This is a genomic window from Alteromonas sp. MmMcT2-5 (genome assembly GCF_022348315.1).
Lineage (GTDB): Bacteria > Pseudomonadota > Gammaproteobacteria > Enterobacterales > Alteromonadaceae > Alteromonas > Alteromonas macleodii.
On record NZ_JAKRFB010000012.1, the window covers coordinates 1 to 57,671 of the forward strand.

The following is a 57,671-nucleotide window of genomic DNA, read 5'->3' on the forward strand; positions in this document are numbered from 1 at the left end:
TTAGCATTAGATATGGAAACGCCTAACGCAGTGCATAATAGAAAAGGCCAGCTTCGAGAGCTGGCCTAATAACTGTCAACCTATATTAGGACGACACAGGCGAAATGTTTGAGAGCCAAAAGTAAGCGTAGGTTTAAAGAGTACTTTTCCATTATCGTAGTCGTAGTTATCTGACAGCACTTGTGAAGCGAATGCTTTTACATCGCCACCTTCAGCGTGCACTTTACCTACCGCTACTACATTGTCGCACCAAGTTTGTAGTGCGGTATGAACCATTTCTTCTGTGAACATGTTATTTCTCCCAAGATAATGTGCAATGTTATATTGTATCATTATGATTTGTTTACAATATCGATAAATTAATGAATTGTAACTGTTTATCCGTGATAGTCATTTTCTATCAGCAAGCGCTAAGACCTGTCGATTGCATAACTTCAATTTTTCCAATAAGAAAACCTGTTACCTATTAGACATTAAAAAATGTTAATCATTCTTAATCTAATCTTCTGTTTTCAACGTTACAACGTTATCTGATGTCGAGTTTACAAGCTATTACATCTGTAATGCTTAGACTTAATGTAGAAGGTTTAGTCATGAATGACGTTACACAGCTAATATTGATGTATTTCATCATACCGCTGTGGTTCACAGCAGGGATAGTCGACTGGTTTTGCCACCGCAGCAGTAATATTGCTGCTACCGCGGGGCCGAAGGAGTCCTTAATTCATCTATTGATGTTTATAGAGGTAGGAATTCCTCTTTTTATGGTTCTCCTCTTTGAGGTGAATAGTTTAATTATTGCTGCAGGTATTCTGTTTTTCTTCTTACATGAATTAACAGCACTGTGGGACGTTAGCTATGCGGTATCGAAAAGAAGAGTGGGGCCTATTGAGCAGCATGTGCACAGCTTTTTGGAAATGATACCGCTGCTCGCATTAATTTTGGTAATTGCCAGACATTGGTCTCATTTTATAGCGTTATTCGGACTGGGCGAAAGTCCTGCTGATTTTGGTCTGCGGTTTAAGCAAGAGCCCCTTCCAACATGGTATTTACTATCAGTTATCGCCGTTGCTACCGTGCTAGAATTTTTACCTTATGTAGAGGAGTTGATTAGAGGTATGAAAGCAAAAGAAAAAAGTTCACAAGAAAAAACGACGTTGTCTTCAGATGAAGAAAAACAATCCAATAGTAAAGCGGACGTTTCACATCAGGATGCAGAAGCTGCGAGCCCTTATGCATCATCTGTTGCAGGTGAAGAAGACCCAGGTGTAGCGCTTGAAGAATTGGTAGAAAGCAACAAGAAGTGACGCTTCAATAGTAAATAATAAAAGGGCAAGCGAGACCGCAAATACTAGAGCTACTATCGCCTAGTTAGCCTAAACCTGACCAGAATCTAGGTGATGTGGTGCCTTGTCGCTTTACATAGTTAAAGGCACCACCGCGACATAAAAAGTGTTGTATAAAATACAGCGGGTAAATATGGCAGCTTCGTACAAAGTTACTGAATACTTAAAAGCCCGCTTAGTACTTACGACGTTTGAGCCCCGTCTCTGCCAATATTTTTGCTGAGATCTCTTCAATCGAGTACTTAGTGCTATTTAAAAACGGGATTTTTTCCTTTCTATACAAGTTTTCTACTTCACGCAGTTCCATTCGACATTGTGGCAGCGATGCATATTTGCTGTTTGCACGGCGCTCTGAACGTATTTGATGGAGTCTATCCGCTGCAATCGTTAGCCCAAAAAGCTTATGTTTGAACCTGCGTAGGGCAGGGGGAAGCTTAAGCATGTCGCCCATGTCTTCTTCTGTAAAAGGGTAGTTCGCTGCTTTTATTCCGTATTGAAGGGCTAAGTAAAGACTTGTTGGCGTTTTACCCGAACGTGAAACACCAGTAAGAATGATGTCTGCTTCATCGTAATCTTTTAGATTAGAGCCATCGTCATTAGCCAGTGCGTAGTTTACGGCCTCAATTCTAATATCGTAGGTGGTTTCGTGGATACTGTGTGTACGATGTTTTTCTGGTTTTGAAGGAACACCCAATACTTTTTCCAGTGGCGCTACGAATTGATCGAGAAAATTATAGTTAATGCCCACAGATTTCGAGATTATTTTGCGAATATCTACATTCACAATTGTATAAAAAACGAGCGGCCTTTCTCCGGTGTCTTGAAAACTTTCAGAAATTTGCTGTAAAACTTTGTGAGCTTGTTCCTCAGTTTCAACGAAAGGAATGGTGTTGTGATTGAAAGAAACGGGAAACAGGGAAAGCAGGGCGTGGCCGAAGACCTCTGCAGTGATGGCTGTACCATCTGAAATATAAAAAGCTGTGCGCACAACATATCCTTAACATTGGTGTAATTTTATTACAAAAGTAATAAAGGGTTTACTTTCTGAATTTCCCCATTCTAAGATGATTTCGTCGAAAAGCTACACGGTTCTTGTGAATGATGGCAAATATCAATAGGTTTGCTGTCAAACGTAATGGACAGCGTTAACAGTGGTTTTCACCACATATCGACTACAATTTGATGAGTTTCAGGTGACAAAAGCACAAACCTGAAATTAACCTCATACCCTACACATAAAAAAGCTGGAGGCTTGGGCTGTGCAAGAATACGTACTTTGGTATCAAGAACTGGGCATGCATGATGTGGGTCGCGTAGGCGGCAAAAATGCATCATTAGGCGAGATGATTTCAAACCTGGCGAACGCCGGTGTGCAGGTGCCGGGAGGTTTTGCTACCACCGCCGAGGCATTTAATGAGTTTCTAGAGCAAAGTGGCCTAGAAGCGCGCATTCACGAAGTCTTAGACTCGTTAGACGTAGATGACGTAAACGCACTTACCGAAGCAGGTAAAAACATTCGTCAGTGGATTATCGACACACCTTTCCAAGGAAAGTTAGAAGAAGAAATCAAAACTGCGTTTGTCACATTACAGGGTGATGCAGGTGAAGAAGCGTCATTTGCAGTGCGTTCATCAGCCACGGCTGAAGATATGCCTGATGCGTCTTTCGCAGGTCAACAAGAGACTTTCCTAAACGTTAAAGGCTATGAAGCCGTGCTTGTGGCAATTAAGCACGTGTTCGCATCGCTATTTAACGACCGCGCTATTTCATATCGCGTTCACCAAGGGTACGACCACAAAGGCGTGGCGCTATCTGCAGGCATTCAACGCATGGTGCGTAGTGATATCGCATCATCGGGCGTTATGTTTACTATCGATACAGAGTCTGGCTTTGAAGACGTTGTATTTATTACCAGCTCATTTGGTTTAGGTGAAATGGTGGTGCAGGGTGCGGTTAACCCTGATGAATTCTATGTTCACAAACCAACACTTGATAAAGGCCTGCCTGCTATCGTTCGTCGTAACCTTGGTAGTAAGCTGACTAAAATGGTGTACTCAGATGATGAAGCACACGGTAAGCAAGTGTCTATTGTCGATATTGATGCAGCTGACAGCAAAACCTTCTCGTTAACTGATGACGAAGTAATGGAGCTTGCTAAACAGGCGCAGATCATTGAAAACCACTACAAGCGTCCTATGGACATCGAGTGGGCAAAAGATGGCGCAGACGGTAAACTATACATTGTTCAGGCTCGTCCTGAAACGGTACGCAGCCGTGAAGACTCACAGAGCATCGAGCGATTCCAGTTGAAAGGTCAAAGCAACATTGTTTGTGAAGGCCGTGCAATTGGTCACAAAATCGGTGCTGGTGTAGCGAAAGTGCTTGATTCAATTGAAGAGATGGACAAAATCCAGGCGGGTGATGTTCTGGTAACTGACATGACAGACCCTGACTGGGAACCTATCATGAAGAAGGCTTCTGCTATTGTTACCAACCGCGGTGGCCGTACGTGTCACGCGGCAATCATCGCGCGTGAGTTAGGTATTCCAGCGGTTGTGGGTTGTGGTAACGCGACTGACAGTATCAAGAACGGCGACAAAATTACTGTATCTTGTGCTGAAGGTGACACTGGTTTTATCTACGGTGACGAACTGGAGTTCGACGTAGTGACCTCACGCATTGACGCAATGCCTGACCTACCGCTGAAAGTCATGATGAACGTGGGTAACCCCGATCGCGCATTTGATTTTGCTCGCTTGCCAAACGCAGGTGTTGGTCTTGCGCGTCTTGAGTTTATTATCAACCGCATGATTGGTGTGCACCCTAAAGCACTACTTAATTTCGACAGCCAGCCTGAAGAGTTGAAAGAAGAAATTAGCGATATGATTGCAGGCTACGAGTCGCCTACGGAATACTACATCGAGAAATTGGTGGAAGGTATTTCAACCATTGGCGCTGCATTCTCGCCAGAGAAAGTTATTGTTCGTATGTCAGATTTCAAATCGAACGAATACTTCAACTTAGTGGGCGGTTATCAATACGAGCCAGACGAAGAAAACCCAATGTTGGGTTTCCGTGGTGCAAGCCGCTACATCTCTGAAGATTTCCGCGATTGTTTTGCCCTTGAATGTGAAGCCATAAAGCGCGTTCGCAACAAAATGGGCTTGACCAATGTTGAGATCATGATCCCGTTTGTTCGTACATTAGAAGAAGGTCGTCAAGTTATCGAGCTTCTTGAAGAGCAGGGACTTAAGAAAGGTGAAAATGGCCTTCGCGTTATCATGATGTGTGAACTGCCATCAAACGCTTTGCTTGCTGATAAGTTTTTAGACATTTTCGACGGTTTCTCTATTGGGTCTAACGACTTAACGCAGTTAACCCTAGGTCTAGATCGTGACAGTGGTCTTATCGCGCACTTGTTTGATGAACGTGATGAAGCGGTCAAAGCATTGTTGTCAATGGCAATTCAGGCAGCGAAGAAGCGTGGAAAATACGTAGGCATTTGTGGTCAAGGTCCATCAGATCACGAAGACTTCGCCGCGTGGCTGGTACAAGAAGGGATTGATTCGGTATCACTTAATCCTGATACCGTGGTTGAAACCTGGCTTTACCTGGCGGAAAAGCACGCTTAATCACGCAGCTCGGATGTGAAGGCTAGAAAGCTTAAGGGCTATCTAGTTTTCCATCTAACGTCGTGTTATTTCACGACGTTATCGCTTTGATATTATTGAAAAAGAGACCATAAAGCCTCTTTTTTTGTTAGGCAACTTAAAGTGATGGCCACTCATCTAGATGCAAATCTTTGCTCAAGTTTCATTCCTTAAAAAAACTGTGGTTATTTAGCAAAACTATGCATTTTTGCGTGTTGATAACATGACTTTGTGTAATTAAAAATGTAATATTACAAAGTGACTTTCACTTTGAATCTTTGATTAATAATTAACTTGGTTGAATTCTCATGGCACATAATGACAGCGCAGTTTCAGTAAATACTTCCGAAGAAAACGTTATGCAATCACGCTCTGTGGTAGAGCAGTTGGCGGAAGCGCAAAAAGAAATTAACGAGCTTAAAATGCAGTTAATGTGGATGGAACGCAACTACGAGTAAGAATAACCTATTAGAATAAGGCGGGAATTAACCGTCCAATACTGAAAGTGTTTTCCTTTTAGTTGTAAGGTTACAGGTTGATTTACAGTTTGAATAAAAGGAGGTCATGTTGGCCTCCTTTTATGTTTCTAATGGTTGTTTGCTGCTCTTAATCAATGGCTTAGTTAGTTGGAAATGGCGAATATGCTAATGGCTAGGTGTTTTCGCCTTTTAGATGTGCAACAAAGCTCACGACCTTCTTATATTACTTGGTTAAATTATGTCCGGTTGGATTAGTGTGCTATTGTAAATAGCGTTAGGCTAGTAGTATGGATGAGGCTGGGGAGGGAAACTGAGATGGCTTATAAATTTAAGTTTTTTGCACAACCTGTAATCAGTAACATCAGAACGTTCTGTGAAGCAGCGCTGGTTGAATTCACTATTGGTCTGATATGTGCAGTTTTTGCCTATGCAAGTTATGGTGTTTTTATTCACCTTTTTGTTGCTTGCGCTGTTATCTCGATAGCGTGTTTTTGCCTAAGTATCTATAACTTATATAGTCTTTTCTATTGAACTAATCCGCGAAGATAATTGCCCCGCCACTATTGAGACATTACCGAATACATCCATAAAAAAAGGGTCAACACAGTGTGTGTTAACCCTTTTTGATATGATTGCCTGTCTTAAATAGCGTTAGTATTTATTCATCAAACCAGCGATTAAGCCGAATCTATAGAATGCTTACGCTTTAAGCTGGTTACCAATAGGTAGCTGGCGAATACGCTTACCGCATGCAGCAAAAATGGCATTGCACAGCGCTGGCGCATACACGGGGGTTGCAGGTTCACCTACACCTGCTGGCGGCGCATCGCTTTCAATTACTTCAACTTCTACCTCTAGTGGTGAATCGCTCATGCGCGGTACACGGTAGTTGTGGAAGTTACTCTGCTGTACACGCCCTTTATCAAACGTTATACCGTCACTGATTGCTGTTGTGATACCGTAAACCGAGCCGCCTTGGGTTTGGTTTTTAACCGTATCGGTGTTAACTACAGTACCTGCATCAATCGCTACCCATGATTTAATCACGCTAAGATCGCCAGCGTCAGACACCTCAACTTCAACCACAGTAGCAACGTAAGTTAAAAAGCTACGGTGCGCAGCAATACCCAGTCCGCGGCCTTTAGGCATGTTGCGGCCCCAGCCTGCCATGTCAGATACTTTCTCAATTACATTGCGAAGACGACCTGTATCCAAAGGATAAACCGACTTATCACCCCAATAGTTTTGATATTCGGCTTTTTGACCCGTCACATCAATAATTCTATCAGGACCAATTACTTCCAATAGGTAATCTTTAGCGTCTTTGCCTGCTTTGTGGGCTGCTTCATTAATAAACGACTGTACAGCAAACGCGTGAAAGATGTTCGATACTGAACGCATCCATCCAATACGGGCTTTGGCTGGCGCTTCACCGCGCTCTAACTTCATGTTGGGCGTAAGAATAGGGTTATCCGTAAAGCCCAAATCTAACTCAAAGCTAAAGGGTGCGTTCGCGCCCTCTTGGAACGTAGAGGCAATAGGTGAAAACGCGGTTCTGTGAAGATAAGCGTCAATTTTACCGTTTTCATCAAGTGCAGCTTCAACATGTTGAGCGGAAACCGCGTGATAGAAACCGTGCTGAATATCATCTTCACGTGTCCATTGAACGCGAATTGGTTTGCCCGTTTTCATTGATAGGAATGCTGCTTCCGCTGAAAAGTCAGGCTTAGACTTACGCCCGAAAGCACCACCTAGCATGGTAACGTGAACATTGATTTTTTCTTTGTCCATGCCAACCATAGCACCCACGGTTTCCATATCAGCCTGCGGATTTTGTGTTGCTGCCCATACGTCAACGCGATCTTTATAGTACATGGCAGTAGCACATGGTGGCTCCATTGGGGCTTGTGCTAAATGCGGCACGTAATAGTCAGCAACCAGTTTGTCGCTGGCTTTTTCTAAAACGCTCAACGCATCGCCTTTTTCTCTAACAAGCGCTTGAGGTGCATTTACTGTGTTAAGCAACTGCTCTTTAAAGTTCGCTGAGTTATAGTCGCCATTTGCGCCATCGTCCCAGGTGACGTCTAATGCTTTGCGGCCTTGCCATGCTGCCCATGTGTTGTTAGCTATAATGGCTAGCCCACCTTTTGGTTGGAACTGAGGCGCACCTTTTGGCGCTGGAATTTCAATTACATCAACAACGCCATTAACCGCTTTTGCTTTATCTGCATTGAAGCTTTTCATCTTACCGCCCACTACAGGTGGGCGTTCGATTATAGCAACAAGTGCTTTTGGCTCGCGCACGTCGGCGGCGAAGGTTGCTTTACCGGTAACGATGTCTTGAAGGTCGATATGCGCCATACCGGTATTGATGTAACGCCATTCTTTCCTTTCTTTAAGCTTAAGCTTATCTGCTTCTGGCGGCGTAATGGTTAATGCATCGTCTATTAAGTCTTTATAAGCAAGCGTTTTACCTGAAGTGTGTGTTACCACATGCTGCTCGGCAACACAGGTACTTGGCTCAACACCCCAACGCTTAGCTGCTGCATGTTGCATCATATAACGCACGCTTGCGCCCATTTCTCGAAGACGCTGCATATTGAAGCGGATACTACGCGAGCCATCGGTGTTTTGGTCACCGTATTTGGGGTCGCCTTTGCCTTGAATAACAATGACTTTGTCCCACGCAGCTTCCATCTCGTCAGCTACAATTTGCGCAATGGCGGTTCGGATCTGTTGACCCATTTCGCTGCGGTGACACGTTACTTCAACCATGCCGTCAGGGCGAAGTGCAATGAACAAGTTTGCGCGCTTTGCGTTTTCCGCTGGCTTTGCTAATACGCCAGCCATGGCGCGAGGTGCACCACCCATAAAATAGGTACCAAGAACCAGTGCACCCGCCGCTGCTGTCGATTTTAAGAAACTGCGGCGATTCATATCAAAATAGGTATTCTCACTCATGCTTCTTCTCCCGCTTGGGTTGGGTCAAAGTAGCTAACGCCAGCGTTGCTGCTTATTGATTTCGACGCAGACTTAATGGCCTTGTGAATGCGAGGGTACGTGCCGCAACGACAGATGTTGCCCGACATATTCTGAACAATTTCTTCGTCACTTGGCGTTGGGTTGGTTGATAATAGACTGGCAGCTTGCATGATTTGCCCACATTGACAGAAACCACATTGTGGTACTTTGTGTTCTACCCACGCTTTTTGGACAGGGTGATCGCCATTTTCGCTTAGCCCTTCAATAGTGGTAATTTTTCTGCCTTGAACGGCTGATACAGGCAATACGCAAGAGCGTTGTGCCATGCCATCAATGTGAACAGTACAAGCGCCACATTGCGCCATACCACAGCCAAACTTAGGTCCTGTAAGATTTAATTCGTCACGAAGGTACCACAACACTGGTGTTGATGGGTCACCAGAAAATTCGTGTTTGTTACCATTAACGGTAAACGTGATCATGGTCTTGTCTCCATAGGTAAGCGAAAGATATGACTTGGACCAGATTGTTTAAATCTGGCCTACCCAAGCAGCGCAATGCGGGGTCAACGCATTGCACAAAATCATATCGATACGGTTACATTGCCTGATGATACGAACTATCTAAGATGCTGAGCATGCTCAGATAATTGCCACTATTATTATTGTTAAAGGCTTCGCAATTTATACTTTAGTTTACGTTAACACGCATTGCATCATTACGCATTTACATAAGTTTAATTGCTAACACTTTGCGACAAAGTGGTGAGAGATGAAGAGGGGGGCGAAACGCACTATGCGTTATGGCGTGCTCAACTTTCTAAAAGCACACCTGTTAGAACAAAAACAATTAACGCAGCTTTCGCATAAGAAGAAAACGATCAATTCTACGGGCACCACTCGTCATTGTTTTTTGGCTGTATTTGAGCCAGCTTCGCGCTTTTGGCCAGTCGTAACTTAAGAGCACTAAACCGCCTATCACTAACAAGATAGAGCCCGGAAGTAATGTTAGAACAATACCGCCGATAAACAAGATTGCTCCAAGGGTAAGTCTTACTATTCGCATGTATAAACACTCGGCTTGGTGAAGTTTTCATCTCACAGTTTCGCCCAAAGATGCACATTTGCCAATATGAAAAATGTAAATGTTTGTGCCCGATCTTTGAATAACTGGGTGTTGGGTATTCTTAAAGATTGTCGAATAAGTAAGCGGTTAACACCTTCGGTGGGCACAATGCCCTAATTGCGGTGGAAAGCAGGGATGAAATAAAGTACAAAGATAAAAAAGGCGTACGCTACGAACTAGTGGCAAAACTGCCTAGAAGGTAACTGAGACATGGGTATCAAGTAGCAGTACTAGTAAGAACAGATAACGATAATAATGAGAGTAAAAATGGCAGAACAACCAGAAAACCAACCAATCAGTGATGAAGAACGCGCAACGTGGGTACGAGAACAGTTTCAAAAGGCAAACAAATTTTTAGCGGAAAATGGCGTGTTGTTTGATTCTGTTATTACCGAAGAAAGTCGTTATTTAATGCCGTACCTTGCAGTTTGGAAAATTAGAGCAATGGACAGTAAACGCTATTGGGTTATTAGTGGTGATTTACCTTCTGATTACACATCAGTCGATAACGCCAAAGACGCCAAGGACGTACTGCGTCACTTTGCTATGCATTGGCAGTTGAAAGCAGAAAACCTCATTAATGCAGAGGGCGCAGACGATACTCAAAAGGCGTTTGGTGCTTTACTAATTAATCGTGCTGAAAGCTTGTTTGCCATGCAGAACGCGCCAGATCTTTGGAACTAATTCCAGGCAATAGCCTGTATTAGTGAGACGTTTTGTAAATACATAGCTTAATGAAGTTGAGTCACGTCCGGAAGAGGAAATCGCTCTGCCGGACATTTTAGGCGCTGTCTTGGAACGCCTGCGTCCATAAATACTTGCCCGTCGGGAATAAAACCAATGGATTGGTGATAGGACACGCTTTCTAAATTGCAGACTACTTTGATAATGGGGACGTTGTTTTGCTTTGCCGTGTTAATCAGCGCTTCAAACAAAGCGCGATAAACAGGCAATGTTCTGTGGCAGCGCTTAACAGCTATTCGGCCTAGTTCGCCTCGTTTGGTTAAGCGCCCAGTGGCAATGGGTTCGTTTTCATCATTGACGATAAGCACATGGCACGCTGAGCTGTCGTGTTCGTCGAACTCGCTTGCCTCGGGGACGCGCCACTCTAAAACAAATACATGTTCCCTTAGTGCTTTCAGTCGATGTTTATCCTTTTCCCAATCGACGTTTTGTATCGTAAACGCCATACCTACCTGTTAACCTTCGAACCATTCCCAGTAACCATTATTGATAAGTGTAGTTAAGGTTTCTAAAAATGTAAAAGAAGGCGCGTCTTGGCAACACGTTGCGTTCAAAACGCCTCCTGATGCCAGCACTTCAAACCATTCTTGGTCACTTTTACCAAATTCGAACTGACTGCCATTTACAAAGAGCGCGCGAGGAAGACCACGCTTACCGTCACATAGTAATGCACGCACACCCGGTGCAGGAACAAAGCTAATGCCTGCGGCAAACTCATTTGAAATTTGCTCTAGCGATACTTCGTCTTCTAGCGGATATTCAGGAATGCCTTGTTCACTCATGGCTTCTAGAAGTGCCAAAGTAAAGTCTTCACCGTTTATCGCATCTATGAGCTGCTGCTTAAGAATGGCAACATCGCTTGGATTTACCCAAGCACGATTGCCTTGCATAGAGCGGCTTGCATCGGTAAAGCGATAATTATGTGCGCCTTTATCCAACATCATCGCCAGGCTTTCCGCTAGTTGCAGATTGTCCGGAGCACGATAACCCACAGAGTAGGTCAGGCTATCTTCAATTGTCGCTCCATCATGAGGCCAGCCCGGTGGTACGTACACCACATCGCCAGGCTCAACCACAACATCTATAACAGGGTCGAAGCCTTCAATTTGTCTTAATTTTGGATGTGGAAAAACTTCTTTATAGTCCGCCGGCTTGCCCACACGCCAGCGTCTTCGGCCCTTACCTTGAACTAAAAATACATCATATTGGTCGATGTGAGCACCAACGCCTGCACCATTGGTGGCGAAGCTCACCATCAGGTCGTCCAATCGCCAATTAGGGATAAAAGAAAAGGGATCTAGTAGAGGGGTTACGTCGGGCACATATTTATCTACGCCTTGAACTAGTAATGTCCATTTGCCCTGACATGCATTGTCAAAATCGGTAATTGGCCCTTGTTCGACATGCCAGCTGCCTTTCACGTTGCTAATAATACGTGCATCCACTTCCGACTCTTGTGCTAGACCGGCAAGATCGTTCTCATCGATAGGATCTACAAAGTTGTCAAAGAAGTGTTTGATGACTACCGGCTTTTGCTGCCAGTAGTTTTTTAGAAAGGTTTCTGCATTAAAGCCGTTTCCAGATTGTGCATCAATAATGTACGAATTGTCGTTAGTGGGCATAGTGTCTCTTATAGTAAGCCAATTAAATGGGCTTAATCTGTTGATTTAAGTATTGTGCGTGGCGTTACAAATATGCGGTAAGCGTTAGCACTTTGTCAAAAGCGAGGTCGAAGTTTATGGGGGGCATTATCGATTATTGAAACATTTATTGCTACCTTGCATTTGCTTCACCTGATTCAGTAGGGAGAGCCGAATTCATAACGGTTCGCATAGATAATTACCCACTCAGCGAAACTTAACATGTTCGTACTCGCGGCGAGTTACTGCAGGTGTAATTCATCTAACTTAGAAATCACGTGCTTTTTAGCTCAATGTTTACATGGCATGGGTGGTTATCAGATGCGCTAGACAGGAGTTAGCAAACGTATGCGCTCATTAGCATTGTTTTCGTGTGCAGCTGTTTTGGTAGGAATGTGGTTTCTTTGCAATTTTCGCTACACATTTTTGACTCACTGAGTTTCCGCTTGTCGTGTTCACGCGTTGAAAGCTCAGTGTTAGCGTTTATATTTGAACCACAAGTGAAATACGTATTAAAGGAACAAGGGTTATTCGCACTCGCGCTAGAGTGATGAATAATCTGTCGTTTAACCAGGCTGTAAGACTTCTCACAAATAGCAATTGTATTAGGTGCTGTGTATTGCTCTAACATTGCAGCCCTATTTACCGTAGTCCCCCAAATATCAAAGCCTGCAAGCGGGCGAGAAGATTGGCCGGCAAGTATAGAGCCTGTCGCAATGCCAACTCGCAGTTGGCTTGAAGATGAAGCTAAAAGGTCGTTGCTATTTACAAGCTCGCGAGCGCGAAATGCGAATTCGATGGCGTTCACCAGAGCGTTCAAAAGCGAGTGTGTTGTACTGCTATGTTCGCCGCTAAAACCAACCGCAATATATTGATCGCCGTTGGTTTTTAATGGCGAAAGGTGTAAATCAGCGGCAAGCACATCGAATTCAGAAAACAGGCTATCTACAAGTCTGGCGCATGTAATGTCGCCATATTTAACTGAGAGTTGTTGGAAGCCTGATAGGTCACAAAAAATGACGACGGCATTTTTTATACAGCTTTTTAAATTCGTGGCACTACTTTTGGTTTCCTGCGTTGTACTTAAGACCTTCGAAACGGTGGGAGAAAGTACAACACAGTGTTTTTCCTGCAATGAGAAAAGAGTGTGGTTCGTGTTGCGTAAATCCATTTGCGTGCTCCCACGGGTATGTGAAAATTCAATGTAGAGAAATTTAGGAATAAAAAAAACGCGGTACTAATGACCGCGTTTTTCAGTGTAGTGGAAAGCGTAAGGGCTTATAACTGATCTACAAGCCTGATTGCATCGCCAATGTATGTAGCAGGCGTTAATGCCTTAAGCTCTGCTTTGGCCGCTTCTGGCATATCTAGGTTATCAATAAATTCAGCAATGACCTCAGCGTTTACTTTCTTACCACGGGTCAGTTCTTTTAGCTTCTCGTATGGCTTTTCAATACCGTAACGACGCATAACAGTTTGAATAGGCTCTGCAAGCAGTTCCCAATTGTTGTTTAGCTCGTTAAGTAAGCTTTGCTCATTAACTTCTAACTTGCTGATACCTTTCAAAGTAGCCTGATACGCAATAACCGCATAACCTACACCGACGCCAAGGTTACGTAGTACGGTTGAGTCAGTAAGGTCACGTTGCCAGCGAGAGATAGGAAGCTTAGCTGCTAAATGGTCAAAAATAGCGTTCGCCAGACCTAAGTTACCTTCTGAATTTTCGAAATCGATAGGGTTAACTTTGTGTGGCATGGTAGAAGAGCCGATTTCGCCAGCTACCGTTTTTTGCTTGAAGTGACCCAGTGCAATGTAACCCCAAACGTCACGGTCGAAATCGATAAGAATGGTGTTAAAGCGCGCAATGGCATCAAACATTTCTGCAATATAGTCATGCGGCTCTATTTGCGTAGTGAACGGGTTCCAGGTTAGACCTAGTGAGGTAACAAACTTCTCTGAAACTTCGTGCCAATCTACATCTTTATACGCTGACAAGTGTGCATTGTAGTTACCCACTGCACCGTTAATCTTACCAAGTAACTCAACACCTGCGATTTGGCTACGCTGACGCTTTAGGCGAATAGCCACGTTTGCCATTTCTTTACCCATGGTGGTAGGTGAAGCAGGCTGACCGTGAGTACGTGCCATCATAGGTACGTTCTGGTAGCGCTTAGCAAGCTCTACTAGCGCTTCAATTAATTTGTCACAGTAAGGAAGAATAACGGTCTCGCGGGCTTCGCGAAGCATTAAGCCATGTGAAAGGTTGTTGATGTCTTCAGACGTACACGCAAAGTGGATAAACTCATTTACTGCTGAAAGCTCACTATTGTCGGCAACCTTCTCTTTAAGAAAGTATTCAACCGCTTTCACATCGTGGTTTGTTGTGCGCTCGATTTCTTTGATGCGCATGGCATCTTCAACACTAAATTCAGCTACTATTTTGTCTAGTAGTGCATTTGACGTGTCTGTAAAAGCAGGAACTTCTTCAATTTGTGGGTTAGTAGACAGCATTTGTAACCAACGTACTTCTACTTCTACACGGTATTTTAATAAGCCGTACTCACTGAAAATACTGCGTAATTCTACGCTTTTGCCAGCATATCGACCATCGACAGGGGAAATTGCAGTTAACTGACTCAGTTCCACCTTAAGCTCCTCACTAGTTTATTAATCGTAGTGCTTTAACAGCACTGTTAAGAATGTGTTTGCGTTTAAATAAAATGTTTCTTCGTTTTCCACCCATCTGACGCCACATTACTGCAGCCCTAACACCTGCAAGCAAAAGCGCACGCACTTTATGCTGAGTAGCAGGTTGGCTTAAATAATCTGGGTTACCAGCTACCTGAATACGCGGTGCTAGCGGACTGATGATATCGCTGTAAATGCTCGCTAAAGAGGAGACTATTTGTGGGTTTTGGAAATCGATGTGAGCAAGCTGGCGCTGAACATGGGAAATACGTTCGCCCAGTTCCTGCATTGCTTTAGGCTTTCTCGCTAGCTTTCTTTCAAGGCCTAGAATACTAGCTATATAGCGGGTTAATTCCGTATCTTTTGTTGCTTGTTTGTCAGATAGCTGTGCTGCGAGTGTGGTGTAACCGGTTTTTAAGTTAGCGAGCTGGCCGAAAACCTGTTGAGGTGTTTCTGGGTCAGTAACCAGTATGCTCGATAAGCTGGCCTCTATAGCCTCGTTATCGGCAGAACCTCGTCTGGCAAGCTGTTGAACCAGCGCAGCAGCTTGACATACACCTGCAAGTGCTAGGTTATTTTCTATGTCGGTATCTAACATCAGCGAATATAACTCTCAATAATACCGCCGCCAAGGCAAACTTCGTCACTATAGAACACCGCTGACTGCCCCGGCGTTACCGCCTTCTGCGGCTCATCAAACATCACTTCAATGGTGTCGTCTTGAGTTGGCGTTATTGTACATGGGATATCGGCCTGACGATAACGGGTTTTAACTACCGCGCGCACAGGTTCTGTAATTGTTTTTCTATCCACCCAGTGTAGCTGCTTTGCTACCAAGCCTTTCGAGTATAGGCGAGGGTGGTCGGCACCTTGGCCCACAATAAGCACGTTGCGAGCAACATCTTTATCTACCACATACCAAGGGTCGTCACCGTATTTGGCTAATCCACCAATGTGTAAGCCTTTACGTTGACCTAGCGTGTGATACATCAAGCCTTCGTGTTGGCCAATTTCTTCGCCTTCTGCTGTTTCAATAACGCCAGGCTGAGCTGGAAGGTAACGAGCAAGGAAGTCTTTAAATTTGCGTTCACCAATAAAGCAAATCCCGGTAGAGTCTTTCTTATCGTGAGTGATAAGACCTTGCTCCTCGGCAATTTTGCGAACTAATGGCTTTTCGATGTCGCCCACAGGGAAGAGCGTTTTTGCAACATGCTCTTCGCCTAACGTGTAAAGAAAGTAGCTCTGGTCTTTGTTGTTATCAAGACCGCGTAGCATTTGCCATTTACCGTCAACTTCTCGGCGACGAACATAGTGACCAGTAGCAATGTAGTCAGCGCCAAGGTCTTCTGCTGCAAATTCAAGAAACGCTTTAAACTTAATTTCTTTGTTGCACATAATATCTGGGTTTGGCGTACGGCCCGCTTTGTATTCCTCTAAGAAATACTCAAACACGTTATCCCAGTATTCTGCTGCAAAGTTAATGGTGTGCAGTTCAATGCCTAGTTTGTCAGCAACCGCTTGTGCATCTTTTAAATCTTCCGCTGCGGCACAGTATTCATCGTTGTCGTCTTCTTCCCAGTTTTTCATGAAGAGACCTTCAACCTGATAACCCTGTTGTTGGAGTAGGTAGGCTGAAACAGACGAATCGACACCGCCGGACATTCCGACGATCACTTTTTTGCTGGCGTTAGATTCAATATCACTCACTATGGATTGCACACTCATTTGATTAATAAAAAGAAACCGTATTTGTTAAATCAGTCACCAATTAACATGTTGATAAATATGCTAAGGCGCTTACCCACTTAGTGGGCTGTACCACTAATCAGCCATTTACAAATCGGCCCGTTTTCGAGGTCGCGGATTTTATCAGATTCCGATAGCTAATTCACATTTAATCCTTATCTGATTAAGTAATTAAATATGTGCCAAGCGGCCGTTGGCCTTTGCTGTAAAAAATTGTCTATATGCAAAGATGAACAGCAACCTTTAACAGCGCTAAAAATCCGTGACGTTTCGGTGCCTCTTTTAGTGTGGTCAAGGAAGGTGATTTCAAGTATTAGAAATTGAATTGCCTTTAAAAGTGAACGTAGCTGCCATTATCAATACCATCAATGGTCCAATTACCCACGCGATATCTGATGAGCCGAAGGGTGGGGTAGCCGACGTGCGCTGTCATACGTCGCACTTGTCTGTTTCTGCCTTCTGTAATGGTAATTTCTACCCAGCTAGTAGGGATCGACTGTCTAAAGCGTACGGGCGGATTCCGCGGCCACACGCTAGGTGCTTCCATGGCCTTTACTTTAGCGGGGCGAGTCATTCCATCTTTTAATTCCACGCCGTCACGCAGCGCCTGCATTGCTTTTTCGTCCATAATACCTTCAACTTGCACCCAATAGGTTTTGCTGGTTTTAGCTTTTGGGTTAGCAAGTTTATGCTGAAGCTTTCCGTCATTGGTGAGTACGAGAAGACCTTCCGAATCTCTGTCGAGTCGTCCTGCGGCATACACACCGGGAACATCAATATAGTCCTTTAGGGTTTCTCTACCGTCTGCATCTGTAAATTGAGAAAGAACTTGAAAGGGCTTATTAAAAAGCACCACTTTAGCGTTTGAAGACATATTACTTCCGCTTGTTTAAATTCAAAATTTCGGGGGGGATTTTACGACAAATGACGATGCTTCGCATGGGAAAATCAACCGCAAATAGTGGTTTGCTCAATGAAGTTTGTCGATAAATTCGGTGATCTTATGAGTTAAGACAATGGTATGACTTGTAACTCAAACTTTCGACCCTATACTAATGGTCGCTCCCATTTTTATAAGAGAGCGCATCTGCATAATTATTAGACAGTTTTAGCAGTGATAAGCGGGCTTGCTTATACATCGTATCTCGAAATTGCGTACGACTAGGTAGTCGAGTGCAAAGCCATGAGATGCATATTGCTAACATAGGGAATTGAATAATATGTAGGGAAGAAAACAGCAAGTGACCTAGTGCTTAATAAAAGCAAAAGGTGGAAAACATCAAATACGTTTCGCAATGACTGTGGGCGTGACATGAACATGTTGCGGGTTGTTGCGACCTAATGGACTAAAGACGACAGTACCCTGTCGAGAAAATTGAGGTATATAATGACCAAGTCTAAGATCATCTACACGAAGACTGATGAAGCGCCAATGCTGGCGACTTACTCACTTCTTCCTATCATCCAGAAGTTTGCTGCGGCTGCAGATATCGACGTTGAGCTAAGCGATATTTCACTTGCTGCACGTGTTTTGGCAAATTTCCCTGAGTATCTTTCTGAAGAACAAAGAGTGCCAGACGCGCTAGCTGAACTGGGTGAGATGACCCAAGACCCGAACGCTAACATCATCAAGCTTCCAAACATCAGTGCCTCAATTCCACAGCTTCGTGCAACTATCAAAGAATTAAACGCAAAAGGCTTTAACGTACCAGCGTTCCCTGATTCACCAAAAACTGCTGAAGAAGAAGACATTCGCGAACGTTACGGTAAGGTGCTAGGTAGTGCAGTAAACCCTGTATTACGTGAAGGTAACTCAGATCGCCGTGCCCCAACCGCAGTTAAAAATTATGCACGCAAGCACCCGCATTCAATGGGTGAGTGGTCTCAAGCATCACGTTCTCACGTAGCTCACATGCGCGGCGGCGACTTCTACTCGGGTGAGAAGTCTGTAACCGTGGAAAAAGATGGTTATGTAAGCATTGAATTTACGGGTAAAGATGGTAGTAAGAAAACCCTTAAACCGCGTGTGGACTTGCTAGCTGGCGAAGTTATCGACGGCATGTTTATGAGCAAAAAAGCGCTGTGTGAATTCTTCGAAGAGCAAATTGAAGATGCGAAAAACACAGGCATTCTTTTCTCACTACACGTAAAAGCGACCATGATGAAGGTGTCTCACCCAATCGTGTTCGGTCACTGTGTAAAAGTATTTTACAAAGATCTATTCAACAAGTGGGGCGACCTGTTTGAAGAGCTAGGTGTTAACCCTAACAATGGTCTTGGTAGCGTTTACGACAAAATTGCGAGCTTACCTGAAAGCCAGCGCTCAGAAATTCAAAAAGATATCAACGCATGTTATGCCGACCGCCCACCAATGGCGATGGTGAACTCTGACAAGGGTATCTCGAACCTTCACGTACCAAGTGACGTAATTGTTGATGCTTCTATGCCAGCCATGATTCGTAACTCTGGTCAAATGTGGGGACCAGATGGAAAGGCGCACGACACGAAAGCGGTAATTCCAGAAAGTACTTATGCAACCATTTACCAGGAAGTTATTAACTTCTGTAAAACGCATGGTGCATTCGACCCGACAACGATGGGTACAGTGCCTAACGTTGGTCTAATGGCGCAAAAAGCAGAAGAGTACGGTTCACACGACAAAACGTTTGAACTAGAAGCAGACGGTACTGTGTCGATTATTGACCAAGACGGCAATGTTCTTATCTCTCACGATGTTGAAGAAGGTGATATCTGGCGTATGTGTCAGGTGAAAGACGCACCTATTCAAGATTGGGTTAAGCTAGCAGTAACGCGTTCACGTCAATCTGGTATGCCTGCGGTATTCTGGCTAGATGACGAACGTGCTCACGATGCGCAACTTATCAAGAAAGTTGAAAAGTACCTACAAGACCATGATACCAACGGTCTAGACATTCAAATTATGTCTCCTGTACGCGCTATTCGCTACAGCATGGAACGTGCAATTCGCGGTCTGGATACCATTTCAGTAACGGGTAACGTACTTCGTGATTACCTTACTGATTTGTTCCCAATCCTAGAGCTTGGTACCAGTGCTAAAATGCTATCAATTGTTCCGTTGATGGCTGGTGGTGGCCTTTATGAAACGGGCGCGGGCGGTAGTGCACCTAAGCACGTGCAACAGTTCGTTGAAGAAGGTCACTTGCGTTGGGACTCACTCGGTGAATTCCTGGCACTTGCTGTATCGCTAGAAGATGTTGCTATTAAGCACAGCAACACCAAAGCAAAAGTTATTGCTACTGCACTTGATAAAGCAACGGAAAAACTACTAAACAATGGTAAGTCTCCGCTTCGTAAAGCAGGTCAGTTGGACAACCGTGGTAGCCATGTTTACCTAGGTCTATACTGGGCTGAAGAAGTAGCGAACCAAACGGAAGACGCAGATCTAGCTGCGCAATTTAAGCCAGTGTATGAAGAGTTGTCTGCGAAAATTGACGACATCTTGGCTGAGATTGATGCAACGCAAGGTAGCGCGCAAGAAATTGGTGGTTACTACTACCCTGACGAAGACAAGCTTTTCGCAACCATGTCTCCAAGTAAGACATTAAAAGCTATCTTAGGCGCATAGTATTTTGTGTATATGCGTTAGGCTTAAAGGTCTAGCGCATAGAATAGTACTCTCAAACCTGAGAAGCTATTTCAAAACAACGTTTAAAAGCCCTCTCTTCAAACGAGAGGGCTTTTTTATGTAGAACCACTATACCTGCGCTAACACGCGGCGGTTACGAACATTTTAAACCTAGCTGAGTAGGCATTGGTCTACGCGGACTGGTATAAGGGGTAATAAGGGTAGGGCGATATACCTTATGTTTTGGAAACGAATGTATAAGCGGGAGATAAAAGGAACAGGAAAAAAGCTCGTTGATTGTTTACTTTGTACTATTACGCAACTTTAATACACAACGTTAAGATAACGTAATGCTTATTTTTGTAGGGAAAATTAAAACGCAGTTATCCGCACAGGCGCTTTACTGCACCTACACATTTTGAATGGCAAGAAAAGCAAAAGCCCGACGTATAGGGTCAGGCTTTGAAAATTCTTTTCTTAACGCTCTGGTTCTTCTTTGAAGCCAATGTTCTCAGCGTGAAGACCTTTAGGCCCTTGCTGAACTTCGAACGTTACTTCTTGACCCGCTTTTAGCGAACGGTAGCCTTCCATTTGAATCGTAGAGTAATGCGCGAAAATATCTTCGCCGCCGTCCTCAGGAACGATAAATCCAAAACCCTTTGCGTTGTTAAACCATTTAACTTTGCCAACCGCCATACTTCGACTTCCTCTTAATCCTTGAACTCACGAGTATATGCCCCCATTATAGATCCGGAGACACGGTGGAAAGAGTATTGATTGTAGCTGCTACGCAGTAAGTTATGTCGTAGCTAACGTGCAATACTCAAAACCACTATACAAAATGTAGATTTTTTAACCATATTATGTCAAGGGCAAATGTGAATAAATTTATCCAAAAGTTTGTACACATATGTGCCATTAAACCACTATTATTAAGTTATGAGTAAAGACAACGCTATTAGTATCGAAAAGGAAAAACAGAAAGACGCGCAGCGACAGAAGCCGCAGCCGCCTCCCATGTATAAAGTGTTGTTGAACAATGACGACTATACACCGATGGATTTTGTCATTGAGGTACTCATGCAGTTTTTCAATATGGACGCTGAGAAAGCCAACCAACTTATGCTGACCGTTCATTATCAAGGAAAAGCCGTGTGTGGCATTTTTACTGCTGAGATAGCAGAGACAAAAGTGATGCAGGTTAATCAGTACGCACGCAAACATCAGCACCCGTTGATGTGCACGATGGAGCAGGCATAAGGTTTTTTGTAGAGGGCGAGCAATATGTTAAATAAAGAATTAGAACAAACGTTAAATAACGCGTTTGTATTTGCCAGAGAGCATCGTCATGAGTTTATGACGGTTGAGCACTTGTTGTTGGCATTGCTTGATAACTCAGCTGCTCGCGATGCGCTCAAAGCGTGTGGTGCCGATATTGAGGCAATTAAAAGCGAACTGTTAGCTTTTGTTAAAGATACTACGCCTCTCATTTTAGATGACCAGTTAAACGAACGCGAAACTCAGCCCACGCTCGGTTTCCAGCGCGTGCTGCAGCGTGCGGTATTCCACGTTCAGTCGTCTGGTAAGGACGAAGTTACTGGCGCCAACGTACTTGTTGCTATATTCAGCGAGCAAGAGTCTCAGGCCGTTTATATTCTCAAGAAGGCGGATGTAACGCGCTTGGATGTGGTGAACTTCATTAGCCATGGTGTAAGCAAAGCGGATGATGATGAGCCCGTAAACCCCGAAGCGTCGGAAGAGGCTGAAGCAGGCGAAGAAGGTGGCTCAGCATTAAGCAAATACGCAACTGACCTGAATCGTCACGCGAAAGACGGCAAAATAGACCCGTTGATTGGCCGCGATTCGGAAGTAGAGCGCACTATTCAAATTCTATGTCGTCGTCGCAAAAACAACCCGCTGCTAGTAGGTGAAGCGGGCGTAGGCAAAACGGCGATCGCAGAAGGTCTTGCATACAGAATCGTTAACGAAGACGTGCCTGATGTTATTGCTGAAAGTACCGTTTACTCACTGGATTTAGGTGGCCTTCTTGCTGGTACCAAATACCGTGGTGACTTTGAGAAGCGTTTGAAAGCAATTCTGAAAGAGCTTGGTAAAGATAAGAACGCCATTTTGTTTATTGATGAAATCCATACCATTATTGGTGCAGGCGCTGCGTCGGGCGGTGTAATGGATGCGTCAAATTTACTTAAGCCTAAGCTATCAAGCGGTGAACTACGCTGTATTGGCTCAACCACATATCAAGAGTATCAAGGTATTTTTGAGAAAGACCGCGCCCTTGCACGTCGTTTCCAGAAAGTTGACGTTACTGAACCTAGCGTCAGCGATACCACAAAGATACTGCTTGGCCTTAAGAGTCGCTACGAAGAGCACCACAATGTGCGTTTCACACAAAAAGCGATTCAAGCTGCGGCGGAATTGTCGGCTAAATACATCAACGAGCGTCATCTTCCAGATAAAGCCATTGATGTAATGGATGAGGCAGGCGCAAGCCAGCGCTTGTTGCCGCCTTCTAAGCGCAAAAAAACGATTGGTGTGGGCGACATAGAGCAAATTATTGCAAAAATGGCGCGTATCCCTGAGAAGTCTGTATCGGCTTCTGACAAAGAGGTGCTTAAGAACCTTGGCCGCAACCTTAAAATGGTTGTGTTTGGTCAGGATAAGGCTATAGAGACGCTTAATGACGCTATATTGCTATCACGTTCTGGACTTGGAGCTGAAGCAAAACCAATTGGTAGCTTCTTATTCGCCGGTCCAACTGGTGTTGGTAAAACAGAAGTAACCCAACAGCTGGCTAAAATCATGGGTGTTGAGCTTGTACGTTTTGATATGTCTGAGTACATGGAACGTCATGCAGTTAGCCGCCTCATTGGTGCGCCTCCTGGTTACGTTGGTTTTGATCAAGGCGGTCTGTTAACAGATGCGGTAATCAAAAACCCGTACTCAGTAGTGCTGTTAGATGAAATTGAGAAAGCGCATAGCGATATCTACAATATTCTTCTTCAGGTTATGGACCACGGTACGCTGACTGATAACAATGGACGTAAGGTTGATTTTAGAAACGTAGTGTTAGTGATGACCACCAACGCAGGTGTTCAAGAAACGGTACGTAAATCTATTGGCTTTAAGCAGCAAGATCACAGTCACGATGCGATGTCTGAAATCAATAAGGTGTTTACACCTGAATTCAGAAACCGCCTGGACGGTATTATTTGGTTTAACCATCTTGATCCTGAAATCATCTTGCAGGTGGTAGACAAGTTCATTATTGAGCTTCAGGCACAGCTTGACGTTAAAGGCGTGTCGCTAGAGGTCACCAGTGCAGCCCGCGCTTACATGGCTGAGAAAGGCTATGATAAGGCAATGGGTGCACGTCCTATGGCGCGCGTCATTAAAGATGACCTGAAGAAAGAGTTAGCGAACGAGCTATTGTTTGGCGAGTTATCTAAAGGCGGAAACGTTAAAGTAGACTGCGTTGATGACAAACTTACCTTTGAGTACACAGGTGTAGGTGCAACGTCTGAAGAAGCAGAGCCAACCTAATGTAATAAAGCATGTAGCGCTAGGTAGAAAGACTAATGTCGTCTATCAAGCGCTAAATCTTCGTTATTAACTTTGTTTTTAGCGATAGTGCTTCGAGGATGAAATAGGTAAAACCCAGATACGAAAAAGCCCGATCTTAATCGGGCTTTTTTTATGCGTTACCGCTTAAATGGCTCATTATCTTGCGCGATAAACGATACGACCTTTGGTCAAATCGTAAGGAGTCATCTCAACGGTGACCTTATCGCCAGTAAGAATACGGATATAGTTCTTACGCATTTTACCAGAGATGTGTGCAGTCACTACGTGACCGTTTTCTAGTTCAACGCGGAACATAGTGTTAGGTAGCGTGTCTAACACAGTACCTTCCATTTCAATACAATCTTCTTTTGCCATGTAAAGCAGTTACCTCAGTAATTCAAAATTTTTGCCGCGCAGACCTTACCCAATCTTGGGTTCGGTGTAAAGCAATTAAGTGGGTATTTTACTATTTTTGCTAAATAGATGCCATTCATTGTCACTAAACTGCTCAAATGGCAAAAATTTGTGTTTATAAGACATTTTTTGACAACCCTCTACGTAATAGCCCAAATAAACATAGTGGTGGCCTAAACGCCTCGCTTCCTCAATTTGCATGAGTATCATCCATGTACCTAAAGATGCAGAGCTATACTCAGGGTCGAAAAACGTGTAGAGCGCAGAGAGTGCACCCATATGTTCGTTAGCATCGACGACGTCAGTTACAGCCACTGCAATGAGCTTGTCGCCATCATAGGCCTCTAGGTAATGGGTTGTCATCCAATCACACAAAACGAAATTTTCGAACTGGGTTCGTGACGGCGGATACATACTACCGTCGGCATGTCGCTCCGTAATGTAGCGTTCATACAACGGGTAGTATGTGCTTTTAGTTTCACTAACTAGCTGAACGCGAAACCCTTGGTTGGCCTTTAACAGCCTTTTTTGACTGCGAGAGGGGGTATAAGCATTCACCGGAATTCGCACCGACTTACATGCCTTGCAGGCTGGGCAGTGTGGACGGTAAATTTGTTCACCGCTTCGTCGAAATCCCACTTGAATAAGTTGCGAGTATCGCCACGCCTGAAAATCATTGTTTTCGGCGTATACTAATAATTGCTCTTGCTCATCGGGCAAATAGCTACATGAAAATGATTGGGTTATACCAAACTTCACGGAGTAATCACTCTTGGCTTCCAACGATTAAGGTAGTCTTCTGACAGCCTACCGTCTTCAGTTAAAGTGTGGTTGTTGTTTTCCAGTTTTTCAATAAAGTTTTCACGGGATAACACGTTCGCACCAAGGGATGCCAAATGATCGGTAGGAAGCTGGCAATCAATAAAGGCCATATCGTGAGACTTCATGTGCTCAACCAACGCCATCATAGCAAGTTTTGACGTATTACTTTCCCGGTGAAACATCGATTCACCGCAATATACCTTGCCAATTCCAACGCCATATAGTCCACCCACCAATGTTTCGCCGTCCCAAACTTCCACAGAGTGTGCTAAACCCAAACCATTGAGCTGCCGGTAAGCCCCAATCATGTCATCGGTAATCCATGTTTCGCTATTGAGTTCACCTGTGTTTGGGTTTTTACGAGGGGTTGATGAACAGGCTTCAATGACACGGTCGAACGCATAATTTAACGTTACCGTGTATTTTTGTTTTCGAGCAAGCTTCTTAAGGCTTTTCGATGCGACAAAATTGTCGAGTTCAATAATGGCTCTGGGGTCGGGTGACCACCACAACAGCGGTTCGTCATCACTGAACCAAGGGAAAATGCCCTGTGAGTAGGCAGAAAATAAACGTGCAGGACTGAGGTCGCCACCAAATGCTAACAGGCCGTTAGGTTCGTCTAATGCAGTGTCGACTGGAGGGAAGGGCGCGCCTTCTTCGATGTAATGTAACGCTATCATAATCGGGCCAGAAAAAAGCCCCACTGAACAGCAGGGCTTGGGAAACAGTATTAACCTTGTTCGGGCATCGTACCGTCTAAGTATTTTTCAGCATCTAGCGCCGCCATACATCCTGTACCTGCTGATGTAATGGCCTGACGATAAATGTGATCGCTCACGTCACCTGCAGCAAACACACCTTCAACGCTTGTTTGCGTCGCATTGCCGTTTGTACCGCTGTTTACAACGATATAGCCATCTTTCATTTCAAGCTGGCCATCAAAGATATCGGTATTCGGTTTGTGACCGATAGCAACGAATAGCCCCATAACATCAAGCTCTTCAGTGGCATCACTGTGCGTATCTTTAATACGGACTTTGGTTACACCCATTTCGTCACCGAGCACTTCATCTAGTGTACGGTTTAAGTGTAATACCACGTTACCGTTTTCTGCTTTATCACGAAGGCGTTGCTCAAGAATTTTTTCACTTCTAAAGCTATCTCTTCTGTGAATAACATGTACTTCTGATGCAATGTTTGAAAGGTAAAGCGCTTCTTCAACAGCGGTGTTACCACCACCAATTACCGCTACTTTTTGATTGCGGTAGAAGAAACCGTCACAGGTTGCACAAGCAGATACACCTTTACCCATAAACGCTTGCTCTGATTCAAGACCAAGGTATTTAGCTGAAGCACCTGTAGCAATGATTAGTGCGTCACAGGTATAAGTACCGCTATCTCCGTAAAGCGTGAAAGGGCGCTTCGAAAAGTCGGTCTTATTGATGTGATCGAAAATAATTTCAGTATCGAACTTTTCAGCATGCTTTTGCATACGAACCATTAGATCAGGACCAGTAAGGCCTTCAGGATCGCCCGGCCAGTTTTCTACTTCTGTCGTGGTAGTAAGCTGTCCGCCTTGTTGAATACCAGTTAACAGTACAGGTTTAAGGTTTGCACGTGCAGCATAAACCGCTGCTGAATAACCTGCAGGGCCTGAACCCAAGATAAGTAGACGGACGTGTCTGCTTTCTGCCATTTTCCTCTCCAAATAATTCACCCAATAGGGTTACTTATAAAATTTCTCTTAGAAAGCTAGGTAGGGGCGAAAATCTGTAAATCAAGCTCAACACCTAGTTACTTTTATTATAGTAATTTGCCAGCGCAACATCTGCAGGTCGTTATTCACTTGCTTTAACAAAAGTAACAACAAAGCCATGCAGCACAATGTTTAGGCTTAAGCTCTATATGATGCCTTTAAGCGAGAAAAATGTCACTTAAAGATAGATTGAACTTATACCTTTTAATTATTAATGCGGGGTGTATTAGCTACACAACGCCGATCTTCACAGCAGACCAAAAGGCAGCCGCCACATCAACGAAACTTAATTAACTACAGTGCAATCGTATTTGATAAGATCGATGTTGATAGTTTATCGCTGTAATTACGTACTGATTTAGAAGAACCAGTTTGTATTAGCCAAAAAGCGGATTACAATTTAGTTATAACTATCGAATAATGACGTGAGTGATATCAGCATTAATGCTGATAGTAAGGTTTATCAAAGAGGTGAGGCATGTCTCAATCAATAATGACAATGTTGAAAAACGGTCAGCAGTACATGAAGACATGGCCTGTAAGAAAAGAACTCTTTGCCTTTTTCCCAGAGTGTAGAGTTGTAGCAGCGACTAAGTTTGCAATCAAAACCATGCCGCCAGTGGCAATGGTTTCATGCGCGCTGCTCTATCAGAGTTTAGGCGCCGATTATCTACCTCAAACCATTACCATAGGTGCTTTCTTCTTAAGTCTGCCTATGCAAGGCTTGCTTTGGCTAGGACACCGCTCTGACCAATACCTTCCACCACAACTGAAAAGCTGGTACCAAGAAATCCACTCAAAAATGCGCTCGCAAGGTGTGGCTATGACCAATGCTAAATCAAAACCAAAATATAAAGAGCTAGCGCAACTTCTTAAGACAGCGTTTAACGATTTAGACAACGCATTTACTAAACACTGGTTTAATTAACAGCACGTATCCTGTAAATACCGCTCGCCAGACAGCGTCTTGGGTCAATTGGCTTTTAGGCTGCCAACGTCTGGTGCGCGAAGCAAGGCCTGACACTTCCTACATTTGAATTGTGCCCCTTTTAAAATATTATTGTGTCTGCGTGTACTTAGCGCATAAGTGTCACAGTCACACACATAATGAAAAGAGCGGGCTACCCGTTTCACGTCAAATTGATGGGTAGCATTAGGCGTGCAGTTAAATACGCTGCGCATTATCGACTGCCATTCTTTGCCGTGAGGCTGAACTCTGCCAAACAGAACCCATACCAACAAATGGCTGACTTCGTGTGGTACCACGTCACTTAAAAAGGCATCGATATTATCTTTAAACAGAAGTGGGTGAAAATTCACGCGGTTTTGCTGTAAAAACGCAGTGCCCGCATTTTTCCCCGACCGTCTAAAAGTGATGGTAGGGCGCTTGAACGTTTGCTTGAAGTATTGCTCTGCTTGCTCATAGCAATAAAAAACAGCGTCGGTAATAACGCGACGCTGTTCTTGAGTTAAGTCATTTGAAGCGATGTTGCTGCCTCTGTCTTTTTACTGTTTCTACTTATTTGCTGCGCGTATTATTTAACGTCACAAGGTAAACATAGCACGTAGGTACCCTTAGGGTCGTTTAGTTGGTTTACTAAACTGAACTCTTTAAGTACGCGCTTAAATTCATTTACCAGTGCAGAGTCGGCATGGGCAAATTGCCATTTGCCCACAAACGTCATTGCCTGGCCAAAGAATTCCTTCCAGAAAATTTCCTGGGCACTCAGCGTACGTTGTACGTAGAACGTATCATAATTTTCTAGCTCGGCGAGCTCGGCCGCAGCAACTACAGCATCGTCAACCGTACCAAGCTGGTCTACCAAGCCAAGTTCAATGGCATCTTCGCCAATCCACACGCGTCCTTGGGCAACCTTATCCACTTCTTCTACCGACATACCACGAGCATTTGAAACCAACGACAAGAAGTTTCCGTAAGTGTTTTCAACGTTGCGCTGAAGAATCTGACCGAATTCTGGTGCTAGTGGACGCACAGTAGAGAAGCCTGCAAGCTCTGTAGAGCCCACACCGTCACTGTGAATACCTAAATAATCCAGTGAATTCTCGTAGGTCATAAACATTCCAAACACGCCAATCGAGCCTGTAATTGTGCTAGGGCTTGCAATTATTCTATCGGTACTTGCTGCAATCCAATAACCGCCTGAAGCTGCATAGGTGCTCATAGAAGCAATAACGGGCTTACCTGCTTGTTGTAGCTGCAACACTTCCTGACGGATAATTTCAGAGGCGAATGCGCTGCCTCCAGGAGAATCAATCTGAAGAACCACTGCTTTTACGTTGTCATCAAGACGAGCCTTACGCAGAAGACGCGCAGTGCTGTCGCCACCTATAGTACCGGCTTTTTGATTACCGTCTAAGATGGTGCCCTTGGCAACTACAATCGCCACTTTATCCATATCTGACTCGATAACCGGCATAGGCGGGTTAACAACTTTAAGATAGGTATTGAACGAAGTGAGGTTAACGCCGTGATTGTTTTCATCTTCACCGACTAATTCAGTGAGCTCCAATCTTACTTCTTCGCGGGTCTTCAATGCGTCTACCCAATTATTCTCAAGCGCATAGTGTGCGAAATCGCCGCCTGCCGCTTCAAACTTTGCTAATAAACCTTCAAGGGTCTCGTCAAAGTTTGCTTCATCGATACCGCGAGCTGCTGCTACGTCCGCTTTGTATTGCGCCCAGTAACCATCTAACCACTGTTTCTCCGCTTCCTTTGCTTCTTCAGACATATCATTTCGCATGATAGGCTCAACAGCAGATTTATAAGTACCAACCCGGAAGATATGCGTGGTTACTTTTAACTTTTCTAGCATGTCTTTGAAGTACATGCCATAACGGCCGTAGCCTTCAAACATTAACCCGCCCATTGGGTTCAGATAGATGCTATCAGCGTGTGCTGCCAAGTAATATTGGTCTTGGGAAAAGTAATCGCCAATGGCATAAACGGGCTTTTCAGATTCTTTAAACGCGTCAATAGCATTAGCTACGGTGCGCAACTTGTCTAAACCACCGCCGGTAAGACCTTGAAGGTCAAGAACCAAAGCTTTAATACGGCGATCCTTTTGTGCATTTTCAAGCACTTTCACTACATCGCGTACCAGTACTTCTGGGTTTTCAGGTTCACTGCCTAGCGATTCTTGTAAGAACTGTTCGAAAGGATCAATGCTTTCTTTTTCTATAACTAGCTTGCCGTTAAGCGTAAGAAACAAAGCACTGTCTTTGTTTACCGTAAACTGTTCATTGTCCTGGCCAGTTATTGCGATTATCAATCCAACAAAAATAACAATGAATATCAAATTAAAGAAAAGTTTGCGGGTGAAGTTAAGCACCGTCCACAAGCCAATAAACAAGGATTTAGTCCAATTTCCTTTGGCTGCCATTTTAATCACTACCTTTTTTTGAATTAACTAACCAGAGCAAGATAGATCAGGCATACCTTACTCACGTACCGCATTCTATTATGTTACCTAAATCGAGTAAGATCGCGAACTTAATTGTAATTTTTTGTGAGTGTCTTTGTTTTCGACGACTTACGATGACTTTTATTCTGCGTTCTTTTTTTCGTCTTGTTCCAGCCACTTTCGAATGAGGGAGGCAATACGTTTGTGATTATCCTCGCTCATTGTCATAAGAAATTTTCCATTCTTTGCTTTATAGCCGGTTTTTCCATGGCCCTTTTTCATTAGTCGTAAAAACGGTGAGGGCTTATTTTCGCGCGATGAAATTTTTTTCATAAAGTGCCGTTCTTATTTCTTAATCACACAAAGTAGGCAAAAGAATGACGCACATTTACCAACAAATCGTAGCCCGACTGCAAGTGGCAGATGGTATCCCTTTACTTTTATTACGCTTGTATTTAGCACCAGTGATGATACAGGCTGGCTGGAATAAAGCATCCAGTTTCGACAGTATTGTAGATTGGTTTGGTAACGATGATTATGGGCTTGGTTTACCAATGCCTTTGGTAATGGCGTTCTTAGCTACAGCCGCAGAACTCGTGGGCGGTGTTCTATTGTTATTGGGTGCATTGACCCGCTTGGTGAGTATTCCCTTAATGGTAACCATGATAGTTGCTATGGTGAGTGTTCACGCTAAGAATGGATGGCTCGCTATTGCTGATGCGTCTTCATGGTTAGCCGACGGTACAATCTTACTGAATGAAAACATTATGGCTGCGCCAGAAAAGCTTTCGACAGCTAAATCATTGTTACAAGAGCATGGCCATTATGACTGGCTTACATCCAGCGGTAGCTTTGTGGTACTTAACAACGGCATCGAATTCGCTGCGACCTATTTTATTATGCTTTTAGTGTTGTTTATCTATGGTGGTGGACGCTTCTTTAGTGTCGATTACTATGTGAATAAAGCCATGCGTTCTAAAAGTAATTAGGGACGCTCCATTTGCTGTACAAAAGGCAGGAATTTTCTGGTCTTTTTTGTTTATGAACCGTAGGATCTAGCACTCAGGTTAGGTAAATCATTGTTGTTGGCACGCCTTTCTCGATTATGAAAATCGAAGCGTGATAACAGCAACGCGAAAAAATAAAGTAGGGACGTAAATGGACGCATTAACATTGTTACTCAACAGAAGTTCTCAGCCTCGGTTAGAAGCGCCAGCACCTAGTGGTGATGCCTTAGAGAATATTATGCAGGCTGCACTACGTGCCCCAGACCATGCTTGTCTTACTCCGTGGCGTTTTATTGTGTGCACAGAAAAAGGGCTGGATAAGCTAGGTGCACTCTATGAGCAATCCGCTATTGAAAATGAAAAGTCGCAGAAAGAAATTGAACGTGCCGTGCAGCTTCCTCACCGCGCACCTATGGTTATCGTAGCCATCGCAAAGCATGTGGAACATGAAAAGGTACCGCGTGTTGAGCAGATAGCGTCGGCAAGCTGTGGCGTTATGGCGATGCAAATGGCAGCAGTAGCACAAGGGTTTAACGGCATGTGGCGCACCGGTGGCTACGCACACTGTGAGACGGTAAGAAACGGATTAGGTTTAAGTGAAGAAGACGAGCTGGTAGGTTTCTTATATTTAGGAACACCAGCGTTTGAGCCTGCACCTAAACCGCAAAGAAATAGTAACGACTACTTTGAATTCTGGCAGTAGTTGATACCTATTCGAATAAACTGCTGCATTAGATAGTTAGCGGCGGGTAATAAGGGTCTTATTTTTATAAGTAAGCTAACATAAGACCCTAACATTTAACCTAGAAAGATAGGTCTACGTTATAACCTGCGAACTTCCTGATATTAATAACGCGATCGCCATCTAGCATCCAGTATTGCCCTTTGATACCTTGCAATACACCAGTAAATGACGGTGTCTTATCTAAGTTTAAAGATTTTATCTTTACCGGATAATCTTCAACAGGGTAATGAATATCATGGATAGGCGTAGTCACTTCTGATACTGCTTGCAGCCCTTTTTCTTGCTTCAGCGCTTCTAGCTCACTTTCAATTTTACCCATTAATTCGGTTTTGACCTGTTCTAAATCAACCTCGTTAGGTTTGCCCTTTAACATTGTTCGCCAATTGGTTTTATCTGCAATGTGATCCTTGCATAACGTTTCAACCAAACCACTGGTAAGCCTGTCAGGAACTCGCAGCATTACGGTAGCTTGCGTAGCTCCTTGATCCATCCACCGCGTAGACACGCCTTCGGTGACTTGACGAGTGATGCCCACTTTTACCGTACCTGTGTTAGCCAAATAAACAAAATGCTCGCTAAAGCAATGTTCTTCACCCCACTGAGGTTCTCTGCACGTCCCTTCGTGGTAATGGCACTTTTCTGGCTTAATAACGCAGCTATCGCATTGTGCCAATGAGATTAAACACGGGTAGCAGTAACCTTGGTTAAAGCTTTTCTTGGTTTTGCGATTGCAGTGAACACAGTTGATTTCACCAGAGTAGGTTACCGTTACTTCCTTGCCGATGAGAGCATTGATATCTACTGACTCATCACCAATTGGAAGCGAGTAGTGCACGGTATTGTTTTCATCGGCGGAGGTACGCATTTTTTTAAGCATACCCGAATATGTTGTTGTCACTTGTTAAAACCTTTTTCTTAAAAACTTTATTTGTAACGCTGTTAGTCGCTTAATTCGCCGCGCAAGTTTTGTGTTAATAGATGGCTTATTTCCTCAAAAGGAAGCCCTTTACTTAATAAGTAGTGCAGTTTCGCGAGGGCAGCCTCGGGAGTCATATCGCTACCCGATAAAACTCCTACTTCTTGTAGGCCATGGCCGGTGGCATAGCCACCCATGTTTACGCGACCGCGCATACACTGGGTACAATTCAAAACAGGAATTTCTCTGGCTTTTGCGTATTTTAACTGTGCAATAAGCTCAGGGTTCTGAGGTGCATTGCCCACACCATAACTCAGTAAAATCAACGCGTTCACAGGTTGCTGTAGCGTGTTTTTAATCACCTCTGGCGCAATACCGGGATACAAACTTACCATGCCGATCGGTTGGGCTTTGACGTTCGATACCGTTAAGGTGTTATTTGGTGTCTTCGCTAATTCACCGGCTTTCAGACGAATGTTAATGCCAGCTTCTAACAGTGGAGGAAAGTTAGGGGAGTCAAAGGCACTGAATCCATCTGCATCTACTTTGCGGCTGCGGTTGCCACGAAGTAGTCTGTTGTTGAAGAACAGTCCGACTTCGGCAATGGGGAAGTTCGCGGCAACATATAACGCGTTTAGAAGGTTGACTTGACCATCTGAGCGAAGCTCTGCCAGTGGAATTTGAGAACCGGTAACAATGACAGGTTTTGACAAATCCTCAAGCATGAAACTCAACGCCGAGGCGGTGTATGCCATGGTGTCTGTACCGTGCAAAATAATGAAGCCATCATACTTGTCGTAGTTGTTGGCGATATCATCGGCAATACGCTGCCAGTCAGACGGATCCATGTCTGATGAATCGATAAGATTATCGTATTCATGCAGTGTAAAAAGGGGCATTTCAGAACGGTGAAACTCCGGCATCTTTTTCAGTGTGTCTGACAAGAAGCCTGCAGCGGGTACGTAGCCTTGCTTAGACGGCTTCATACCAATAGTTCCACCTGTATAGGCAATATATATATGTTTGCGCATGAAATGACCTTACCCTTAATTTGGGAATACTTTTCAAAAGGGGATAGCGTAATTTGACGGGCATTCTAACAATACCCACGGGTTTGTCACCCTGAAATACGAAGGCACAAAAAAGCGGTGAAGATCACCGCTTTTATTCTGTATCAACTTTTTAGCAACGTTAGGCTGAGCCCTATGCTGAAGTTCGGTACTACTTAACTTCTTTACCCGCTGCTTGTTGGTCTGCATGGTAGCTCGAGCGGACCATTGGGCCACATGCTGCATGCGTGAAGCCAATTTCTTTTGCGTAGTCACCAAGGGCGTCGAATTCCTTAGGGTGTACGTAGCGCTTAACCGGGTAGTGGTGACGGCTTGGCTGAAGGTATTGACCCAGCGTAAGCATGTCCACATTGTGAGCGCGCAGATCATCAAGTACGCCTTGAATTTCTTCGTTCTCTTCGCCCATACCCATCATCAGACCAGATTTGGTCATCACGTCAGGGTGTTGCGCTTTAAACTTCTTAAGCAAATCCAACGACCATTGGTAATTCGCGCCAGGGCGACATTCACGGTACAAACGCGGGATCGTCTCTAAGTTGTGGTTGAACACATCAGGCACGCCGTCTTTGAAAATCTCAAGTGCACGATCCATACGTCCACGAAAATCGGGTACTAATACTTCGATTGTCGTTGTTGGACTGTGTTCGCGAATGGCGTTAATACAATCTACGAAATGCTGAGCGCCACCGTCGCGAAGGTCATCGCGGTCAACAGAAGTAATAACCACATAGCGCAAATTCATTTCTGCAATGGTTTTAGCCAGCTTCTCTGGCTCTTCTGCGCTCGGAGGCAGTGGCTTACCGTGGGCTACGTCACAGAAAGGACAACGACGGGTACAAATATCACCAAGAATCATAAAGGTGGCTGTACCGTGGTTGAAACACTCGGCAAGGTTAGGACAACTCGCTTCTTCACACACAGAGTGAAGGTTGTTTTTGCGAAGTGTCTGTTTGATGTGATCAATTTTCTCGGTAGTACGAGGAAGCTTGATTTTAATCCACTCCGGCTTGCGCAGCATTTCTTCCTTTTCAGTAGGAATAATAGTGACGGGAATGTGTTTTACTTTTTCATCATCACGGAGTTTTATCCCCGCTTGAGGTCGTGCATTACTCATCAAAACCTTCTTTGTATGTTGGCTGTGCAATGGAAAGCGCTTCTAGCAACAAATGCGTTAATTCATTACCAGCGGTCTCAAGCGTAGTTGGACCATTGAGGCGCGCGGTATCGATCATTTCCATATCGGCATAACCGCAAGGATTAATACGCTGAAACGGTGATAAGTCCATATTAACATTTAAAGCTAAGCCATGAAACGAGCAGCCATTACGTATTCTTAAACCTAATGAACAAACTTTCTTCTCATCGACGTATACGCCAGGCGCATCGGGCTTTGGATACGCGGTTACGCCGTATTTTCCAAGTAGTCCGACCACCGCTTCTTCCATAGCAGTGACTAAATGGCGAACACCTAGCTTTCTGCGCTTTATGTTTAGCATCAGATAAATTACTTGTTGCCCTGGACCGTGATAGGTCACTTGGCCACCTCGGTCAACCTGAACAACAGGAATATCACCAGGCATAAGTATATGTTCAGCTTTGCCTGCTTGTCCTTGCGTAAAGACGGCATCGTGTTCAACAAGCCAAATTTCATCTTGGGTGTTTTGGTCTCGCTCATCGGTGAAGCGTTTCATTGCCTCGAAGATAGGCTCATACGGCTGACGCCCTAACTGACGCACTATAACGCCGTTTGCGTCAGACGCTATCGACTGCTCATTCACTTAAAGTACAACCCTAACCAGCTCTAATTTGGCAAGTTCAGTGTAAATGGTTTCCATGTGCTCTTTACTGGTTACACGCACACTGATAGACACCGAGTGGTAAGTACCTTTACTACTTGGTTTTACGTTAGGCGAGTAATCACCTGGCGCGTGTTGCTGAAGGCAGCTCACTACCTGTTGAGGTAGGTCTTCATGAGCAACGCCCATGACTTTAAACGTTTGGTTTGTTGGAAAATCTAGTAATTCGTCGAAACGGGTATCCATGCGATATCCTTGGTACTTAAAATATCATATAAAAAAACGGCCAGATTGTAACAAATCTGGCCGCTTCACAACTAGCTTTTTAACGTATTCAGTAAAGGTGTTTACTCGTCGTCAAATCCTAGCTGAAGCATAATGTAGTCTTTCATGCGATTAAAGAAGCTGCCTTCTTTTACTTCTTGAAGGGTAACTAGGGGATAACTAGCCACATCTTCACCGTCTAGTTGTAGATAAAGTTTTCCAACAACCTGACCTTTTGCAAGTGGTGCTTCAAGCTTGTCATCAAGTTCGAAGTTAGCTTCTAAATTAGCCGCCTGACCGCGTGGAATAGTAATGGGGGTAGATTGATTAATTCCAAGGTCTACTGTCTCTCTATCACCCATATAGATGCGGTGAGCAACGAAACTATGACCAGCTTGGTATGGCGTAAGTGTCTCGTAAAAACGGAAGCCATACTTAAGTAGCTTTTTGTTTTCAACTTTACGTGCACGTTCGCTATCAGTCCCCATAACTACAGAGATTAGACGCATACCGCCTTGCTCTGCAGAAGTGATTAGGCTGTAGCCCGCATCAGACGTGTGGCCAGTTTTAATGCCATCAACGTTTAAGCTTTTGTCCCACAACAGGCTATTGCGGTTGTATTGCTTAATGCCGTTGTAGGTGAATTCCTTCTCGCTATAAATCTTGTACATTTCTGGCGTTTCTGCGATAAGCGCGCGAGACAGAATCGCCATGTCACGAGGGGTAGTGTAGTGGTCAGGGTCGTGAAGACCGTGAGCATTAACCCAGTGAGAACCACTCATGCCAAGTGATGCCGTGTGTGCATTCATCATGCTGGCAAAAGCAGATTCTGAACCTGCTACGTGTTCTGCCATAGCAACACAGGCGTCGTTACCTGACTGCACAACAATGCCACGTAGTAAGTCACGTACTGAAACTTGTGTACCTACTTCAATAAACATTTTTGACGAGTCAGGGAATTTCTTCGCCCATGCGTTTTCCGAGATAGTCACTTCGTCGTCTAAGCTGATGTTACCGGCCTGTAATTCTTTGCCAATAACATAAATAGTCATTATTTTCGTTAAGCTCGCAGGAGCAAGCTGCATGTCTGCATTTTTAGATGCAATCACATGACCCGTTTCAAAGTCGGTTAGAAGAAAACCTTCTGCGGCAACTGAAGGAGCAGGCGGAGTGACTACGGCAGCATTTGCTGTGTGTAGTAAAGTGCCTATCACCAAAAAGGCAAATGAAAGTAATGACGGTTTAGCGCGTTGAATTATTCTGAGCATGGTTCTAATTTCTTTGACCGTTTTATCCGTGTGAGTTAAAGCTTACCCTATTGTTGCGATGACCGCGAAACGATGACCGCAAAACATGGCTACCCAATTTTAGCTTTTGTCCAGTTCGTAACCGAATTCTGTTGTTTCACCTACTTATTATCTGAGGTGACGAGAGATCTTAACGAAAGGCTGCTTATAAGACTAGGTTTTATCAAAAAAGTTTACGCGATTGTAGGTATTAGGCGAAGAAACCGTGATATTGCCTGCTGAATGACACAATGCTGCCACAATGTCGTTGTTTTTATGAGCGTGCGACAACCCAACCAACTACATGGTCTGTGTAATCGCGTAAGCGTTGGGATAGCCATTTTGCTTTAATTGTTCAAGAACCTCCGCGACGACTGCTTCATCGTGGATAGGGCCTAACTGTAGTTTATAAATGTTATCCGCTACTGGCAGGTGAGCGGGAATTTGATATAACGCCGATAGCACGTTAGAGATAGATTTTGCTTTCTCGGCGTTTGAAAGCGCAGCAACTTGAATATAAATCGCATCACTTACCGCGTTGCTACTTTTCTCACTTCTGCTTGAGTTGGTATCCGCGGTGTTCGAAGAGGGGGCTAATGGCGGGGTGGGTGAAGTTGCTGCCAAGGCCGGTGCGGGTACTACCGCAATACCCAAATATTCATCGTAAGTAACAGTTGGACTGTTTCCCACCGTCACATTGTTTTGTTCGTCAAAGTGGATAACTTCAAGTTTGACTCGCGCTGTGCCTTTGCTGTGGTAGCCTAGTTTTACTGCGGCTGCATACGACAAATCGATAATTCTATTATCGTGAAAAGGGCCTCGGTCGTTAACGCGGACGATCGCTTGTTTGTTATTTTCCAAGTTAGTAACACGCACGTAAGAGGGCAGTGGCAATGTTTTGTGAGCCGCGCTCATGGCAAACATATTGTAAGTTTCGCCATTTGAGGTTAAGTGACCGTGAAACTTCTGGCCATACCAACTGGCATAGCCGACCTCTTCATAGCCTTTACCACTATCCATTGGCGTGTAGTGCTTGCCCAGTACCTTGTAAGGCCTGCTGTTAAACATGCGGTAGGCTTCGTATTTTGGTACAGCATCAAGTGTTTCTGGTTTTTTGGCAACGTGCTTAGGCGCTGAGTCTTGCTTTTGTGTATATCGACCGGATTGTGAAGGTGCACTTTGGCATCCCACTAATGCCAAAACTATAAAAGCAGCTGAGCCATAGCGAAAGAACTGTCCGTTTGCCAGATTCTGGTTAACAAGACCCGCATTAACTAAACCCGCTTTTACAAAATCAAGTACCGAAAAAAGGCGTTGCAACATACAAGTTATCTAGACATTAAACGTTTCTGAGTGGCAATGGCCATAAGAATGCCAAAACCTGCCATTAAAGTCACCATAGATGTTCCTCCAAAGCTCACTAGAGGAAGGGGAACACCCACCACGGGAAGTAATCCGGACACCATGCCCATGTTTACAAACACATAAACAAAAAAGGTAAGGGTAATACTGCCGCCAAGCAATTTTGCATAGGCGTCTTGTGCCCGGCTAGAAATTATAAGGCCGCGCATAATTATAAAAATGTATATTGCCATTAAACACATTACACCGGTAAGACCAAACTCTTCACTGAATACTGAAAAGATAAAGTCGGTGTGACGTTCGGGTAAAAACTCGAGTTGTGATTGCGTGCCTTGCAGCCAGCCTTTGCCGTCTACACCACCGGAACCAATGGCAATTTTAGATTGGATTATGTGGTAGCCAGAACCTAGCGGGTCGCTTTCTGGGTTCAAAAAAGTAAGAACCCGCTGCTTTTGATAATCCTTCATTAAAAAGAACCACATCACAGGCGCAAACGCGCCAATGAGGCCGCCCACTACTGAAATAAGACGCCAGCTCATACCTGCCAGGAATATGGCAAAGATACCTGAACTGGCGATGAGTAACGAGGTCCCTAAATCAGGCTGCTTTGCAATGAGAATGGTGGGCACGACCACCAAACCAAACCCAACGATAATGTGGGTGGTGCGCGGCGGCATAGTGAATTTACTGATATACCATGCAACCATCATAGGCACGGCAAGCTTCATCAGTTCAGAGGGCTGAAAACGGATAAAGCCCAGGTCTAGCCAGCGCTGTGCGCCTTTGCCCATATCACCGAATAATAAAACGGCAATTAGCATGAGCAGGCCTGCACCATAGGCATAGGTTGAGAAAAACCTAAACACGCCCAAAGGGGTTTGGGCTAATCCGAACATAACGATAAAGCTAAATCCCAGCCTGATAAACTGGCGCTCCATTTGCTCCATATCCTGACCTGACGCCGAGTACAGAGTAAATAGCCCAACACAACTTAGCACGAGTAGCCCGACTAACAGCCAGCCATCGATATGAATGCGCTGAAGAAAACTTATTTTATTAGGGTTTATGGTGGTTCTCTTCACTAGTTCGTCCCTAATTCATTATCACTGTTTGCCGAGTCAGCTTCGGCAGTTTCAAAAACACGGTCTCTGAAATAGAAATCCATGATTTGACGGGCGACGGGGGCTGCGTTCTTACTACCACCGCCTACGTTTTCAAGGACCACGGTTACCGATATCTCTGGATCATTGAACGGTGCAAAGCCAACATACATGGCATTGTCTCGAAGACGCTCATCAATTTTAGTAGCGTCATATTTTTCATTCTGACCAACGGTAAATAACTGTGCTGTTCCTGTCTTACCCGCAGAGTCGTAAGGGGTATCTGCAAATGCATGACGCGCGCCGCCTTCTTCGCCACTCACAACATCTCGCATGGCGTTTAACACCACATTTAAATTGTTACGGTTCTTAATTTCTATAGGCCGCAGCGACTTAAGCGGGATAAGGTCGACAGAACTATCGGTGTTCATATAACCGCGAATGATTTGTGGAATATAGCGTTCCCCAGCATTGATCAGCGTGTTAACCGATGTATTTAACTGTACCGGCGTGGTGGTCCAATAGCTCTGTCCTATACCAACGGGGATGGTGTCACCAATATACCAAGGTTGATTAAAGCGAGCGCGTTTCCAGCCTCGGCTAGGCATGTTGGCATCTGACTCTTCGTAAAGATCGATACCCGTGAAATCTCCGAATCCGAATTCGTACATAGATTCACTGATTTTATCGATACCCAATTTATACGCTAGCTCGTAATAATAAGTATCGCACGACACTTCTATTGCTTTTGATACGTTAACTTTTCCATGTCCCCATCGACGCCAATCGCGCCACACGTGCGACACATTTGGCAATTGATAGCGACCTGTATCGTTAATGGTGTAGTCTTTGGTGATAATGCCTTCTTCTAGTCCAACAAAACCAAGGTGCGGTTTAATGGTAGAAGCAGGAGGGTATTGTCCTTGTGTCGCCCTGTTAATTAGCGGGCGGTCTGGCGAATTCAGTAGCGCAGAGTAATTCTTGCTGCTGATACCGTGCACGAATAAATTGGGGTCGTAACTAGGGTTAGAGTAAAGTGCCAGTACGCCACCTGTTTTAACATCGGTGACCACAACAGCGCCGCGCATGCCTTCTATTATTCGCTGAGCCTCTAACTGAAGCTCTAAATCCAGGTTAAGTACGATGTCTTTGCCTGGTGTTGGTGGCTCAACACTAAGTACACGAATAATGCGGCCTTGGTTATTCACCTCTACCTGCTGGTAACCCACCTTTCCATGGAGTAGCTCTTCATGGTATTTCTCAATGCCTAGCTTGCCAATATCATGGGTGGCAGCGTAATTATCTTCTTGGCCTGCTTCGACTAGCTTTTGTAGGTCTCGCTTGTTGATACGCGCAACATAACCCAGGGCATGGGTTAGGGTTTCTTTATACGGATAATGACGTGCCAAACGCGCTTCAATTTGTACGCCTGGGAATTTGTGTTTACTGGCAGAAAATAGCGCGACTTCTTCTTCGCTTAACTGGGTGCGAAGCGCAACGGGTTTAAATCGTCGGGTACCTTTAAGCGCTGATTGGAAGCGCTCAAGTTCGTCATTGGTTATACCCATTAGTTCTGTTAAATCGGCCAGGGTTTGGTCGATGTCATCCACTTGCTCTGGAATAACTTCCAAACTGAAAACCGGGCGGTTTTCGGCTAAAAGCACGCCGTTACGGTCATAAATGAGACCGCGGTTAGGCGCTACGGGCAGCACTTTAATTCGGTTACCGTTAGACCGGGTTTGATAATCTTCAAACTGGGTGACCTGCAAAGAATAGAGGTTGTTAAGTACAATGCCCAACATGGCCACAACAATAATAAAAGCAATGGTCGCTCGGCGCGCGAACAAGTTCGCTTCAGCGGAGTGGTCCCGTATTGCTTGACGTTTTCGTTGCATTGACTTCCTTTGCATTAATAAAGCGACCAATTACTCACGGTGATATGGGTGGTTTTGCGTCACCGACCACGCGCGGTATAAGCTTTCTGTAAGAATGATCCTAACAAGTGGATGGGGTAGAGTTAAGGCTGATAAGGACCACTTTTGTTCCGACGCAGCAATACATTCTGGTGCTAGCCCTTCTGGACCACCAATAAGCAGACTTACATCGCGCCCGTCCATTTTCCAATTGTCGAGTTGTTTAGCAAGCGTGGGAGTGTCCCAGGGTTTACCTGTTACTTCTAACGTAACAATGCGATTTCCTTTGGGAATAGCGGCTAGCATTTGCTCGCCTTCTTTTTCCAAAATGCGCTTAATATCCGCGTTTTTGCCTCGCTTTCCGGCGGGTATTTCAGTAAAGGACACTGGCATGTCGCTAGGGAAACGACGAATAAACTCATCCACGCCTGTACTTACCCAGCTTGGCATTTTTGTTCCGACCGCGACGATTTGTATACGCACTTCTTTTACCCTTACCGCAGGAATTAGTATTTCACTTATACAATAAAGGCCATACGCATTTGAGTATGGCCTTTATTGACCGTGTTACTGCATGTTTATAGCAAGCATTTACGCCACTACGACCACAGTTTCTCTAGCTGGTAGAAATCACGGGTTTCATCTTGCATAACGTGCAAAATAACATCACCAAAATCAACCAGAACCCATTCGCCGGTTTCCTTACCTTCCACACTTCCAGGTGCGTGGCCCGCTTTCTTCGCTTCTACCATGACATTTTCTGCAATAGATGAAACGTGGCGCTTTGAGTTACCTGAACAAATGATCATGGTATCTGTAATACTTGATTTGCCGCGAACGTCTAGTTCAATAACATCACGGCCTTTCATATCGTCAATTTTGTCTTTAACAAACTGTTTGAGCTGTTGACTCTCCAAGAGTTTTCCTCACTTACTTAACTTTTATATAACTGATGTTCGTTTATGTAATCTAAAACGCTTTTTTCTAACCATAAGTTAGATAGGTCAGCATTTGAACTGTTTGGCGTACCCGATTTCTCGGACGTGGCAGCACTTGCTAGTACGTCACGAATTTCAGTAGATGAAACACTAAAAAGCGGTGTGTTGGTTAACACTACATGGCCTGCAGGCTTTGCGTGAATAACACTTTTATCGTTAGCCACATGACAATCTAACCAAGCTTGTATTGCGGGAGGAGGCGAAAATTTCTCATCGTCTCTGCGCATAACCACTAAGTGACAATAATCGAGCAGGTGTTCCCACTCGTACCATTTGTCCAGATTATACAGTGAATCTGCGCCAATGAAAAAACAGATTGTGTCATCGCTTTTCTCTTTAAGTGCACGCAGTGTTTTAACTGTATAAGAGGGTGACGGAAGCGTCAGTTCAATTAACTCTGGAATAAGTCTGTCATTGTTTTGGGCGCAAAGTTCAATCATTTTTACCCGATGGCTTTCTGACACACCTACTGACTTATGCGGAGCTAATTTACAAGGCATGAGATGAACGTGGTTTACGCCAATTTCATCTGCCGCTTTTAGTGCCGCACCAATATGGCCTTTATGCGGCGGATTAAACGTACCACCAAGAATGGCTTTCACCGTTGGGTTTTCTCGAGAAGCGCCGGAAAGACTCACTTAGACTTGCCCATTATGCCTGTAACAAAGGAATTTCGCGAAGGTCCATACCCATGAACATCATGCACAGGTGACACATTTCAACGTAAGGGCGGGCAATGACATTTTGTTTGAATGCATGATCTGACTGAGTCAACGCTTTTTGGATGTCTTCTAGCTGCGCGACGCTCAAACGGTTCAAGGCACTTTGATAAAAACCTTGTCTATTACGCCAAATACCGAATTTTTGCCACTGAATGGGGGCACCGCTTTGCTGCGCTAGTTTTAGTTTCCATAACTGCTCCCACTCTCGAATCAGCGCCCAAATAATGATGTTAGGCTCCAGACCCTCACTCTCTAATCGGTATAGCATTTTTATGCAGCGGGTACTGTCGCCGCTAAGCATAACGTCAACTAGTTGAAACACGTTGAAACGCGACTGATCGACCATCGCCTTTTCAATTTGTTCGTCTGAAATAGACTGGTGTGGATAGAGTAGGGCGAGCTTATCAATTTCTTGCTTGGCAGCAAGCATGTTGCCTTCGCAGAAATCAGCAATCATCTTAGCACCCGACGCTGATACGGAGAGTTGGTGGGCATTTAACTGCTGGTTTAGCCATGCATTGAGCTGCTTGCCTTCCAACGGGTAACACAATACCGACGCGCCCAAATCATCAAGCACTTTAAACCATTTGCCGCGCTGCACGTCTTTGCCAATTTTGGGGCCGTGAACCAGCAACAAAATATCGGGGTTTAATGACGCCGCGACTTCTTGCAGCATTTTACTGCCTTCAGTGCCCGGTTTTCCCGTAGGTAGCTCTAATTCAATAAACTGTTGGCTTGAGAAAAGCGACATGCTTTGTGTGGCTTCAATCAACTGATTCCAGTTAAAGCCCGTTTCAGCAACAAGTACTGTACGCTCTTCAAAGCCATTGGCTTTTGCTTTAGCGCGTATTTGCTCAATGACATCAAACTTCTGCTGGGGTTCATCTCCAAACACCAGATAGCACGGGCGAAGTGCCTTGGTGATATCTTGGCTAAATTGGTTTGGATAAATCTGCATGAAAAATTCTGATGTTTACTGACTAACGGAAGTTGACGCATTTGGTGCAGCGGCTGCCTGACTGGAAAGGCGTCTGATCATGATATCAGCGGCTTCATCGCGCATTTCACTTAGCATCAATTCAAGTTCGCGAGACTTTGCCAACACTTGGTCAGGGTCGTCTTGATAGTCACGTACTACTTCAAATTGCACCATTACCGCTTCCTTACCAGGAAACTGCACGCGGTAACGCACAACATATATCAGTTCATATTCAGCAACTTGACCCGAAGGATAAACCGACAGCAGCTGACGTTCTAATTTCTCTGGAAGCAAATAGATGTTTACGTTTTGGTTAGAGCGCGATGTTTTATCTACGCTAACACTGGATAAACCGTAAACGTTTAAGCGTTTATCAAGCGCACGCGCCAACGGCGCGTGCGCTCGGGCACTTTCAATAGCAACGGTGTTAATGTCGTCGGGTAGGCTAGGGCTACTTCGCAAATGAAAGCCACAGCCAGTAACCAATACGGTTCCCAACACAGCGACTGCGAATTGTAAGTGCTTTTTCATCAGTATCTGACCTAGTTAGCTACAATGTTTACAAGCTTGCCAGGCACAACAATCACTTTACGAATGGTTTTACCTTCGATGAATTGCTGAACGTTAGGCTGTTCTTTCGCAGATGCTTCAATGCTCTCTTTGCTTGCATCAGCAGCAATTGTCATCTTAGCGCGCACCTTACCGTTAACCTGAACAATGATAAGCTTTTCATCTTCAACCAATGCGGCTTTATCAGCCTGTGGCCATGGCGCTAAATCGATATCTTCACTGTGACCCAACACTTTCCATAGCTCGTGAGCGATGTGCGGCGTAATAGGGTTTAGAAGCAACAAGATAGATTCACAGGCTTCGCGCATAATTGCGATGTCCTGTGCGTTTTCTTGTGGTGCTTTTTGAAGGTGGTTTAACAATTCCATCACCGCTGCAACCGCAGTGTTAAAGGTTTGACGACGGCCTAGGTCATCAGACACCTTTTCAATGGTCTTATGTACTTCACGGCGAAGAGCCTGTTGGTCTTTCGACAGTGCCTTAACATCAATCGCTTCTGGCGCGCCTTTTTCAACGTGTTCGGTCACTAATTTCCAGATACGACGTAAGAAACGATTTGCACCTTCAACACCAGAGTCTACCCACTCAAGGGTTTGCTCCGGTGGCGCAGCAAACATGGTAAATAAACGCACCGTATCGGCACCGTACTGATCAATAACTTCCTGCGGGTCGATACCGTTATTCTTCGACTTAGACATTTTCGTCATACCGCCGTGAATAACTTCTTCACCGTCAGCGGTTAGCCATGCTTTAACAATACGGCCTTTATCGTCCTTTTCAGTGCTTACTTCGGTAGGCGAGAACCAGGTTTTCTTACCAGACGCGTCTTCACGATAGTACGAGTCAGCTAATACCATGCCTTGACACAGCAAACGCTTGAACGGCTCATCAGAGTTTACCAAGCCTTCATCGCGCAACAATTTGTGGAAGAAACGCGAGTAAAGTAAGTGCAAGATAGCGTGCTCAATACCACCAATGTACTGATCTACTGGTAACCAGTAGTTAGCTGATGTTGGATCAAGCATGGCGTCGTTGTTAGTAGCACAGGCATAGCGCGCGTAGTACCACGATGACTCCATAAAGGTGTCGAAGGTATCCGTTTCACGTAACGCGGCTTCGCCATTGTATGTGGTTTTTGCCCACTCAGGGTCAGCTTTAATTGGCGAGGTAACGCCATTCATTTCTACGTCTTCAGGCAAAACAACCGGTAGTTGGTCAGCAGGAACCGGAACAGATTCACCGTTTTCCAAATTTAGCATTGGAATAGGTGCGCCCCAGTAGCGCTGACGGCTTACGCCCCAGTCACGAAGACGGTAATTTACTTTGCGCTTTCCACAGCCTTTGCTTTCAAGTTCATCAGCAATACCATTAAATGCGGCATCGAACTCAAGACCGTCGAACTTATCTGAATTGATCAAGCTGCCTTTTTCAGTAAATGCAGACGCGGTAAGGTCGCACTTATCTTCATCACCTGCGTTTGGTGCAATGACTTGTTGAATAGGTAGGTTGTATTTAGTCGCAAACTCCCAATCGCGCTGGTCGTGGCCAGGAACAGCCATTACCGCGCCTGAACCATAGTCCATCAACACGAAGTTAGCGACCCAAATTGGAAGCTTTTCACCGGTTAGTGGGTGAACAACCTCAAAACCCGTGGCGAAACCTTTCTTCTCCATGGTTGCTAATTCAGCTTCAGCAACTTTGGTGTTTTTACATTCGTCGATAAAGGCCGCTAAATCTGGGTTCGATTTTGCTGCGAATTCGGCAAGAGGGTGCTGCGCAGCCACTGCAACGTAAGTAACGCCGTAGAAGGTATCTGGGCGCGTCGTATACACCGTCAAATCGGCAATGTCGTTCACCGCTGACGCTAAATCGAAGGTAATTTCAACACCTTCAGAGCGGCCAATCCAGTTTGCCTGCATTGCGCGTACTTGGTCTGGCCATTCTTCAAGCTGTTCTAAGTCTTGTAAAAGTTCTTCGGCGTAGTCAGTAATTTTAATAAACCACTGAGGGATCTCTTTTTGCTCAACCAGCGCACCAGAGCGCCATCCGCGACCATCGATTACCTGCTCGTTAGCCAAAACAGTTTGGTCTACAGGGTCCCAGTTGACAGTAGAGTTTTTCTTGTAAACAAGACCTTTTTCGTAAAGGCGTGTGAAGAACCACTGTTCCCAGCGATAGTAATCTGATTTACATGTGGTTACTTCGCGATCCCAGTCGTAACCGAAACCCAACGAGCGAAGTTGGTTTTTCATGTAATCAATATTTGAGTATGTCCATTTCGCAGGTGCAGTGTTGTTGTTAATTGCTGCGTTTTCAGCCGGAAGACCAAAAGCATCCCAACCCATAGGCTGCAATACATTTTTACCCTGCATGCGCTGGAAACGGCTGATCACGTCACCAATGGTGTAGTTGCGCACGTGGCCCATGTGAAGTCGGCCACTAGGGTATGGGAACATAGACAGGCAGTAGAACTTTTCTTTTTCTACATCGTCATTTGCTTTAAACGATTGGTTTTCTTCCCAGTATTGCTGAACGCGTTGTTCAATGTCTTTCGGATTGTACTGATTATCGGCCATGAAACTTAGGCTTCCGCATTAAAAGTTAAAACGTTTATGGGGCGGCATAAGGCGAGTTTGTAGCAACGCCAACTAACCGCGCGTGGGATTCACCCACTTAACATACATATAGCCCAATAGAATAACCCAGCGCTAAGCCATGCCTCAATAGCTTAACACCGAACTTGGCAATATTTATTGTTGCTTGCTTGAAAAGTGAGCATTAATGACACGGTTTTCGTCGATTGAACACCAGAATACGCCCCATTTGCTCATCTTACTTTCTCTTAGCGCCATCTTATCTTGTCGATAAACAGGCCCCGGTGTCGCATCTAATTATCGTCACTAAACGCGGTTAGCGCATTTAGTTGTTGCGCCTGCACTTTGTCTACTACTCGAACTAAATTGGCGGCGTCTTCGTTAGATGCTTTTTGGCCATTAAAGTGAATATTGCCTGAGGCGTGGTAGGTAAGGGTGACTTTAGTTTTCGGTATGCGACCGTCTTGTGTGTTTGCATCCGATGAAGTGCTCGATGCTATTGTGCTGAATTCCCATGTCAGTGCACCTGACATACCCATCTCTTGAAGCGGGCCTAAGCCACCTGTCATCACCACTTTTTTGTTCGGTTCAACATAGCTTACCTGCATATGCGCTGCACTCGCCGTGTCTGTCGTTTCACAGAAACAGCCACCAGCCTGCTCATCTATGCGCAAAGCACCTTTCCACCATGTGTGGTCTTTCGGCCACCACATATCCACATGTTGAATAAAATGAGAGTACACGACTTCAACTGGCGCATAGCTTTCACTCTCATTGGTGATAGAAAACCCTGAGTTATCTGCATAGTTTACGTTAGCGATACTCATTGAAGAAAATGCCGTACCCAGAAAGGTAGCAAGGAAAGAGGAAGTGAGCAGAAGGGGTGAGCGAGTTTTCAATTTTTTTGTCATTGTTATTACCCTGTTTTTGTTCATTGGTTATTGCGCGCGAAACCTGGTCTCGTCGCCAAACGAATTTCGGTTTTTGTGTTTTCTAAGGTAATTGAAAGCAGCTTGCGTTGCTACCTACTTTAAAGTCTTACTGTTACAGGATTCTTCAGAGCTTTGTCTTGACCACATTGTCCTTACGGCTCTGACCTTGGCGCGCTTTTCTTAACGCTGTGATTTTAATGCTCTGATCCAGATTATGTGGCAGAAATAAATGCAGCGGTTAAATTGAAGTAAGTTCTTTCGTACTTAACTCCTTTTCGGCTTTAATTAGACGCTACACCTTGTGTCGCAAGGTATCAGTTCTAGTGAAGGCCACAAAAAGCTCGTAGTGCTTGCCAATTTCTCTCTAAAATCATGAAGGTGGTTGTTTGTTGTGCAATTAGCGATGCAAAGCTGCCTTATTCAGGATAAGCGTTTGACACTAATGTTAATTAGGGTTTCACTTAAGTAAAGAAACAAAGATAGAACAGACATGTCTGTAGACAGTAAATTATATGCGTTAGATGTAGACGCGCTTTCACCTACCATAAATCGCCGAGCGATAAACAGTGCCTTAAAAGATGATGAAGCGCTAAATGCGACCTTCATTGGGCAAGAGCGTGCGCGTGAAGCACTTACGTTTGGGTTAGGTATTAACACCAAAGGCTATAATCTATACGTGATGGGTGAGCCTGCCACAGGCCGCTTCACTCTAGTGAAGGATTATATTGAACGCCAAGTTGCCCAGCTACCGGCGCCTGATGATTGTTGTTATATCAACAATTTTGACGAAGAGCGCGAACCTGTTGCGCTAAAATTTCCTCCCGGAGGTGGAAAAGCATTCCACAAGGACATGGCTGCGCTTATTGACGATGTCTTAGACTCACTGCCCATTGCCTTTGATAACCCGGGATATCAGCGCCGTCGCGCGTCAATTTCCAGAGAGTTCGAGCAAAAGTACGATGCGGCTATCGATGCGGTAGAGCGTTACGCACAAGCGAATGATGTTGCGCTGTACGAAGAGGGTGGCTCTATTACGTTTTCACCTATCGTTAACGGCAAGCCAATAAGTGATACAGAGTTTGCGTCATTAACTGACGCACAACGGGAAGGGTTTTATACTCTTATTGACGAACTAGAAAACAGGTTAAGCGAAGGCCTGTTAAGCCTGCCTACGTGGAAACGCGAAAACTCTGAGCGTCTGCGTGAGCTTGACAAAAAGACCGCAGAGCAGGGAATTAAGCCGCTGCTAAAAGTGCTTGAGCACAAATACGCGTCTGAGCTAGGGGTAATGAAGTACCTCAAGCAGCTTAAAACTGCATTGGTCAACGCTATCTTAGTCATTCACAGTGAAGAGCAGAAAGAAGAGAAGAGTGATGACTTCGACAAGAAGATATTTTTAGAAGAGCAATTTCTTCCTAACGTTTTGGTGTCGAATAAACTCGATGACGCAGCCCCTGTTATTTATGAGCCGAACCCTACTTATCAAAATTTGTTTGGCAAAATAGAGTACACCAACATTCACGGCAGCGTGTTTACAAACTATCGCATGATTCAGCCCGGTGCGCTCCATCGTGCAAATGGCGGTTATTTGTTGTTGGATGTGGACCAACTTATTGAACAACCTTTCGTGTGGGATACTCTTAAGCTTGCCATCAAGTCACAGCGCTTGCGCATGGACTTACCCCAGCAAGATGTGGGTATGGTGAACAACATTACGCTCAATCCACAGCCCATCGACTTAAATGTGAAAATCGTTCTGTTAGGCTCGCGTGATTTATACTACACGCTGCAAGATTACGATGACGAGTTTGATGAACTGTTTAGAGTGTTGGTGGATTTTGATTTGGAAATTCCCGTCACCAGACAGGCGCTTTTTGATTTCGTGGGCAAAGTACGTGCGCATCTTATTCAGTTAGGACTTAAAGGCATTACCGCTAACGCGATGTGCAGGCTAGTTGAGTACTCGTTAAGAATGGCTGAACATAAAGAAAAGCTATCTGCGCACTTCGCTGAAGTTATCGAGCTAGTTAATGAAGCCTATTATTTCTGTCAGAAATCTAATGCCGACACGCTAGAACTTGATCATTTAAAAACAGCATTAAGTGCCAAGAAGCGTCGTACCGGCCGCGTCAGTCAAACACTATTAAACGATATTAAAGAAGGGCACGTGCTTATTGCCACTGAAGGAAAAGCGGTAGGCAAAGTAAACGGGTTAACGGTTTTGGATATTGGTGACACTGCATTTGGTACGCCTGCACGCATTACGTCTACTGTATTTGCCGGCGCAAGTGGTGTCGTTGATATTGAGCGTGAGGTAGAGCTTGGACAGCCTATTCACTCAAAAGGCGTTATGTTGCTGAACGGCTACTTGGGCAACAAGTATGCCCAGCATTTCCCGTTAACCCTATCGGCAAATATAGCGCTAGAGCAGTCATACGGACATATTGATGGCGATAGTGCATCCCTTGGTGAACTGGTTGCGCTTATCTCTGCGTTGACTGAAATCCCTTGCTTACAAACCTTGGCTATCACGGGTTCCATAAACCAGTATGGTGAAGTGCAAGCGGTTGGCGGTGTGAACGAAAAGATAGAAGGCTTTTTCGACTTGTGTCAACACCGCGGCCTTACCGGTACGCAGGGCGTGATTATTCCTAAATCAAATGCGATTAATTTGGTATTAGATGCCACCGTTATCGACGCAGTGAAAAAAGGGCTGTTCCATATTTACACTGTAGAGACTGTTGATGATGCGCTATCTATTTTGATGGAACAGGAAGCGGGTAAAATAAGTAGTAAAGGTCGTTACCCCAAAAATTCAATCAATTACCATGCCGTAAACCGTCTATACAATATTGCGCTTATTGTTAATGGTGGAGATGGCGAATAGATAAGAACGAAGCGCGTACTTGCAGTGTCGAGACGCGCTTCTTTATTTTTGCGCTAATAAAGATGTGCTTTTTCAGTAGAACGTGCACACAGCCATTCAATGCTAAACGCAAGTATCAGAGCGCGCTAATCGCGGGTGCTGATGACCAGAGTTTCTGAAATTTTATCTTGGATAGCTTGTCGGTTAGGATCCCAGTAAATTTGCACAAATCCTAACAAGCCAGTTGCTAAACCCGCACCATAACCGCCATAACGACCAAAGCTCTCCCATAGCGACAGTCCAGAACCATCGAGTTTGAGTACTTGTATATTTAGCAGTCGTTTACCTGGAGTTTTTCCGTTAAACCATGCGGTAAACACGCTGTAATAAAGCGTGGCCCAACCAAAGCCTAAGCCAAGCTCAGTAATTAAACCTTTAATCCACGCGACAATGCTGTATGTATTTGCTGAGGGCTCTGAAGTTGCGTCATCGAAATCTGCTAGGTCACTTTCAATACCTTCAGCTTCCTGTAGGCCATTTTCATGCACACCTTTATTTTGAACTTGCTCATTTACTCCAATATCATCATTCGCACCATTTTTCTCACCTTGGCGATTAGGCGAGTCGATCACGTTGCTGACAGTTGCATCGTCACGAAAGTAATTAGCCTCATTGGCAGCATCTAACGTAAGCAACACTGTCCAAAAGAGCATGAACGCTCCACCTATTCGAAGAAATGAACGCGTCGTTTTTTTATGGCTTTGATTGGCTACGTTGCGGCTAGCTTTATAAAACGTCACTGTAGCAATAATCGCCAAAAACAGTGCATCCAGTGAGCTCAAAATGGCGACAAATAGTAGGTCAATACACTGAGCCAACCCTCGTTGAAAAGGTGTAGCCAGACGCTTGCCTAACAGCGAGTTAGCCACGCCAAACGCATAGGGCGTGACTATATCCTTTGTTTCAACGGTTTCTAATTTATCTGCAGTATTATTTTCGACATCACTACTTAGAGGTGGCGAATCAATATGTTGATGAGGGTGAGACATTTGCCGTCCACTGTGCTTAACCTAATTCCATAACACTACTTTACACAGTAAGGCGCGTTATTTTAACTCTTTTATCTGAAGGGCAAGCACCCCGCAAATACGCATGCAGGATACAGTGTAATCTCTTCAATAGTCGGAATATTTTTCTTTTTAGCAAATAGATAATTTAAGTGTGTTTCACTTAAGCTATTGATTTATATGCGCGGCATTGGGTTTGCATCAGAGATTATCGAATGGATAACAATGATGCCTTTAAGGAGGTTACGATGTTTAACTCAAAACGAAAGATTACAGCAACTTTGGTTTCATTCGCTATGATGGGGTCATCTGCAATGGCACAAGCTAACGTTGACGAGATGAAAACTGCGCAAATGCAAGCAGCTTCAGCGTCAGTACAACCTGAGTCCAGAACATCTGAGTCTGGTGATACGTGGATTACGTTGACCGGTGAGGTGTCTGCTGTAGATTCAAAATTCTTTACGTTAGATTACGGTGACGGGAATATCTTTGTTGAGTTAAGAGACACCGACCTTGACAGTAATGCCTATGCAAAAATGAAAGGCGAAGAAGTCATGGTAACGGCGCGTCTTGATGATGGCATGTTTTCGAGCGAAAGGTTAGTTGCTCAGAGTGTGATTGTTGATGGTATGGATACTGTTTACTTAGCTGAGTCGGTTAATCAGGCTTCGGCAGATCTTTATTTAAGTACAGCAAGTAACATTGAGTTTGACGATGAAGAAATGGTGCTTGTAGGTACCGTCAAATCAATTGGCAAAGAAGCGTTACAAATTGACGTGGGCGATACCACCCTCACGGTAGAGCTTGATGAGTTAGAGGACGCACCTGTGGATGCGGATGGTTACCTAACGCTAATGAAAGGCGAGCGCGTACGCATCACTGGCGAACTAGAAGACGATTTCTTTAATCGTTTCACCGTAGAAGCTGATACGCTAATCAAAATGAAAAGTTAACTATTACTGATAGATAACGCTTAAAAAAAACCGCCGAAAGGCGGTTTTTTTGATTAAAGCATTAATGTACTTAATCACTACTTTGGAGGCATGCGCAGCCCGCCGTCTAAGCGGATTGTCTCACCATTTAGGTAGCTATTGTTCGCCATATGGATAACCAACTTAGCAAATTCTTCTGGTAGTCCAAGGCGCTTAGGAAACTGAACGTTAGCAGAAAGGGCGTCTTGCACTTTTTCTGGCATAGCAAGTAGCATTGGCGTGCCCATTACACCCGGCGCAATGGTGTTAACACGAATACCCAACGGGGCTAAGTCTCGAGCCATTGGAAGGGTTAGGCCGATAATGCCACCTTTACTCGCGGCATAAGCGGTTTGCCCTATTTGACCTTCGTAGCCAGCAACTGAAGCAGTGTTTACGATAAGACCGCGTTCGCCTTCCTCGTTAACTGGCGATTGCTTTGCCATCGTCGCTGCAACTAAGCGAGAAACATTAAAGCTTCCTACTAAGTTAATATCGATAGTTTTCTGGAAGTCACCCAACGGCGCCGGATTGCCTCCTTTGTCAAGCAGTCGCTTAGCTGGTGCGATGCCTGCACAGTTAACCACTAAAGAAATGGCGCCAAACCTTTCGGTTGTCGCGTCTATAGCTGCTTGAACAGAAGCTTCATCGCGTACATCGACTTTGGTGAAAAGTGTGTTGTTATTGCCCAATTCTTCTACGCGCTGTGCGCCAAGCTCTTCATTTAAGTCGAAAAGGCTGACGTTAGCACCTGCATCTCGAAGTGCGATAGCAGTGGCATGACCAAGTCCGGAGCAACCGCCAGTAACAATGGCAGTAAGATTATTTAGCGTCATAGATTTCCCTTAAACCCTAGTTTTTCACTATTATTAACGTGATGTTAACGGGAAGTAAGAAGAAAAACTACGGTGCCGACGGGGATCGGCACCTTATATTCAGCTATTTTGGCAACTGAATTTTACAGTCTTCGCTTTGACGGTAGATAATTAGCGTGTGGCCGATTACCTGTAGCTTAACTGAGTTTGTTTCACGAACAATGGCATCCATGATTAGCGCTTTTTCTTCGCGATCGTCTGTTGGCACCTTAACTTTAATTAATTCGTGATGGCTAAGGGCGTTGTCAATTTCGGCAACAACACCTTCTGTCAGGCCGTTCCCACCTAGCTGCACAACAGGTTTTAAAGGGTGTGCAAGGCCTTTTAGGAATTGTTTCTGTTTATTTGAAAGTTTCATGAAGTAATATTTCTTACAATTAATCTGTTAGTTTATGCTTGAAATAACGTATTCTAACGCCATCTTCTCTACAATCCTAATGACATTGTATTGGAATGACAAAAAAGAAACACTCCGCCAGCAGTAAACGCTGGCTACAAGAACACGTTAACGACCATTATGTGCAAAAAGCAAATAAGGAAGGTTGGCGCTCGCGAGCTATCTATAAACTGGAAGAAATTCAGAAAAAAGATAAGCTTATTAAACCAGGAATGACACTTGTAGACCTTGGTGCTGCACCGGGGGGCTGGTCACAGCTAGCCGCACAGCTCGTTGGCGACAATGGTCAAGTTATCGCGTGCGATATTTTGCCCATGGACCCAATCGTGGGCGTAGACTTTTTACAAGGTGATTTCAGAGAGGACGCTGTTCTCGACGCACTATTGAACAGAATCGGTGGGAACACCGTAGATATTGTGTTGTCTGATATGGCACCGAACCTTGCAGGTAACGCGTCGGTTGACCAATCTCGCTCTATGTATCTTTGCGAACTAGCGCTTGATATGTGTCACCAAGTGTTAAAGCCTGGTGGTTCGTTTGTCATAAAGGTGTTCCAAGGTGAGGGGTTTGTTGAGTTCATGAACGCACTTAAACAATCTTTCACAACCATAAAGACGCGTAAGCCTGACTCGTCCAGATCACGTTCGCGAGAGGTGTATTTGGTGGCTTGTGGGTATAAAGTGTAGTACGCTTTGAGATAAGCGGTTTTCGTTGCGAGTTGTGTCGTTTATTCAATAAACAACTTGTTGAATATACAAGCAATTCGGGTTTATAGAGGTTAGTAGCATTGAGCGATATGGCAAAAAATTTAATCTTATGGTTAGTCATCGCCGTTGTTTTAATGTCGGTTTTCCAGAGCTTTTCACCGAGTGAATCGTCTCGTTCGCAAACTGACTACACAACGTTTTTGAGAGAAGCAGAACAGGGAAATATTCGAGAAGTTCGCATCAATAATAGTGGCGAAATTCGAGGTACTAAGCGTTCAGGCGAAACTTTCCAAACATTCGTACCTTACTTCGATGACAAGTTAGTATCTGACTTGGTTAAGAACGACGTAAGAGTGTATGGTGAACCACCAGAAGAGCAGTCTCTTCTGACGTCTATTTTCATCTCATGGTTCCCCATGTTACTGCTTATTGGTGTATGGATTTTCTTCATGCGTCAAATGCAGGGTGGCGGCGGCCGTGGCGCTATGTCATTCGGTAAAAGCAAAGCTCGCTTGCTTGGTGAAGACCAAATTAAGACAACATTTGCTGACGTAGCAGGCTGTGACGAAGCGAAAGAAGATGTATCTGAATTGGTAGACTTCCTGCGCGACCCGTCTAAGTTCCAAAAGCTTGGTGGTAAAATTCCGAAGGGCGTACTTATGGTAGGTCCTCCTGGTACAGGTAAAACGTTGCTTGCAAAAGCCATTGCCGGTGAAGCGAAAGTACCATTCTTTACGATCTCTGGTTCTGATTTCGTTGAAATGTTCGTGGGTGTAGGTGCATCTCGTGTACGTGACATGTTTGAGCAAGCGAAAAAAGCGGCGCCTTGTATCATCTTCATCGATGAAATCGATGCGGTAGGCCGTCAACGTGGTGCTGGTCTAGGTGGTGGTCACGACGAACGTGAGCAAACCCTTAACCAGATGCTTGTTGAAATGGACGGCTTTGAAGGTCATGAAGGTATTATTGTTATTGCGGCAACTAACCGTCCTGACGTACTAGACCCTGCGCTTCTTCGTCCTGGTCGTTTTGACCGTCAAGTAGTGGTTGGTCTTCCTGACATCCGCGGCCGTGAACAAATTCTTAAGGTTCATATTCGCAAAGTGCCAGTGGCTGATAACGTAGAGCCGTCAGTTATTGCTCGCGGTACACCAGGTTTCTCAGGTGCTGACCTTGCTAACCTAGTAAACGAAGCTGCATTGTTTGCTGCTCGCGGCAACAAGCGCCTTGTTTCTATGGAAGAGTTTGAGAAAGCGAAAGACAAAATCATGATGGGCTCTGAGCGTAAGTCTATGGTGATGTCTGAGCCTGAAAAAGAAATGACAGCGTATCACGAAGCGGGTCACGCTATCGTAGGTCGCTTAGTGCCAGAGCACGATCCGGTATACAAAGTGTCAATCATTCCACGCGGTCGCGCGCTGGGTGTGACCATGTACTTACCAGAGCAAGACCGAGTGAGCCACTCTAAACAGCACTTAGAAAGTATGATTTCTAGCTTGTTTGGTGGGCGTATTGCTGAAGCCATTATTTATGGTGACGACAAAGTAACCACGGGTGCATCTAATGACATCGAACGCGCAACTGAAATTGCACGTAAGATGGTGACCCAATGGGGCTTGTCGAGCAAAATGGGCCCAATGCTTTACGCTGAAGACGAGGGTGAAGTGTTCCTAGGCAAGTCTATGTCTAAGGCAACAAATATGTCTGATGACACAGCACGTGCCATTGATGCGGAAATTAAGTCACTGATTGACCGCAACTACGAGCGTGCTCAAAAGATCCTTGAAGACAACATCGATATTTTACATTCAATGAAAGACGCACTGATGAAGTACGAAACCATTGATGCTAAGCAAATTGATGATCTGATGAACCGCACTGACGTTCGTCCTCCTGCTGACTGGGATGACAGCAAGCCATCGGGTGGCGATAAGCCAAGTGGTGGTGCGCCGGTTCGTGAAGGTGAAATTAAAAATGACGGTGTAGACAAACCGTCGGTAGGTAAGCCGGGCGATATTCCAAGCTAACCTTCTACATCCATTGAAAAACGCCAGTTTAACTGGCGTTTTTTGTTAGAGCTGATTGATTTTAATCTGGGAATTTGACTTACAGTTTATGTCACTGTGTTAGCTGAGTTATTTATTTCGTTACGCTTTACATTGTTCTTTGCAAAGAACAATGAAAAAAACACGGCGAAGAACTAACCAAAGAATTCAGCAAGCAACAAGGCAAAGAGCATGCATTTTTAAGTAGGTTTCATTGCTAACACAGCGGGTCAAAATCAGTTTGCTTTATAGCTTCATTTCTCAACATATTTTCTGTCTAAGAAATACGGTAATTTCAAAATAAAGATAATGCAGGTAATTCATGCAGTTTGGTAAGTACTTCATAGATCTGTCACAGCCTCAGGTAATGGGCATTTTAAATGTTACTCCTGATTCATTTTCTGACGGCGGCAAGCACACAAATGTATCTCAAGCCCTTGACCATGCGCTTCGCATGATTGAAGAAGGGGCAACTTTTATTGATAT

At 44.6% G+C, this 57,671-nt stretch carries 52 protein-coding genes and 2 pseudogenes (1 of these 54 running past the window's edge); 15 read left to right on the plus strand and 39 right to left on the minus strand.

The annotated features are described in order from the left end of the window. Positions 1-99: 99 nt before the first annotated feature. Positions 100-291: pseudogene (locus MHN09_RS07360) on the minus strand (hypothetical protein); the annotation flags it as partial. Positions 292-533: 242 nt separating this feature from the next. On the opposite strand from MHN09_RS07360, the gene MHN09_RS07365 reads away from it, so the two are divergent. Further along, positions 534-1,307: a diguanylate cyclase gene (locus tag MHN09_RS07365; protein ID WP_239220188.1), complete on the plus strand. Its 774-nt coding sequence runs from the start codon at positions 534-536 to the stop codon at positions 1,305-1,307. A gap of 214 nt (positions 1,308-1,521) precedes the next feature. Here MHN09_RS07365 and MHN09_RS07370 read toward each other — a convergent pair whose 3' ends face one another. Continuing rightward, the gene (locus MHN09_RS07370; protein ID WP_049586695.1) at positions 1,522-2,334 is read right to left on the minus strand and encodes a pyruvate, water dikinase regulatory protein; all 813 of its coding nucleotides are present in this window, start codon (positions 2,332-2,334) and stop codon (positions 1,522-1,524) included. Between the two features lie 271 nt (positions 2,335-2,605). Here MHN09_RS07370 and ppsA point away from each other — a divergent pair, with 271 nt between their 5' ends. After that, on the plus strand, positions 2,606-4,978 hold the full coding sequence (gene ppsA / locus MHN09_RS07375; RefSeq protein ID WP_049586697.1) for a phosphoenolpyruvate synthase: 2,373 nt from the start codon (positions 2,606-2,608) through the stop codon (positions 4,976-4,978). Positions 4,979-5,304: 326 nt separating this feature from the next. Then, positions 5,305-5,454 (plus strand): hypothetical protein, encoded by a 150-nt coding sequence (locus MHN09_RS07380; protein ID WP_155279892.1) that lies wholly within the window; start codon positions 5,305-5,307, stop codon positions 5,452-5,454. Positions 5,455-6,174: 720 nt separating this feature from the next. Here the strand turns inward: MHN09_RS07380 and MHN09_RS07385 are convergent. From MHN09_RS07385 to MHN09_RS07395, 3 genes are all read right to left on the minus strand, one after another. After that, positions 6,175-8,436 carry a molybdopterin cofactor-binding domain-containing protein gene (locus tag MHN09_RS07385; RefSeq protein WP_239239950.1) on the minus strand — a complete coding sequence of 754 codons (2,262 nt, stop codon included), beginning with the start codon at positions 8,434-8,436 and terminating at the stop codon, positions 6,175-6,177. Continuing rightward, complete coding sequence (locus MHN09_RS07390) at positions 8,433-8,939, minus strand: (2Fe-2S)-binding protein (protein ID WP_014976393.1); 507 nt, start codon at positions 8,937-8,939, stop codon at positions 8,433-8,435. Before MHN09_RS07390 ends, MHN09_RS07385 begins: the two co-directional genes overlap by 4 nt. Before the next feature lie 367 nt (positions 8,940-9,306). Then, on the minus strand, positions 9,307-9,522 hold the full coding sequence (locus tag MHN09_RS07395) for a PGPGW domain-containing protein (RefSeq protein WP_049586700.1): 216 nt from the start codon (positions 9,520-9,522) through the stop codon (positions 9,307-9,309). Positions 9,523-9,849: 327 nt separating this feature from the next. On the opposite strand from MHN09_RS07395, the gene MHN09_RS07400 reads away from it, so the two are divergent. Then, on the plus strand, positions 9,850-10,266 hold the full coding sequence (locus tag MHN09_RS07400; RefSeq protein ID WP_014949321.1) for a DUF4826 family protein: 417 nt from the start codon (positions 9,850-9,852) through the stop codon (positions 10,264-10,266). Between the two features lie 47 nt (positions 10,267-10,313). Here the strand turns inward: MHN09_RS07400 and MHN09_RS07405 are convergent, their stop codons facing one another. From MHN09_RS07405 to MHN09_RS07435, 7 genes and pseudogenes are all read right to left on the minus strand, one after another. Continuing rightward, a complete protein-coding gene (locus MHN09_RS07405; RefSeq protein ID WP_014949322.1) occupies positions 10,314-10,772 on the minus strand; it encodes a GNAT family N-acetyltransferase in 459 nt (152 codons plus the stop codon). Positions 10,773-10,781: 9 nt separating this feature from the next. Then, positions 10,782-11,948 (minus strand): cupin domain-containing protein, encoded by a 1,167-nt coding sequence (locus tag MHN09_RS07410; RefSeq protein WP_101564449.1) that lies wholly within the window; start codon positions 11,946-11,948, stop codon positions 10,782-10,784. Between the two features lie 355 nt (positions 11,949-12,303). Further along, a complete protein-coding gene (locus MHN09_RS07415) occupies positions 12,304-13,137 on the minus strand; it encodes an adenylate/guanylate cyclase domain-containing protein (protein WP_239239953.1) in 834 nt (277 codons plus the stop codon). A gap of 107 nt (positions 13,138-13,244) precedes the next feature. Further along, the gene (purB, locus tag MHN09_RS07420) at positions 13,245-14,612 is read right to left on the minus strand and encodes an adenylosuccinate lyase (protein WP_039229483.1); all 1,368 of its coding nucleotides are present in this window, start codon (positions 14,610-14,612) and stop codon (positions 13,245-13,247) included. Positions 14,613-14,625: 13 nt separating this feature from the next. Beyond that, positions 14,626-15,252 (minus strand): high frequency lysogenization protein HflD, encoded by a 627-nt coding sequence (gene hflD / locus MHN09_RS07425; RefSeq protein ID WP_014949326.1) that lies wholly within the window; start codon positions 15,250-15,252, stop codon positions 14,626-14,628. A 2-nt stretch (positions 15,253-15,254) separates the two neighbouring features. After that, positions 15,255-16,361, minus strand: a pseudogene (gene mnmA / locus MHN09_RS07430) (tRNA 2-thiouridine(34) synthase MnmA); the annotation flags it as partial. A 370-nt stretch (positions 16,362-16,731) separates the two neighbouring features. Continuing rightward, on the minus strand, positions 16,732-17,274 hold the full coding sequence (locus MHN09_RS07435; RefSeq protein WP_014976399.1) for an rRNA large subunit pseudouridine synthase E: 543 nt from the start codon (positions 17,272-17,274) through the stop codon (positions 16,732-16,734). A 513-nt stretch (positions 17,275-17,787) separates the two neighbouring features. Between MHN09_RS07435 and MHN09_RS07440 the strand changes: the two genes are divergently transcribed. Continuing rightward, positions 17,788-20,007 carry an NADP-dependent isocitrate dehydrogenase gene (locus MHN09_RS07440; protein WP_061485794.1) on the plus strand — a complete coding sequence of 740 codons (2,220 nt, stop codon included), beginning with the start codon at positions 17,788-17,790 and terminating at the stop codon, positions 20,005-20,007. 477 nt (positions 20,008-20,484) lie between these two features. Here MHN09_RS07440 and cspD read toward each other — a convergent pair whose 3' ends face one another. Further along, a complete protein-coding gene (gene cspD / locus MHN09_RS07445; protein ID WP_014949330.1) occupies positions 20,485-20,703 on the minus strand; it encodes a cold shock domain-containing protein CspD in 219 nt (72 codons plus the stop codon). 243 nt (positions 20,704-20,946) lie between these two features. Between cspD and clpS the strand changes: the two genes are divergently transcribed. Next, the gene (gene clpS, locus MHN09_RS07450; protein WP_014949331.1) at positions 20,947-21,267 is read left to right on the plus strand and encodes an ATP-dependent Clp protease adapter ClpS; all 321 of its coding nucleotides are present in this window, start codon (positions 20,947-20,949) and stop codon (positions 21,265-21,267) included. Between the two features lie 24 nt (positions 21,268-21,291). Beyond that, positions 21,292-23,568 (plus strand): ATP-dependent Clp protease ATP-binding subunit ClpA, encoded by a 2,277-nt coding sequence (clpA, locus tag MHN09_RS07455; RefSeq protein ID WP_014949332.1) that lies wholly within the window; start codon positions 21,292-21,294, stop codon positions 23,566-23,568. Between the two features lie 177 nt (positions 23,569-23,745). Here the strand turns inward: clpA and infA are convergent, their stop codons facing one another. The 4 genes from infA to trxB form a co-directional block, all read right to left on the minus strand. After that, positions 23,746-23,964 carry a translation initiation factor IF-1 gene (infA, locus tag MHN09_RS07460; protein ID WP_014949333.1) on the minus strand — a complete coding sequence of 73 codons (219 nt, stop codon included), beginning with the start codon at positions 23,962-23,964 and terminating at the stop codon, positions 23,746-23,748. Between the two features lie 75 nt (positions 23,965-24,039). Then, complete coding sequence (locus tag MHN09_RS07465) at positions 24,040-24,762, minus strand: arginyltransferase (RefSeq protein ID WP_187446971.1); 723 nt, start codon at positions 24,760-24,762, stop codon at positions 24,040-24,042. Then, on the minus strand, positions 24,759-25,505 hold the full coding sequence (aat, locus tag MHN09_RS07470; RefSeq protein WP_061486964.1) for a leucyl/phenylalanyl-tRNA--protein transferase: 747 nt from the start codon (positions 25,503-25,505) through the stop codon (positions 24,759-24,761). Before aat ends, MHN09_RS07465 begins: the two co-directional genes overlap by 4 nt. Positions 25,506-25,555: 50 nt before the next feature. Further along, a complete protein-coding gene (trxB, locus tag MHN09_RS07475) occupies positions 25,556-26,521 on the minus strand; it encodes a thioredoxin-disulfide reductase (protein WP_239239955.1) in 966 nt (321 codons plus the stop codon). Between the two features lie 538 nt (positions 26,522-27,059). Here trxB and yfbV point away from each other — a divergent pair. Next, entirely contained in the window at positions 27,060-27,509 is a 450-nt protein-coding gene (gene yfbV / locus MHN09_RS07480) for a terminus macrodomain insulation protein YfbV (protein ID WP_239239957.1), read from the plus strand. A gap of 44 nt (positions 27,510-27,553) precedes the next feature. On the opposite strand, the gene MHN09_RS07485 is transcribed toward yfbV, so the two are convergent. From MHN09_RS07485 to MHN09_RS07495, 3 genes are all read right to left on the minus strand, one after another. Beyond that, positions 27,554-28,069 (minus strand): SprT family zinc-dependent metalloprotease, encoded by a 516-nt coding sequence (locus MHN09_RS07485; protein ID WP_343300028.1) that lies wholly within the window; start codon positions 28,067-28,069, stop codon positions 27,554-27,556. A gap of 47 nt (positions 28,070-28,116) precedes the next feature. Beyond that, positions 28,117-29,982 carry a signal peptide peptidase SppA gene (gene sppA, locus MHN09_RS07490; RefSeq protein WP_239239959.1) on the minus strand — a complete coding sequence of 622 codons (1,866 nt, stop codon included), beginning with the start codon at positions 29,980-29,982 and terminating at the stop codon, positions 28,117-28,119. Positions 29,983-30,144: 162 nt separating this feature from the next. Continuing rightward, positions 30,145-30,336 (minus strand): hypothetical protein, encoded by a 192-nt coding sequence (locus MHN09_RS07495; RefSeq protein WP_239239961.1) that lies wholly within the window; start codon positions 30,334-30,336, stop codon positions 30,145-30,147. 44 nt (positions 30,337-30,380) lie between these two features. Between MHN09_RS07495 and MHN09_RS07500 the strand changes: the two genes are divergently transcribed. Together MHN09_RS07500 and MHN09_RS07505 are read left to right on the plus strand one after the other, a co-directional pair. Then, positions 30,381-30,992, plus strand: coding sequence for a DoxX family protein (locus tag MHN09_RS07500; RefSeq protein WP_239239963.1), 612 nt, complete (start codon positions 30,381-30,383; stop codon positions 30,990-30,992). Positions 30,993-31,161: 169 nt separating this feature from the next. Then, positions 31,162-31,713 (plus strand): NAD(P)H nitroreductase, encoded by a 552-nt coding sequence (locus MHN09_RS07505; RefSeq protein ID WP_239239965.1) that lies wholly within the window; start codon positions 31,162-31,164, stop codon positions 31,711-31,713. Positions 31,714-31,813: 100 nt separating this feature from the next. Here the strand turns inward: MHN09_RS07505 and MHN09_RS07510 are convergent, their stop codons facing one another. The 16 genes from MHN09_RS07510 to MHN09_RS07585 all read right to left on the minus strand — a co-directional run bounded on the left by MHN09_RS07510 (position 31,814) and on the right by MHN09_RS07585 (position 48,236). Next, positions 31,814-32,653 (minus strand): DUF2797 domain-containing protein, encoded by an 840-nt coding sequence (locus tag MHN09_RS07510; RefSeq protein WP_239239967.1) that lies wholly within the window; start codon positions 32,651-32,653, stop codon positions 31,814-31,816. Between the two features lie 41 nt (positions 32,654-32,694). Further along, positions 32,695-33,702 (minus strand): asparaginase, encoded by a 1,008-nt coding sequence (ansA, locus tag MHN09_RS07515; RefSeq protein WP_039229460.1) that lies wholly within the window; start codon positions 33,700-33,702, stop codon positions 32,695-32,697. A 190-nt stretch (positions 33,703-33,892) separates the two neighbouring features. Further along, positions 33,893-34,855 (minus strand): lipoyl synthase, encoded by a 963-nt coding sequence (gene lipA, locus MHN09_RS07520; protein WP_049588697.1) that lies wholly within the window; start codon positions 34,853-34,855, stop codon positions 33,893-33,895. Beyond that, complete coding sequence (lipB, locus tag MHN09_RS07525) at positions 34,848-35,519, minus strand: lipoyl(octanoyl) transferase LipB (protein ID WP_239239969.1); 672 nt, start codon at positions 35,517-35,519, stop codon at positions 34,848-34,850. The genes lipA and lipB overlap by 8 nt, the downstream gene beginning before the upstream one ends. Further along, on the minus strand, positions 35,520-35,783 hold the full coding sequence (gene ybeD, locus MHN09_RS07530; RefSeq protein WP_014949347.1) for a DUF493 family protein YbeD: 264 nt from the start codon (positions 35,781-35,783) through the stop codon (positions 35,520-35,522). It abuts the gene before it with no gap. A gap of 101 nt (positions 35,784-35,884) precedes the next feature. Further along, complete coding sequence (locus tag MHN09_RS07535) at positions 35,885-37,069, minus strand: D-alanyl-D-alanine carboxypeptidase family protein (protein ID WP_014949348.1); 1,185 nt, start codon at positions 37,067-37,069, stop codon at positions 35,885-35,887. A gap of 318 nt (positions 37,070-37,387) precedes the next feature. Next, positions 37,388-38,410, minus strand: a complete 1,023-nt coding sequence (locus tag MHN09_RS07540; RefSeq protein WP_168533504.1) for a septal ring lytic transglycosylase RlpA family protein — start codon at positions 38,408-38,410, stop codon at positions 37,388-37,390. Between the two features lie 5 nt (positions 38,411-38,415). Then, on the minus strand, positions 38,416-39,531 hold the full coding sequence (gene rodA / locus MHN09_RS07545) for a rod shape-determining protein RodA (RefSeq protein ID WP_239239971.1): 1,116 nt from the start codon (positions 39,529-39,531) through the stop codon (positions 38,416-38,418). Then, entirely contained in the window at positions 39,531-41,444 is a 1,914-nt protein-coding gene (gene mrdA, locus MHN09_RS07550; protein WP_239239973.1) for a penicillin-binding protein 2, read from the minus strand. The genes rodA and mrdA overlap by 1 nt, the downstream gene beginning before the upstream one ends. Before the next feature lie 30 nt (positions 41,445-41,474). Beyond that, positions 41,475-41,945: a 23S rRNA (pseudouridine(1915)-N(3))-methyltransferase RlmH gene (gene rlmH / locus MHN09_RS07555; protein ID WP_014949352.1), complete on the minus strand. Its 471-nt coding sequence runs from the start codon at positions 41,943-41,945 to the stop codon at positions 41,475-41,477. Between the two features lie 116 nt (positions 41,946-42,061). Beyond that, on the minus strand, positions 42,062-42,379 hold the full coding sequence (gene rsfS, locus MHN09_RS07560) for a ribosome silencing factor (protein WP_014949353.1): 318 nt from the start codon (positions 42,377-42,379) through the stop codon (positions 42,062-42,064). A gap of 17 nt (positions 42,380-42,396) precedes the next feature. Beyond that, positions 42,397-43,098: a nicotinate (nicotinamide) nucleotide adenylyltransferase gene (nadD, locus tag MHN09_RS07565; RefSeq protein WP_239239975.1), complete on the minus strand. Its 702-nt coding sequence runs from the start codon at positions 43,096-43,098 to the stop codon at positions 42,397-42,399. 13 nt (positions 43,099-43,111) lie between these two features. Next, positions 43,112-44,140, minus strand: coding sequence for a DNA polymerase III subunit delta (gene holA, locus MHN09_RS07570; RefSeq protein ID WP_014949355.1), 1,029 nt, complete (start codon positions 44,138-44,140; stop codon positions 43,112-43,114). 15 nt (positions 44,141-44,155) lie between these two features. Beyond that, on the minus strand, positions 44,156-44,692 hold the full coding sequence (gene lptE / locus MHN09_RS07575) for an LPS assembly lipoprotein LptE (protein ID WP_014976413.1): 537 nt from the start codon (positions 44,690-44,692) through the stop codon (positions 44,156-44,158). Positions 44,693-44,703: 11 nt separating this feature from the next. Continuing rightward, positions 44,704-47,307, minus strand: coding sequence for a leucine--tRNA ligase (leuS, locus tag MHN09_RS07580; RefSeq protein WP_239239977.1), 2,604 nt, complete (start codon positions 47,305-47,307; stop codon positions 44,704-44,706). Between the two features lie 311 nt (positions 47,308-47,618). Further along, the gene (locus MHN09_RS07585; protein ID WP_239239979.1) at positions 47,619-48,236 is read right to left on the minus strand and encodes an SRPBCC domain-containing protein; all 618 of its coding nucleotides are present in this window, start codon (positions 48,234-48,236) and stop codon (positions 47,619-47,621) included. A gap of 511 nt (positions 48,237-48,747) precedes the next feature. Between MHN09_RS07585 and MHN09_RS07590 the strand changes: the two genes are divergently transcribed. Further along, on the plus strand, positions 48,748-51,144 hold the full coding sequence (locus tag MHN09_RS07590; protein ID WP_014976416.1) for an ATP-binding protein: 2,397 nt from the start codon (positions 48,748-48,750) through the stop codon (positions 51,142-51,144). A gap of 125 nt (positions 51,145-51,269) precedes the next feature. Here the strand turns inward: MHN09_RS07590 and MHN09_RS07595 are convergent, their stop codons facing one another. Beyond that, entirely contained in the window at positions 51,270-52,172 is a 903-nt protein-coding gene (locus tag MHN09_RS07595; RefSeq protein ID WP_239239981.1) for an RDD family protein, read from the minus strand. A gap of 266 nt (positions 52,173-52,438) precedes the next feature. Here MHN09_RS07595 and MHN09_RS07600 point away from each other — a divergent pair, with 266 nt between their 5' ends. Continuing rightward, the gene (locus tag MHN09_RS07600) at positions 52,439-53,143 is read left to right on the plus strand and encodes a hypothetical protein (protein ID WP_014976418.1); all 705 of its coding nucleotides are present in this window, start codon (positions 52,439-52,441) and stop codon (positions 53,141-53,143) included. Positions 53,144-53,220: 77 nt separating this feature from the next. Here the strand turns inward: MHN09_RS07600 and MHN09_RS07605 are convergent, their stop codons facing one another. Next, on the minus strand, positions 53,221-53,997 hold the full coding sequence (locus MHN09_RS07605) for a 3-hydroxyacyl-CoA dehydrogenase (RefSeq protein ID WP_239239983.1): 777 nt from the start codon (positions 53,995-53,997) through the stop codon (positions 53,221-53,223). A 103-nt stretch (positions 53,998-54,100) separates the two neighbouring features. After that, on the minus strand, positions 54,101-54,394 hold the full coding sequence (gene yhbY, locus MHN09_RS07610; protein WP_014949363.1) for a ribosome assembly RNA-binding protein YhbY: 294 nt from the start codon (positions 54,392-54,394) through the stop codon (positions 54,101-54,103). Between the two features lie 95 nt (positions 54,395-54,489). On the opposite strand from yhbY, the gene rlmE reads away from it, so the two are divergent. The 3 genes from rlmE to folP form a co-directional block, all read left to right on the plus strand. Next, positions 54,490-55,119, plus strand: a complete 630-nt coding sequence (gene rlmE / locus MHN09_RS07615) for a 23S rRNA (uridine(2552)-2'-O)-methyltransferase RlmE (RefSeq protein ID WP_014949364.1) — start codon at positions 54,490-54,492, stop codon at positions 55,117-55,119. Between the two features lie 101 nt (positions 55,120-55,220). Further along, positions 55,221-57,167, plus strand: a complete 1,947-nt coding sequence (ftsH, locus tag MHN09_RS07620) for an ATP-dependent zinc metalloprotease FtsH (protein WP_014949365.1) — start codon at positions 55,221-55,223, stop codon at positions 57,165-57,167. Between the two features lie 340 nt (positions 57,168-57,507). Then, on the plus strand, positions 57,508-57,671 hold the beginning of the coding sequence (gene folP, locus MHN09_RS07625) for a dihydropteroate synthase (RefSeq protein WP_049588708.1). 661 nt of this gene lie beyond the right edge of the window; the window shows 164 of its 825 coding nt (coding positions 1-164); its start codon is at positions 57,508-57,510; its stop codon lies beyond the right edge, outside the window.

Coding starts and splice junctions, on each gene's coding strand:
- MHN09_RS07365 (WP_239220188.1), top strand. CDS start 534: ATGTCGAGTTTACAAGCTATTACATCTGTAATGCTTAGACTTAATGTA.
- MHN09_RS07380 (WP_155279892.1), top strand. CDS start 5,305: ATGGCACATAATGACAGCGCAGTTTCAGTAAATACTTCCGAAGAAAAC.
- MHN09_RS07385 (WP_239239950.1), bottom strand. CDS start 8,436: ATGAGTGAGAATACCTATTTTGATATGAATCGCCGCAGTTTCTTAAAA.
- MHN09_RS07390 (WP_014976393.1), bottom strand. CDS start 8,939: ATGATCACGTTTACCGTTAATGGTAACAAACACGAATTTTCTGGTGAC.
- MHN09_RS07395 (WP_049586700.1), bottom strand. CDS start 9,522: ATGCGAATAGTAAGACTTACCCTTGGAGCAATCTTGTTTATCGGCGGT.
- MHN09_RS07400 (WP_014949321.1), top strand. CDS start 9,850: ATGGCAGAACAACCAGAAAACCAACCAATCAGTGATGAAGAACGCGCA.
- MHN09_RS07405 (WP_014949322.1), bottom strand. CDS start 10,772: ATGGCGTTTACGATACAAAACGTCGATTGGGAAAAGGATAAACATCGA.
- MHN09_RS07410 (WP_101564449.1), bottom strand. CDS start 11,948: ATGCCCACTAACGACAATTCGTACATTATTGATGCACAATCTGGAAAC.
- MHN09_RS07415 (WP_239239953.1), bottom strand. CDS start 13,137: ATGGATTTACGCAACACGAACCACACTCTTTTCTCATTGCAGGAAAAA.
- hflD (WP_014949326.1), bottom strand. CDS start 15,252: ATGTTAGATACCGACATAGAAAATAACCTAGCACTTGCAGGTGTATGT.
- MHN09_RS07435 (WP_014976399.1), bottom strand. CDS start 17,274: ATGTCTTCAAACGCTAAAGTGGTGCTTTTTAATAAGCCCTTTCAAGTT.
- MHN09_RS07440 (WP_061485794.1), top strand. CDS start 17,788: ATGACCAAGTCTAAGATCATCTACACGAAGACTGATGAAGCGCCAATG.
- cspD (WP_014949330.1), bottom strand. CDS start 20,703: ATGGCGGTTGGCAAAGTTAAATGGTTTAACAACGCAAAGGGTTTTGGA.
- clpS (WP_014949331.1), top strand. CDS start 20,947: ATGAGTAAAGACAACGCTATTAGTATCGAAAAGGAAAAACAGAAAGAC.
- clpA (WP_014949332.1), top strand. CDS start 21,292: ATGTTAAATAAAGAATTAGAACAAACGTTAAATAACGCGTTTGTATTT.
- infA (WP_014949333.1), bottom strand. CDS start 23,964: ATGGCAAAAGAAGATTGTATTGAAATGGAAGGTACTGTGTTAGACACG.
- aat (WP_061486964.1), bottom strand. CDS start 25,505: ATGATAGCGTTACATTACATCGAAGAAGGCGCGCCCTTCCCTCCAGTC.
- trxB (WP_239239955.1), bottom strand. CDS start 26,521: ATGGCAGAAAGCAGACACGTCCGTCTACTTATCTTGGGTTCAGGCCCT.
- yfbV (WP_239239957.1), top strand. CDS start 27,060: ATGTCTCAATCAATAATGACAATGTTGAAAAACGGTCAGCAGTACATG.
- sppA (WP_239239959.1), bottom strand. CDS start 29,982: ATGGCAGCCAAAGGAAATTGGACTAAATCCTTGTTTATTGGCTTGTGG.
- MHN09_RS07495 (WP_239239961.1), bottom strand. CDS start 30,336: ATGAAAAAAATTTCATCGCGCGAAAATAAGCCCTCACCGTTTTTACGA.
- MHN09_RS07500 (WP_239239963.1), top strand. CDS start 30,381: ATGACGCACATTTACCAACAAATCGTAGCCCGACTGCAAGTGGCAGAT.
- MHN09_RS07505 (WP_239239965.1), top strand. CDS start 31,162: ATGGACGCATTAACATTGTTACTCAACAGAAGTTCTCAGCCTCGGTTA.
- ansA (WP_039229460.1), bottom strand. CDS start 33,702: ATGCGCAAACATATATATATTGCCTATACAGGTGGAACTATTGGTATG.
- lipA (WP_049588697.1), bottom strand. CDS start 34,855: ATGAGTAATGCACGACCTCAAGCGGGGATAAAACTCCGTGATGATGAA.
- ybeD (WP_014949347.1), bottom strand. CDS start 35,783: ATGGATACCCGTTTCGACGAATTACTAGATTTTCCAACAAACCAAACG.
- MHN09_RS07535 (WP_014949348.1), bottom strand. CDS start 37,069: ATGCTCAGAATAATTCAACGCGCTAAACCGTCATTACTTTCATTTGCC.
- MHN09_RS07540 (WP_168533504.1), bottom strand. CDS start 38,410: ATGTTGCAACGCCTTTTTTCGGTACTTGATTTTGTAAAAGCGGGTTTA.
- mrdA (WP_239239973.1), bottom strand. CDS start 41,444: ATGCAACGAAAACGTCAAGCAATACGGGACCACTCCGCTGAAGCGAAC.
- holA (WP_014949355.1), bottom strand. CDS start 44,140: ATGCAGATTTATCCAAACCAATTTAGCCAAGATATCACCAAGGCACTT.
- lptE (WP_014976413.1), bottom strand. CDS start 44,692: ATGAAAAAGCACTTACAATTCGCAGTCGCTGTGTTGGGAACCGTATTG.
- leuS (WP_239239977.1), bottom strand. CDS start 47,307: ATGGCCGATAATCAGTACAATCCGAAAGACATTGAACAACGCGTTCAG.
- MHN09_RS07585 (WP_239239979.1), bottom strand. CDS start 48,236: ATGACAAAAAAATTGAAAACTCGCTCACCCCTTCTGCTCACTTCCTCT.
- MHN09_RS07590 (WP_014976416.1), top strand. CDS start 48,748: ATGTCTGTAGACAGTAAATTATATGCGTTAGATGTAGACGCGCTTTCA.
- MHN09_RS07595 (WP_239239981.1), bottom strand. CDS start 52,172: ATGTCTCACCCTCATCAACATATTGATTCGCCACCTCTAAGTAGTGAT.
- MHN09_RS07600 (WP_014976418.1), top strand. CDS start 52,439: ATGTTTAACTCAAAACGAAAGATTACAGCAACTTTGGTTTCATTCGCT.
- MHN09_RS07605 (WP_239239983.1), bottom strand. CDS start 53,997: ATGACGCTAAATAATCTTACTGCCATTGTTACTGGCGGTTGCTCCGGA.
- yhbY (WP_014949363.1), bottom strand. CDS start 54,394: ATGAAACTTTCAAATAAACAGAAACAATTCCTAAAAGGCCTTGCACAC.
- rlmE (WP_014949364.1), top strand. CDS start 54,490: ATGACAAAAAAGAAACACTCCGCCAGCAGTAAACGCTGGCTACAAGAA.